Genomic DNA, 55,010 nt, shown 5'->3' with positions numbered 1-55,010 from the left:
AGATGCGGTCCTGGAGCTCGTCGGCCGAGAGCACGCCGTAGCCGATCGGAATCGGGCGTTTGGTCACGCTGTCCCACAGCACCAGGGCGGGGGTGGCTTTGCCTTCGAGACCAAGCTTGCCGCGCTGGTTCGTCTCGACCCGATAGTCGGGAAAATGCCTAGATGGACCGCCATCGGTGGAGATCGCGCGCACGGTGATCCGCCAGCGGTCGGCGACGCCCTTCACGATCGGGCTCATCACTTCGCACGGTCCGCAGGTCGAACTGAAGAAATAGAAAAGGCCGTAGCGCTGCGAGAGCGTTGCCATGACGTGATCGCGCTCCGCGCTGCGGGCATCCTGCCACTGCTTCTTGGCGACCGCTCCGACGGGGCGTTCAAGCGTGTAGTCGAGGTCCGGGTCCCTCCAGATCGCCCGCTGCCAGACATCGGAGAACAGCGAGGCGCGGTCGAGCTGCGCGCGCTGGAAGCGGATATAGGCCGCTACATTGGCCTCGGTAGGATATAGGATCGCTCGCGCCTTGAGTTCGCGCAGCTCGGAGGTGATCGCGTCGAGTTCCTGCGTTGCCGCGACCGGCTCGGCTTCAGGCTGTTGTGGCTCTTCAATGGGAGCGGGCTTCATGCAGTAGAACCAGTAGCCGAGCCTGCGCTCTTCGCAGTAGAGCGCGTCGGCAGCGGTGGTCGATCTTGTGTCCTGCCGCTCCTGAGCCTGGGCCGAAGTGTTGGGCAGGGCAGCTACGCCGAGCGCGAGCGCCGTGAGGTGATGCAGATGGGTCATTGGCCGCCCCTTGCGTAATAATCTTCGATCTTTTGCTGGATGAGGATGCTGGTCTCGAGTTCGTCCGGCAGCCGTGCGGCATCGGTGAACTCGGCATAGACCTCGCTGAAATCCATCCGGCTGAGGTCGAGCCGGGCAAACTCGTCGAGAGTGAACCCCTCACATTGTTCTTCTTTGGGCTTGTCCCATGGCTTGGGGAGCTGCTTGCGGCCCTGTTCTTGCAGGATCCGCGAGAGCTTGCTCTCGAAACAGCAATAGACCTTCTTCTTCGTCAGGCAGACGCCAAGGAACTTGTCCGAACAATAGGTCCCGACATAAGCGCACAGCCCCTGCGCGTCGCGTTCGTGGAGCAGCACTTCCTCGCGGTTGCAGCCGAGCGCGACCAGCAGGCTAATACCTGGAATGAGCGGGAAGCCCTTGCCCTTGCAACAATTGAGGACGCCGAAGACCTTGGACGAGCAGGTGTTGCGCGTGCCGCGGAACAGCGTCAGCGTGTTCGGATCGAACTGGCCGCGCGCCTCGTCCATGGCGTGCAATGCGACCGCCGCATCCTTGAACTCGTCGTTGGCGGTGCGCTCGATCGTCTCGCAGCTGCCATCGATGCAATAGACGTCGCCGTCGCAGACATATTGGGTGGAACTTTCAGTTCCGGGGAGGGGGCATTCGTAGATGTGCTCCCAGGTCTCGCAGGGCGTCTCGTCGGTGAGGCATTCCTCGCGGATGAACCGACAGGTGCCCTGGCTCTCGATTTCCGAACAGTCGGTCGCCGCCTCGCGCGATGTGCAGGTGTAGCTGTGCTGCCATTCCCAGCAGGGCCGGGTGACCGAGACGCCATCGACCACGCGGGTCTGCGGATCGGCATCGGTGCAGATATCTGCATCGAGTGTGCAGTTGGCATTGTCGGCAAAGCTGGTGCACTGGCTCTCGTCGGAAAAGGTATTGACCGTGCTGTCGGTGGTCACCGCATAGGGCGTGTAGCGCGCATCTGGAGTGTCGCATGTGATTTCGGCGATGGGATCGCCAGGTTCGGTGCAGTATCTGTAGAACTGGTCCTGCCGCCACTGAAGGCAGGGCCCAGGCCGATACCCGGTGATCCGGCACGAGCCGCCATCGAATGCCGAGCACCAGGGATATCCATAGACTGTGCTCGTCTCATTGCAGAGATAATGCCATTGCTGGCGCCGGGTCACGCTGGCAACGAGCGGCACCGCGCACTGGCCCGCTGTCTGGTCGATCCGCGTGCCGGTGTTGCAGGTCGCAGTATAGGTTCCCGCCGAGCCCGAGCCGGGCGGCAGCGGGACACAATTGCCCTGGCCACCCGAGATTGCCATGCCGCTGGTGTAGTCGAGCGGGGTCTCGTTGATGGCGAGGCTGCGCGCAATGACGTCCTCGATCTCACTCGGATCGAAGCGCGCGCGATTGGCCACGCTGTCGCGCATCGCCCGGTAGCCCTGGTGTCCGGTAGCAGCGGCGGCCGCATTGCTTTCGATCCGGTCGGGATCGTCGGCGAGCGTTTCCAAGTTTCGCACGGCGTTGCGGTCGTAGTTGGGCAGGTTTGCTGCATCGGGCTGCGATCTGGCAGCTTCTTGCGCTTCGCCGAACAGGCTTTCGCCAAAGGCCTTTCCATCGGCCCGCGCATCCTGCTGCTGCGCTGAGAGGGGCGCGGCGATGGCGAGAAGGGCGAACAAGCCTAGGCAGATCGATTTTACGATCGTCATGGTTGGTCTCCTTCGAGGCGGCGGAGATGAAGACGTGCAAGCTGCGCGCCCGGACCGCCTCCCGAAGCGAAGGTGTCGAGCACTTCGGCGACGCTGATGTTGCCTGCAATGCGGTCGTGCGGTGGCAGGATGTCATTGCAGTCGAACCCGTCGCACGGGGCAAAATCGCTTGCGATCATCACGAAGCTCGGGGCAACCTTGATATCGAAGGCGCGGAACAGGCGTGGGTCGATCCCGAGCGCGCCGGCATCATCGCTATCGCTCCAGATAGCGGCGATGCGCTTCTTGAAGCGCGCGCTGTCGCCCTGGGGGAATCCGCGCAGCACCGTCACGCCGCCCGCTCTCGAGACATCGCGGACCAGAGCCTTCAATGAGGGCTCGGGCATTGCCAATGATGCAAAAGCGATGAACCGGGGCGTGTCGCCCATCGCTGCCACTTCTGCGTCGGCCTTGGCGCGGATCATGCCATCGAGATCGAGTGGGCCTGTATCGGCAGTCGCCTTTGCAGTTGCTGCATAGGCGGCGCGGTTTTCTAATGCAGTCTGCTGTGCTGCGCGCGCGTCTTCTGCCAGCGCATCGGCCTTTGTCCTCACCGACGTGGCGAGCGCTTCGGCATCGGCGCTATGCTCGCTGGCGCGTGCGCGGATCTCGGCAAGATCCAGCTCCGGCGAACTTTCCTGCGCCGAAGCGGCGGCAAAGGCGGCGGCGGTCGCAAGGCTGATAGCGACAAGTAGGGGGAAAGCGTTTCTCATAGCGCGCAGCAATTCCTCTTGCGCCAGACGAGGTATCCCATGTCTTCGCCGATCGCGGGGATGACCTGTCCGGGGGACTGGAAGGTGGTGGAGGCACCGATGGGTGGGCAGGCAAAGCGGCCCTTGGTCGCCGGATTGGGGTTGGTGGCCTGGAAGCGGTATTGCTGCTTGCGCATCACCGGCATCAGATACTTGCCGCACAGGCCCTTCGATCCCATCGTACCCCACGAGACCAGTTCACGGTGGAGCTTGTAGGCAAAGCGCGAGAGCACGAGCCGTGAGGCCTGAACATGGCCGATCGAGGCCGAGACATTGCCGTTCATCGGGTACATCGAACCCTGGCAGCCCGCGCACCAGAACATTTCGTCGAGCGGCAGGTTCGCGGTCGATGCAGCGCAATCCGCAGCGCAGGCGGCGAGCGCCAGCGGGTTGGCGAAGAGCACCGCTTCAGGGTTGATGATCGCGGTGAGCTCGCTGTCCTGCCACAGCGGATCGATCTCGGAGATATAGAGGATGTCGATCGAACCGGGATCGAGGCACAGGAAATCGGCGACGATCTCCATCCAGTAGATCAGCGGATAGGCATACCAGTGGACATGCCAGCTCGAATAATACTGGCTGGCGCCGCCCACCGCCGAAGGACCCGAGATTGAGCGGAACCCGATATCGAAGCCGGGATCGAGTTTCATCCCGCCGAGATTGACGAAGCACCATGGCTTCATGCTGACATCGGCGAGCCGCACCGGCTCCCAGAACCCCATCGCGATGCCAGGGCGAAGCCCGCACAGGCAGACGGGCAGATCGGGATTGTCGGGATCGGGACGATTGCTGGGCCAGATTTCGAGACCGCCGACCGAGATCGGGAAGAGACACGACCAGCAGATGTCGGTGATCGGATTGACGAACTGCCCGGTGCACTTGCCCGGACCGGCATCGGCCGAGGCTGGTGATGCAAAGACCAGTGAAAGCATCGCCGTGAACATCACGAGGAAGGCGCGGAAGCTGCTCATGGCTGTGCCTTCCGGCGCGGCAGCGCAATCTCGCTGACTTCGAGGAAGCGCCCGTTCTGGCGCACCCGCGCGGGAACAGCCTTGATACCGAATTTTTGCGTCAGCTTGCCGCCCTGGTCGAAATAGAAGCGGCGTTGACGGGCCTTCATCAGCTCGAGCGGTGCGCCTTTCACGAGGATCAGCTTGGCATTGGCCTCCTGCCTGAGTGCCCAGGCGATCTGCGCAGGATCATCGCCGTCGAAAAACAGGAGGTCGCCGCGCAGTTTGACGCTGTCGAGCGGATTGACCCGCGTTCCGGCGGCATGGATGAGCTCGCCTTTGGCCCCGCGGATATCGGCGGCAAGCGTGATCGTCGGATCGAACGGCCAGCTGCGGCTTGCGCTTGCGCGGATCAGGCCGGCAACCGGATCAGGCCGGTTGACGCGGGCGATCGTGCGACGCTTGAGTTTCTCGTTGAGCCGTGCGGTCTCGCCCGATTTTTCCATCTGCTCGAGGCGGGTATGGATCTGTTCGAGCAGGTCGCGCTCGATCACGGGGAAGACCGCGCCGCGCTGGCCATAGTCTCGCGCCTGCAGGCTGGCCGGGAGCGCGGCGAGGAGAAGCGCGCCGAGCGGAAGGAGGGAGCGCATCACAGGATAGCCCTCCCGCTGCCGAGGATCTGCTCGCGGCAAACGAAACCGATGGCGCCGTAGCGGCTGTCGAGCCCGCGTGGATGGTCGGTTCCGGTGTAGTAGCAAGCTTCCGGTATTGCGCCTTCGGGACCGCGCGTGAGCGGCACGCCAAGGCGGGTAACCTCGAGCAGGCTTGCGACCTGCTTTCCGTTGATGAAAACCGCATCGCCCTCGTGGCGCACGACATCGCCCGGCATGCCAAGGACGCGCTTGCCGAACATCTGCGGTCCCTTTCCGAAATGCCTTTCGACGAGTTCGCTTTCCGGCGGCTCAAAGAAGATCAGGCTGCCGCGTTCGATCGGCGCGCGCTTGTCGAGCCAGAACGCCCAGTTTGGCAGGCTCGGGCTCGCATTGATGAGGAAAGCGTGGTCCTTGCTGAAGGCATCGAGCGGCGCCCAGGCGAGCGGCAGCAGGACCAGCCCCGAGAGCAGCAGCGAACGGCGGATCGAGCGGGGCAGGCTCATGGCTGGATCTCCCCTGCGAGCTTGTCCGCAATGCGCTGCTCGAGTTCGGAGGTTGCGTCTTCGGCAGCGCCCGCGAGCACGGCCTCGGCAACCAGCACCACGCGGCCGTCATGGCCCATGTCGGCAACGGCGCTTTCGGCGGCCTTGAGGTAGGCAAGGCTAGCCGCTTGGACGACCGCCGGATCGGCATCGGCGCGCGCGGCTTCCTCGACGAATGTCCCGATGGTCTCGGCGAGCCGGACCGTGACGATCCGCTGCTCCGGGGAGCTGGTGACCTGCTGCGTGATCCACGCACCCCACAGGAGCGCGGCAACGAGCACCGCTACGGCGAGGAGTTTCGGGCCCAGCTGGCTAAGCGGGAGGTGCAGTCTATCCATGGCGGGGAGATCCTTCGGCGAGGCGGCGATCGAGGCGGCGCAGGAAAGCCGGCAGCCGCAGCAGGGTGAGGCCGCCAGCTGCGATGAGGAATGCGATCTGGAGGTCTTGGGCAAAAAAGCGGCGCGCGACCGGTTCAGCGGTGCGGTAATGGTCGGCAAGATTGCCGAGCTGCGCGAACAGCGCCGTGAGATCCCAGCCTGCTACAGCCAGGAACACGAACAGCGGCAGGCCGAGGACTAGCAGCAGCGTGCTCGCCGCGAAGCTTGCCGTTTCGATCAGCACCAGGCAGGTGCCCTGGAACAGCGCCAGCCAGTCGATCACACGGTGCTTGTCGCGGGCTTGTCTGACTGACGGAAGCGGCACGCGGTCGACGAGCGTGGTGGTCTCGAGCACCATCACATGCCTCCTTCTACGCCTGCGACCAGCGCGACCGCGCGTTCGAGCGGCATGCCGTTTTCGACATGGCAGCGGATCGCGGCGTAGGTGTCAGGATCGGAAGAGAAGATCGTCGCCGAGAGCGGATCGAGCACGAGCCGTCCGACCGCTTCGACCTCGGGACCTTTGAGATAGATCTCGCTGTACTCGGTTCCCGAGCGCTTGAGGCTGCGGATCAGCGTCTCGGTGCGGTCGTCCATGTCGAGCCGCGCTTCCTTGCGGAAGTCGGCGATCGTCTCGGGTTTCTGCTGAAGCACCAGCATCCAGTCGCTGTTCTCGAGCGCCGCGCGCGCGCCATCGGACTTGTAGTAGTCGTTCAAGGACTGGGTGGCGGTCGCAAGCGCGCCGCCATACTTGCGCGCGGTGCGGGCATAGGTCTCGACGAACTCGCCCATCGAACCGCCCTTGAGCATCGCCCAGGCCTCGTCGATCAGCAGCAGCTTCTTGGTCGAGCGCGACGAGCGCGTCATCGCCTGACCGGTCATGAACATGATTGCCGAAAGGACGACGCTTCTGAGTTCCTCGCGACTTGCAAGGTCGCTCATCTCGAACACGGTGAAGTCGTCCTCGAGCGCGAAGCTCGCCTTGCCCGAGAAGAACCCGGCATAGCTGCCGCCCCGGCAGAAGGGCGCGATCGCGGTCGCCAGGTCCTTGCCCGCCTCGTTGTCGCTCTGATGGAGCGCATGCGCGACGTCGTCGATCGCGCCGCCACTGCCGAGCGCTTCCCACACCTGCGTCACCGCCCGGTCAATGAGGCCGCGCTCGGTGTCCGAAGGCGCAGCGCTCGGTCGCGCCATCTGGCCGACGATCGCCTTGATCATCGCAAAGCAGTCGAGCCGGTAGTCCTCGTCCTCGTGCGCCCTTGCATCATCGACCATCGAGAAGGGGTTCAGTGAGAAACCCGAGGCAAGCGTGAACTCGACGAAGCGGCCGCCCTGCAGCTTGACCGAATGCTCGAAGCTGCGCCCGTCGTCGATCACCACGACCTTGGCGCCGGCCCCACGCAGCGCGGCGCAGAGTTCCTGCAGCAGCACCGACTTGCCCGAGCCGGACTTCCCGCAAATCGCGATATTATGGTTGCCCGCCTTGTTTTCGAACGGCGACCAGAAGAAGGGCTGGCCGCGGCGTCCCAGCAGCAGCAAGTGCGGGATTGCGCCGCCGAGGTACTCGCCCTGCAGCGGGGCGATGTTTGCCGCGGTGGTCGAAAGCATGGTGCGAAAGCGCTTGAGGCGCGCCAGGTCGTGGACGAGCCCGTCGGCGAGGCTCAGCGGGAAGGCCGCGACGAGGCCCTGCAGCTGGAGGAACCGCTCGTCGGCAAGGTCCCAGCCGGCGGCCTTGTAGATCGCCTTGACCGTGCGTTCGTGCGCATCGCCGTCTCCCAGCGGCGAGATGGTGGTGAGGCCGTAGAAGAGCTTCACCAGCTTTTTGCCGGCCTGGAGCTCGGCCTGGACGTGCTTCCATTCGGCCGATTGCTCGCCAAGCCTGGGGAGGAAGCGCGCGCTCTTCGTTTCCGAAAGGCTGGTGGTGCGCATGAACTTGTAGCCCGCGCGCGCCGAGGCAGCCTCCTGATCGGGATAGTGCAGGCACAGCATGGTTGCAGCCGGACAGGGAAAGCGCAGCTTTTCGGTAAACATGTCGCCGATCAGCCGCGCGCATTCCCACGGCGCCCAGCGTTCGGGCGTCGAGCGTACGCCATAGTGGCGGACATCGAAGCGGTCAGGATAGCAGGTGCCCATTTGGGGAACGCCATCGCGGCTACGTCCGGTCTCGCGGAAGCGCTCGGTGCGCAAGATCAGCCGGTCGTCCTCGACTTCGAGTTCGATGTCGCGGCGGATCGCCTGAACGTCGAGCGTGTCCTCGCGGTTCCAGTGTGTAAGATCGGGCTCGCGCGCGGTGGTCGGCGAAGTCAGTTCGTCGATCAGCGCGAGGAGGCCCGCCGGTTCGAGCCGGTTCGAGGCAAGACCGAGCGAGTTCAGCATCCCAGCCATCCCGTCGCGGCATTCGGTGAGTTCGGCGTCGGTGACGTTGCCGGGGATTGGAACCCCAAGGGACAGCACGAGACGCACATGGCGCGCATGGAACGGCGCATGCGCCGAGCCCGAATGCCAGACGAGATCGTAGAGGCGATTGGTCCGCGCCTTGGCGATGGCTTCGTAGATCCCGCCCTGCTCGTAGCGCGGGCCGAACCAGGGTCCGACGATGGCTCCGATGCGCGGGGACGCGAAGTTCAGAACTTGGAGACAGGCTCCCTGCGGCAGGCTCTCGGAGAAGAATTGTCCGAGGATTTCGCCGGTTCGCTCGTCGGCACCGATCAGCGGGGTCACTTCGAGGACGAAGCCTTTCGAATGCGCGTTGCGATAGAGGCCGGGTCCCTCGTCGTAGACGCGGTAGGGCAGCCAGTCCGACAGCATGTCGAGCGAGAAATGGGCCTGCGGATGGTCAGCGCGCTTGGCGTCGCCGAATAGCCCGGAGAGCAGCGCATCGCGCGCAGAAGCAAGCGAGAGGTTCATCGCGTCTCTCCTTCAGGCGAAACAGGGTGGGGCACCCGGCCGGGGGAGGGGGGACGACCGGGTGCCCCGGGTACCGGCGCCGAAGCGCCGGGCAGCTCCGACACACCCTGGGAGGGGATAACCAGGACGTCCGGTAGCTGCTGGGGGAGGGAAGAAGGAACGGTGGCGGCGCCAGTTGCGTCGACGGTGTCGACTGTGCCGGTCTGGCTTTGGCTTGAACGGCCAAGCGCGCGCAGAACATCGCCGGTCGAAAGCGGGGCTCGCCAGTTCGACGCAGGATTCTCTGCAAGCGGAACAAGGACCACGCGCGCTTCGTGCTCGCGGCCATTCGCGTCGCGCCAGGCTGCAAGGACGACACGCAAAGTGCGACCATTCGCTGGTGACGAGGAAGGTGCGTTCGCGCTCTGCGGTTGCAAGGCTTTCGTCGCCTGCTCGTCGATCGCGGAGGTGGGCGCACAACTGCCGTCTGGCGCGCGGCAGGCGAAATCGCCTTTGACGTTGCCGCCGAGCGTCGTGCAGCCGCCGATCGCCAAAGCAAGGCCCGCCAGCGCGCCGAGTTTGATGAGGCGCGGGCTCATTTGCGGCCTCCCGGCTTCGCGTTCGCGAATTTCCGGAGCGTTGCGGCATCGCGGTAGCCGTGGAGGACTGCGCCGTCGCTTGCGCGCACAATCACCGGGGTTCCGGCAAAGCCATTGGCACGCGCGAATGCTTCGTTGGCATCGAGCGCCTCGCCGACGTCGCAATTGGCCGGGGCCGAAGGCGCGCGCCCGGCATAGGCAGCGTGAAGCGCCTTGGCCTTGTCCTTGGCACAGAGCACGCCTTCGGACATGCGGCGGCTCGAAGCGCCAAAGATCGAGATCGGGCGCTCTTCGACCAGCACGCCGGCCTTTTCGAGCTCGCCCGTCAGCCGCTGGCAGTATCCGCACTGGAAATCGGAAAAGACAACGAGACGCGGCCCCTTGCGGTTGCCCCAGACGACCCCGCCATCCTTGGGCAGGCCTGAGAGGTCGACCTTGGTCTTGGCGGGCGCGGTTCGAGCTTCGGGAGAATGCGCTTCCGCGCGGTCTGCCGCCCGCGCTGCGCCTGCAGCGAGCAGGTCGGGGTTGAGCTCGAGCAGCCGCGCTGCTGTCACATCGCGGCGTTCTTCGAGGTCGTAAAGACGTCCGACAAAGAGATAGCGGGCCGCTTCGTCGATATAGAACAGGCTCTCTCCCGAGACGACTTCGCACCACGGTGCGAATGTCGTGCAGTCGAGCGCGTCGATCGGCGTCTTGGGCAGGCGCAGCTTCAACGCCTGTGAGACATCGCGTGCAATAGCGGCTTGCGCCGGCATGGCAGTGACCACCGCAACGCCGCTGGTGAGGAGGGCCGCTGCGCTGGCTGCGGCAAGCGAGAGGTGAATGGCGCGGGCCTTCAGGCCCGGCCGAAAGGTGTTGAAATTCATTGGGAAGTGCTCCTGACATGGACGCCGTCGAGGAAGACGATCTCGACTGCGATGCCGGTCGGCATCTCGACGACGGGTTGATATTGTTCTGCGCGTTCGATGAGGTATTTGCTGACCGTGTCCGCGGCCTCGCCCGCGCCCTGGCCGAAGCCGCCTGCAAGGATGTCGGTGGGGGAGAGCGCTTCGCGCGTCCCGTCTTCGCCGACACGGCCTGCAAAGACGCCGTTGGCATTGGCCGAGAAGCCGCGTCCGAAGCCGCCGACGATCCCGGCGAGTAGCGCCTGGCTGACCAGGCTGCCTTCGCGGCTGACAACGCGGCCGCGCACGCCGGACTTTCCGGCAAAGGCGATAAACCCCTTGACCTCGCTGACCGCGAAGCGACCGCCGGGCTGCGCGCAGGTCATGCGCACGAGATTGACGTAGACCTTTTCGGCCGAGAGATCGCCGCGCGCCGCGCCATTGACGAGGCAGCCGGTGAGGTCGGTGGTGAGCAGGCGATTGCCCTTGAGTACCGAGCGCGCCGGACCGGTGATGCGCAGCACCACGGGCAGGGGATCGCTCTGGCTGGTCACGCCGGTCGATGCATCGACGCCGACGATGACGGTCGCTGGCGCATAGCTGTTGGGCGGAAGGTAATCGCGGCTTGCCTCGAGCAGCAGCGGCGGTGACCTGTCGCCGGCGCGCGCAGGTGAAGCCTTCGCTTTCTCGCCCTCGAAGCTCAGCAGGCTCGCTTTGGGTTCGGCCAACGCTGTGGGATCAAGCGGTAAAGGTGAAGTGCCGGGTTGACGCCGATCGGCAGGAGCAACCGGCGCGGCGGGCGGATTGGCCCGGACGGTTTCGAGCTCGCTGCGCAGCGCCGCATTCTCCGCCGAGATCGCATCGATCGCGGCCTGGCCATCGCTCAGCATCCGCGCATTCTCGCCGCGCAGCGTTTCGAGTTCCTGCTCGATTGTGCCCTTCGGAAGCTGGCTGTCCTGGAGGTCCTTGATCGCCTTGCCCTGCGCGTCGAGACGGTTGCCGTAGACGGCTACGAATTCTCGGCTAGCGAGGTTGCGATTGACGAGGCCGCCGGTGTCGATGGTGGTTGCACCGCCCTCTCCGTCGTTCTGGGCATCGTCGCCGCCGAAGATGAACATCGATCCGGCGATCAACGCGACCGCTCCAATCCCGCCGAGCAACAGCTTCTGGCGCCGCGCGATTACGGAGTTGAGCTTCGAGCGCTTGGCGCTGCCCTGGTCTTTGGCGTGTGGGCTTCCTGATATTGGGGGTGTACTGTCGGCCATCACTCGAGCCCTCCCTTGGCGAACACGAGGAAGGCTTGCGTCGTCTCGCCGGGAGCAAGCGCGTCGCGTCCGTACGCAAAGGCCAATGCGCCCGCAGGAGCAGCTCGCTCGCTGGCAAGATCGATGGGTTCGGAACCAAGGTTGCGAAGGCTGAAAGCCTGGCCGGTAAGCTCGGCGCCTTCGTATTCGGCGACTTGCTGGACCTCGAGATTGCCTGTCCGCCGCGGCCGCGACAGCGCGGCCCGTGCGCGAAACCCGGGCAGCACAGCATCATGTGCCATGGCCTCGATCAGGCGAAGGGTGGCGTCGTCGCGGCTCGGTGCGCCTTCCTCCCAGTCGGCGGCATCGGGCTTGGCGAGCGCCGGGTTGGTGACGAAGAGCTGGCTTGCTTCCTCACCCTCGACGCGGCAGGCGAACTTGTAGACATGGCCTGCGCTGCTGGTCGCGAAGAAGCTGACTCTGGCGCTCGCGTATTGCAGCGGCACCGAAACATAGATGTCGCCGCGCACCGGCTCGTGCGTCACTTCGAAATCATTATAGGGAAAGCCGCTCGCCATCTTCGAGACATTGGCGAAGCCGTCTTCGATGAGCGCGATGCGGGTGAGCGCGCCGCGCGCGAGCACGCAATCGATAGTCGCGCCATCGGCGGCTTCGACGAACTGGTCTGCCCGCGCTGGCGCAGCAAACGCGAAGGTCATGGCGGCAAGCGCGACGCTGGTCAGTGCGGCCGGGAAGGGACGGGCAAGGAGACTCATAGGTCTTCCTCCTCGTTGGTGTTGGGAAGCTGACGGAAACCTGCGAGGCCAAGGCTGAGACCGCGCCGGTTCCAGGTGAATTCGAAGCTACGCTCCTGGCTCGCGATGACCTGCGCTCCGACGAAGGTCTTGAGCGTGCCGGTGACAGTTGAGCTCAGCGCCTTTGTATCGACGCGCATCGAGGCGATGACGAAGGCTTGGCTAATGTCTGAGCCGCGTTGCTCGTCGACGATCTTTACCAGCTCTGCCTTGAGGTGTCCGCGCGCTGTCGGATCGGCCACCTTCAGGATCTGCTCCATCCAGTAGTCGAGGCTTTCGGGCGCGCGGTTGAGCAGGATCAGCGCGGTGTCGCGGGTGACGAGCTCGAGATAGTGCGCCTCGATCCCGCCGCTGCTGAGCGCGATCCGTTCGGACGTTACCGGCACGAGCACGAGTGTGTCGTCGCGCGTCGCTGCCGCGCCGATTGCGAGCACGGTAGTAAGACCCAGCACACCGGCAAGCGCCGCAAAGCGATTGCGCTGCTTCAGATGCCGCTGTGCTTCTTCGTATGCGAATTCGTGTTTCATGGATGTCCTCCCTCAGCCTGCGAGCAGGCGGCAGTGGGAGGGCGGCGTGGCTTTCAGCCCGAGGAAACTCCCCGGAAGGTACCAGTAGGCAGCGTGCACCAGTTTCGAGCCTGCACCTGTTGCTTTCGCCTTCCGCAAGGCGAACCAGGTCATGACCGATAGGCCAGTGCCGATGATGATGTGCTGCGCGAGAATGCCCCAAGCGAACGGGACAAGCAGTCCCGCAAACTCGTCGATGGTCCAGAAGCCGATGAGCTCCGGATCGTCGAGCCGCCGTGGAACAAGATACCTGTCGGCCATGCCGCCCTCCTGTCGAGACCTGCGATCAGATAGTCGCGGTCACGACCGAGGTGACGATCGGCACACCGGTGCCGACGCCGATCCCGACACCGACCGGGACCGCGACCTGCCCGAGCGCGAACCGGCCCGAAGCAAGCGCGATCAACCCGCCGGCGAGGCTGAGGACGGTGATGATCTTGCCGCCCGAGCCTTCGAGAAAGTCCGTGAACTTTTGCAGGGCCGGATCGAAGGTGGTGTCGGCACCGGCATAGGCTGCACCTGCGCAGGCCAGCGCGATTGCGGCGGGAAGGATGTAGTCGCGAGCGCGGATGCCGCTCTTGGGCTGCGAGGGAAGGGCGAGTGTCTTGGTCATCGAGGAACTCCGTTTAGAACATTGGCAGCGATGCGTTCGCTGTATGTTCTTTCCTCGATCGGAAGGCAGGGTGTAGGAAAACGGAAAACGCGACCAGCGTTCTTGCGACCTAGAGAAATGGTGGTTTGAGCTGCGTGAAACCGGTTCGCGCGCTGCATGGGTGGGGAATCAAGCGCTGTCGACCGGAATTCGCGCTTGGCCGACCGCGATCCGAGATCGGAAGACCGCATTGCGAGCGAATCGTCCATGGCGTTGATTCGCCGGCTTCCTATGTGTTCTTTATATGTTCTTTTCTATTTCCTACAGCTTTCCTCGCGCGCTAGCCTTGCTTCGAGTCGTTTGAAGTCGATGGAAAGCCCGCAATGCCCGCATGCAAACTTGAAGAACACCAGCGGATTTCACGCGAACTGGCCGCGCTGCTCACGCATGCTGTAAAGGAAAGTGGTCAAACCAGACTGGCGATCGCTGCGCGTGCCGCGATCAACAAGGATGCGCTCCGGCGCATATTATCGGGGGCGCGGCCCGCCACGTTTCACGAAGCATTGGCTATTTTGGCAGCGAGTGGAGACGCGCCAAACTCGGCAATCATCCTCGCACTCCTGGGCCGTTCTGATCGTGCGACGGCATGGAGCCGGACCGGTCTGCTGGAATTTCTCGAGGGGTTCATCGCGGAACTCCCGGACGCCTTGGAGGAGGTGCTCGGAGAGCGACTGCAGGAAGTGAGACCGCGCTGGGCAAAAGGGGCAGCGCACCGGACTGCGCGTCTGCTGTCGGATCACGTCGAGCAACTGGAACGCCAAGATGCACAAAGCTTCGCTCTCTGAACGGGACACCATATGCGACCCGGCACAACCTGCAATAACGCCGGATCGGAATGCTTCGGAGCGGCTTATCAGGCTTCCCGAAGTGATGGAGCGTGTCGGACTGAAGCGCACGGCGATCTATCAGCGCATGCGCGAAGGGCGCTTTCCAAAGTCGCGTTCGCTCGGTCCCCGTTGCACGGTATGGGTCGAGGCCGAGATCGATGACTGGATCGAGACTGTAGTCGGACAGGACTGAACTAGACGTGATAGCGATCGCCGAATGCGCAGTTTCCGACCAGATGTTGTGCCTTCTACCAGCTTGTCGATAAAACTGCTTTCAGAAATCCAGTGTGTTTGGAGCGTGGTTAGATTGTCTCGGCTCCGTATTTAGACTATCGCAGGTTCGTGAAGTTTGTTCGCGCCTTGACCCTGATTTGCTTCAGCTTTGGACTGTTTGTGCAGGTTGCTGCGCAAGCGGCCGTTCCGCAGAGCGAAATGGCTGGGTCGGCTGATTGTGCTGAAATGGCGCAAGGCATGCCCGAGCATAGCATGTCTGAACACGCGATGCCCGAACAGATGGTTTCCGCAACGGACTCCACCGAACAACATGGTTCATGCTGCGAGATGACCCTCGATTGTCTCGTAGCCATGAATTGCCTCCCGCCGCTCGCGCTTACCGGTTCGGGACTGGCGCATGCAGGACCGTTACCTATTGCGCCTACGTATCTGGTCGCTAGCGCCAGCAGGCTCGAGAGCCAGCCTCTACCCCCGGAATCTCCGCCTCCACAATCCGAACTCACCATTTAGCGTTTCCTGCGCGGCGAGTCGCGCTGCTTGCGAGCTTGACGGATTACTTGCCTGGCGCCGCGTCCATTGACCGCGTGCGCCGAGGTCCTTTCCGGCCAGATCGCTTTCAAAGAGTGAGAATTATGGATTGGCGAATTGGCTTGGTGTCGTTTTCGGCCCTGCTCAGCGCACAAGCTGCGCAAGCGCAGTCTGTCGGATACGAAGAGGCACTTGCAGCGGTCAGAGTGGAGCAGCCTGCGCTAGAAGCTGGCGCGCTACGTGTACAATCACGGCGCGAGGCTGCGGAAGCGGCAGACGAGCTTCCTGACCCGCGTGTACGCGCAGGTGTTATGAACCTTCCGGTCAGCGGTCCCGCGGCGTTCGAGCTAGACCGGCAACTTCCTACGCAAGTCGCCATCGGTATCGAGCAGGAGATACCCAACCTAGCCCGCCGGCGGGCAAGAGTTGGCGTTGCCAGTTCGGAAGTGAGGCTAGCCGAAGCGCGCCTGGGTGTGACCGACCGTGATCTCCTCGCCGATGCGGGAATGGCTTGGGTGAGGCTCTATTATGCGCAGGCGCGGATTGAACTTGCCCACGCCGCACTGGACGAATTGAGTGCATTCGTACCCGCAGCGAACAGCGCCGTCGCCTCCGGGTCGGCCCGCCCGGCAGAGAGTCTGGCGATCCGGCGCGAACTGCTTGGGATCGAGGATGCAGCGACGTCGATCGAGGCCGAGCGCGAGACGGCGCAAGCTCAGCTCTCCCGATACATACCGTTCCCTGACCCGGTTGCCTTAGGTGAGGCCCCCTCGGCGGCTCTTGATGAAGGCAAGCTTCGCTTCGAACTGGAAGGGAATCCCGAACTCCTGCTGGCCGATGCGGAACAAGACCGGGCCGAAGCCGGTGTCGCGCTCGCTCGCGCTGAAAAGAGGCCGGATTTTGGGGTGAGCGTCACCTATGGTCGTCGCGACCAGGCTTTTGGCGATGCCGTGTCTGTCATGGGGTCGATTACTCTTCCGATCTTCACCGACCGGCGGCAGAATCCACGCATCGCCGCCGCCGAAGCCGATGCCGCTGCCGCTTTGGCCGAGCGCGAGGATCGCAGACGCGCGCTAGTTGCGGATTTCGAAGCCGATCTTGCCACTTGGCGCAGCACTATGCGCCAGTGGCGTCGCGCGCGTGATGAACTTCTTCCGCTCGCGCGTGACCGCGTTGACCTCGAGACAGCCAGCTTTGCGGCCGGGCGTGCCGATCTCGTTGATGTGATTGCGGCGAAATCCGCACTTGCCCTGCTCGAGCTGGAAATTCTCGAACGCGAACAGGCGGCGGTGCAGGCGGCGGTCAAACTACAACTCACATACGGGGAGGGCAGGCCATGAACTCCGTGCTCGAACGATTTACGCAGCGCCAACGCATGTTTGCGGCTGGGTTAGGTATTGCCCTTGTCAGCCTGGCTGCTGGCTACGGTCTTAACACGCTCGGCGGGGAGAGTAGCGGAGCTGGGTCGGAGACGGATACCGACTGTGAGGATGTGCTCTACTGGTACGATCCGATGGTGCCCGGACAGCGCTTTGACGAGCCCGGCAAGTCGCCCTTCATGGACATGATGCTGGTACCCAAGTGCGCGGGAGAAGCCGCCGAAGCGGGCGTCCGGATTGATCCGGGCCTTGTCCAGAATTTCGGCATTCGCACGGCAGCAGCCGAGTTCGGAGTTCTCGAGCCAGAGATTACCGTTACGGGTGTCCTGGCATACAACAGCCGGGATGTAGCTATCGTCCAGCCGCGAGCGGGGGGCTACGTCCAACGCACCTATGGCCTTGCGCAGGACGATGTCGTGGGTCGCGGCGCTCCGATCGTCGATATCTTGGTTCCTGATTGGGGCGGCGCGCAGCGCGAGTACATTGCTGTGCTCGATACTGGCGATAAGGCGCTGGCAGATGCGATGCGGCAGCGCATGCGCCTGCTCGGCATGACCGATGCGATGATCACGTCGGTCGAACGCACACGCAAAGCGCAAAACACGATTACTGTTACCGCTCCGGTGGGCGGTGCCGTAACAATGCTGGGGGTGCGTGCAGGCATGACCGTGATGGAAGGCCAGACACTCGCGGAGATTACAGGCTTCTCGCCGATATGGCTGGAAGCTTCGGTTCCTGAAGTCCAGGCCGTAAATATCCGGCAGGGCCAGCCCATCAGTGCGACCTTGGCAGCGTATCCGGATCAGCGATTTGCGGGACGAATTGTTGCCATCCTTCCCAGCGCCGATGCAGCCAGCCGGACGATCACCGTCCGGGCTGAATTGCCGAACCCGCGCGGCAGGCTGAAGCCGGGCATGTTCGCGCAGGTGTCGCTTTCACCCGACACACGGCGAGCCTTGCTGGTACCGTCGGAGGCGGTCATTCGAACCGGACGCCGCAATCTTGTGATGCTCAAGCAGGATGAAGGCGCCTTTCTGCCTGCCGAGGTCGAAATCGGACGCGAGGCGAATGGTAGGACAGAGATACTCGCAGGCCTTGCGGAGGGCGAGCAGGTCGTCACTTCAGGTCAGTTCCTGATCGACTCCGAAGCAAGTCTTGGCGGGATCGACGTCAGGTCGATCGATGCGACCATGAGCATGGCGTCGGACGGCTCGCCAAAGATGAGGAGGTACACCGCTACGGGAAGAGTGACGAAAATCGCTGGTGCTTCGATCACTCTCAATCACGCGCCGGTTCCCGCCCTCGAATGGCCAAGCATGGTCATGCCCTTCGCTCTCGCCGACGCCGCCCTAGTTGAGGATCTGGAACCGGGCGATACTGTCGAGTTCACCTTCTCGCAGCACGACACCGGTCCGCGTATCGAATCCATTCGGAAGACCGACCGATGATCGCGCGCATAATCGATGCCTCGATCGCCAATCGGTTTTTCATCGTTCTGGCGGCCATCGCGGTTACGCTCGCCGGCTTCTGGGCGGTGCGCGCAACGCCTGTCGATGCGATCCCCGATCTCTCCGACGTGCAGGTCGTGGTGCGCTCGAACTATCCGGGCCAAGCTCCGCGCATCGTTGAGGATCAGGTCACATACCCGCTCGCAACGACGATGCTCTCGGTGCCGGGCGCGGAAACAGTGCGCGGCTATTCGATGTTCGGCGACAGCTTCGTCTATGTGATCTTCGAGGATGGGACGGACCTCTACTGGGCGCGTTCGCGCGTGCTCGAATATCTCAACCAGGTGCAAAACGAATTGCCCGACGGAGTGACCAGCTCGCTCGGGCCGGACGCGACGGGCGTTGGCTGGATTTACGAGTATGCGCTGGTTGACCGAACGGGGAACAGCGATCTCGCTGACCTTCGGAGCCTTCAGGACTGGTTCCTGCGCTATGAGCTCCAGACCATTCCGGGCATCGCCGAGGTCGCCAGCGTAGGCGGCATGGTCAAGCAGTACCAGGTCGTGCTGGAACCTTATCGCATGGCTTCGCTTGGCGTCACTTACAGCGATGTCGTGCGCGCCATACAAGCTTCCAATCAAGAGGCCGGCGGATCGGTGGTCGAAATGGGCGAGGCCGAGTTTATGGTCCGCGCCTCAGGCTATCTCACGTCTCTCGAAGACTTCAGGCAGATTCCGCTGAAATCGGTCGGTAACGGTATCCCCGTCACCTTGTCCGATGTCGCCACGATCCAGCTTGGCCCCGAAATGCGACGAGGAATCGCCGAGCTCAATGGCGAAGGCGAGGTCGCAGGCGGTATTGTCGTGCTCAGACAGGGTGAGGATGCGCGGGCAACCATCGCGGCTGTCGAAGAGAAGCTCGACGTGCTCCGGGCCAGTCTTCCCGAAGGGGTCGAGATTGTCACGACCTACGATCGTTCGAAGCTGATCGACGCCTCGATCGAAAACCTGACCGGAAAACTCATTGCCGAGTTTATCATCGTCGCGATCGTTTGCGCGCTATTCTTATGGCATGTGCGATCAGCATTGGTGGCGATCGTCACGCTGCCATTGGGGGTGCTGGCGGCTTTTATCGTGATGCGTTTCCAAGGGGTCGATGCGAACATCATGTCCTTGGGCGGAATTGCCATCGCCATCGGCGCAATGGTCGACGCTGCCATCGTGATGATTGAGAACGCGCACAAGCATATCGAGCATTGGGAGGAGGACCATCCCGACGAACAGATGTCCAACAATGAGCGCTGGAAACTGATTGCGGAGGCATCGAAAGAGGTGGGGCCAGCGCTGTTCTACAGCCTTCTCATCATCACACTTTCGTTTCTTCCGGTGTTTACTTTGCAGGCGCAGGAAGGCCGCCTCTTTTCGCCGCTGGCCTTTACCAAGACCTATGCGATGGCAGCGGCTGCCATTTTGTCGGTGACACTGGTTCCTGTACTCATGGGTTGGCTGATCCGCGGCAAGATACCCAAGGAGGACACCAACGTCCTCAATCGCGTGCTGACCAAAGCCTACCGGCCCGGTCTTGATTGGGTGCTCAGCCGACCCAAGACCACTCTGGTTGTGGCAGGCCTCGTGTTTCTGACAACGCTGGTCCCGTTCACCCGTCTGGGAGGGGAATTCCTGCCACCGCTCGACGAAGGCGACTTGCTGTACATGCCGAGCGCTCTGCCTGGCCTGTCTCCTGGTGAAGCGTCGGCATTGCTTCAACGGACCGACCGACTGATCAAATCCGTGCCCGAAGTCGACACCGTGTTCGGAAAAGCCGGACGTGCGGATACAGCGACCGACCCTGCGCCACTCACGATGTTCGAGACAACGATCCGCTTCAAACCGCGCGAAGAGTGGCGGCCGGGAATGACGCCGGAGAAGCTTGTGGAAGAACTCGACAGCGCCGTGCAAGTGCCGGGGCTCGCCAATGTCTGGGTGCCCCCGATCCGCAACCGCATCGACATGCTCGCGACCGGTATCAAGAGCCCGATCGGCGTGAAAGTGTCTGGCGAGGACCTTGCCGAAATCGAGCGCGTGGCGTTGCAGGTCGAGAATGTCGCAAAACAGGTTCCTGGAGTCAGTTCCGCTTTGGCAGAGCGTCTGTCGGGAGGCCGCTATGTCGACGTGGACATCGACCGGGTATCTGCGGCTCGTTTCGGATTGAATATCGCCGATGTTCAACAGATCGTGTCAGGCGCAATCGGCGGGGCAAATATCGGACGGACGGTCGAAGGACTGGCGCGATATCCCATCAATGTCCGCTATCCGCGCGAGATCCGCGACAGCGTGGAAGAATTGCGCGCGCTGCCCTTGCTAACCCCGTCTGGCCAGCAAATCACGCTCGGAACGGTCGCGCAAGTGAGCGTCAGCGATGGTCCGCCCATGCTCAAAAATGAACAAGGCCGTCTCATCAGCGTGGTCTATGTCGACACGCGCGGACGCGATTTGACTTCGGTTGTAAGCGATCTTCAGGCGGCGGTGTCAGAGGGCGTCGATCTGCCTGCCGGTGTGAGCATCTCTTACGCGGGCCAGTTTGAATATCTCACCCGCGCCAATGAGCGGTTGCAAGTCGTCATTCCCGCGACGCTCGGCATCATCTTCGTTTTGCTCTACCTGATCTTCCGCCGCTTCGACGAAGCGCTTCTCGTCATGGGCACGCTGCCCTTTGCTCTCACCGGCGGCTTCTGGCTGCTCTATCTGATGGGCTACAACCAGTCCGTTGCGACATCGGTGGGTTTTATTGCGCTTGCCGGTGTGTCTGCCGAGTTCGGCGTCATCATGCTGATCTACCTCAAGTCTGCGCTGGCCCGGCGCAGCGGTGCCCTCGATGCGGACGGCGTGGGCGAAGCCATCAGGGAGGGTGCTCTTCTGCGCGTGCGTCCCAAGGCGATGACCGTGGCCGTCATTCTTGCCGGTCTCTTCCCGATCCTCATTGGAACGGGCGCAGGTTCGGAGGTCATGAGCCGCATCGCCGCGCCGATGGTGGGCGGCATGATCACCGCGCCGCTGCTTTCGATGTTCGTTATCCCCGCCGCATATTTGTTGATGCGGCGACCCCGGCCCGAACGGCCAACCCAACCCCAAGGAGAAGAAGAATGCGTACCACAACCCTCATGAGCCTACTGGCCCTCCCGCTGGCGCTGGCGGCCTGCGATTCTGGCCAGGACACTGCCGAGATGAACGACATGCCGATGGCAGAAAATGAAATGATGATGGACGGCGAAGATATGCCGATGATGGAACCTGGCAGCGGAATGCAAACCGCCAGCGCAGAAGGCACGGTCACTGCAATCGATGCGGAAGCGGGCACGATAACCGTCGACCACGGTCCGGTCCCAGCGATCGAATGGCCTGCGATGACCATGGCTTTTGAAGCCGATGAGCAACTGCGCAGCGAAGTAAGCGTCGGTGAGGGAATTGCCTTTGAATTTCGTACTGGTTCTGAAGGCAATGTGATCACGTCGATCACGAAGCTGTGAGTCGGTTGGGCGGCGCCAGGCAAACCTGGTGCCGCCCAATGAAATGCGGACGACCGAAACCTGTTATCGTGCCGGCATCGCAAGGTATTCGGCACAAGGCTGTAAGAGGTCTGCTGTGGAGTGAGAAAGGAAGAGCGATGAGCACGGACGCAAGCTTACTCGAAGGCACCGCCATCGATCCCGTCTGCGGCATGAGCGTAGCGATCGACGGAGCAGAGCATATCGCGAAGCATGCGGGGACCGAGCACTATTTTTGTTCGCCGCGATGTCACGACAAGTTCGTCACCGATCCCGAGCTCTATCTCTCGGGCGCGCATATCGACGCGGTCGAGGATGTGCCCGAAGGCACGATCTACACCTGCCCGATGCACCCTGAAATCCGCCAGCCCGGGCCGGGTTCATGCCCGATTTGCGGCATGGCGCTCGAACCGGAAACGGTTTCGCTGGGCGATGGCCCCGACCCCGAACTGGTCGACATGCGGCGTAGGTTCTGGTGGAGCGCACTGCTTACGCTGCCTCTGTTCGTCTACGCGATGAGCGACATGGCACCGGGGCTCAGTTTCGACGGGCTGATCGAACCTGCCTGGGCGCAATGGGCGCAGTTTGCCCTTGCCACACCGGTTGTTCTTTGGGGAGCCTGGCCGTTCTTCGTTCGGGCCATCCAGTCGCTCAAGACGCGCAATCTCAACATGTTCACGCTGATCGGGTTTGGCGTTGCCATCGCCTATCTGTTCAGCGTGGTGGCGACGGTCGCGCCCGATCTGTTCCCTGCAGCGTTCCGCGACCATTCGGGACGGGTCGGGGTCTATTTCGAGGCGGCAGCGGTCATAACCACGCTTGTCCTGCTCGGACAGGTCCTCGAGCTCAAGGCCAGGGGCTCGACCTCGAGCGCCTTGCGCGCATTGCTCGAGCTGGCACCGCCCAGCGCGGTCAAGATCTTCGGCTCCGGCGATGAGCGCGAGGTGCCGCTCGACCAGCTGGCCACAGGCGATCGTCTGCGCGTCCGCCCCGGCGATAAGGTTCCGGTCGATGGAGAAATCGAGGAGGGATCGAGCGCCATCGACGAATCCATGATCAGCGGCGAACCGCTTCCGGTCGCCAAACAGGCTGGCGACACAGTCATCGGCGGCACAGTCAACCAGACTGGTGGGTTCATTATGCGCGCAACCGGCGTGGGCAAGGACACGATGCTGTCCAAGATCGTCCAGATGGTGGCCGAGGCGCAGCGCAGCCGCGCACCGATCCAGCGACTGGCGGATCAGGTGGCGGGCTGGTTTGTGCCTGCGGTGGTGGTGATAGCCATCGCCACCTTCGTGGTCTGGGGAATCTGGGGTCCCGCACCTGCGCTTGCCTACGCATTGGTCAATGCCATTGCGGTCCTGATCATCGCTTGTCCCTGCGCGCTTGGTCTCGCTACGCCGATGTCGATCATGACCGGCACGGGCAAGGGTGCCCAGCATGGCATCCTGATCCGCAATGCCGAGGCGCTGGAGACACTCGAGAAGATCGATACGCTAGTGGTCGACAAGACCGGCACGTTGACGATGGGCAAGCCCGATCTGGTGGCGGTGACGCCAGCAGAAGGAATCGACGAAGCCGATTTCCTGGCTGCGGTTGCAGGCGTCGAAATGGGGAGCGAACATCCGCTGGCCCACGCCATCGTCGAAGGTGCGCGGACGCGCGGGGTCTCGCCCGCCAATGCCACGGATCTCGCTTCGACGACCGGGGAAGGTGTTGAAGCCAATGTCCAGGGCCGCCGGGTTGCGATCGGCAATGAGAAGATGATGCGGCGCGTCGGGATCGATGACGAGGCCTGGCTCGGCACGGCCGAAAGTGGCCGCAGGCAGGGTCAAACAGTGATGTTCGTGGCATTCGATGGCCGTCCGGCAGGGCTCATCGCGGTGGCCGATCCGATCAAGCCTACCAGTGCAGCGGTCATTGCGGCACTGCACAAGCGCGATATCCGGGTCGTTATGCTCACGGGCGACAGCCGCGGCACTGCCGAAGCGGTCGCCCGTGAAATGGGAATCGACGAAGTGCATGCGAATGTCTCGCCCGAAGACAAGCACCGCAAGATCGAAGAGCTGAAAGCGCAAGGTCGCCGGGTCGGCATGGCCGGGGACGGAATCAACGATGCTCCTGCGCTGGCTGCCGCCGATGTTGGTATTGCGATGGGCACCGGCACCGATGTCGCAATCGAAAGCGCAGGCGTGACGCTGGTTCGCGGCGACCTGACAGGAGTGGTGCAGGCCATCGTGCTGTCGCGTGGGACGATGCGCAACATCCGGCAGAACCTGTTTTTCGCCTTCGCTTACAACACACTCGGCATTCCGGTCGCGGCAGGCGTGCTGTATCCCTTCTTCGGAGTGCTGCTCAGCCCGATGATTGCGGCCGCAGCCATGAGCCTCTCTTCCGTATCGGTGATAGGCAATGCGCTGCGGCTGCGGGGTCTGCGCCTCGAAGTCTGACAGGCCAAACTTCAGCCATGCGCGTTTTTCCAAGCGCCCATGGAACCGAGATAGATGTCGAGGCGCTTGAAGCCCTGGCTTGCGAGCCAGCCTGCCGCAACGCTCGCCCGCATGCCGCTCGCGCACATCAGCGTGTAGTGGCGGTCGCGGTCGAGCTCTTTCCATCGCTTGTTGAGCTCGCCAACATAGATATGCTCTGACCCGTCGATGCTTGCATCTTGTCGTTCGTCCGCGTCGCGCACGTCGAGCAAAGTCCATTCGCAGCTGTCTTGATCGAGCCTGCGCGCGACTTCCTCGGTGCCAATCATGGGAATGCTGCGCATCGCTTTGCCCTGAGCAGCGGCTGGAACCACGCCGACATAGCCGCCGACAACATTATCGAGACCGATGCGCACCAGATGGGCCATGGCGTGGGCTAGCTGGTCTTCCTCGGAAGCGACGAGGGCAATCCTGTCGCCTTCACCGAGGAACCATCCGGCAAAGGCCGGTATCATTCCCACCGGAAGGCACATGGCACCCGGCATATGACCGGCGGCATAGGCGAGCGGCTCGCGCACATCGACCAGGTGATCGGCGCCGCTCTCGCGAAGGTCGTCCAGCCCCAGACGCCTTGGCCGCATAATCCGCGGCGCGGCATCGGCCCCTTCGAGGTTAAGCCGTTCCATCAGCCGGAAATAGGGAGGTTGGTAGTGGTGTTCTGCTACCTTCGCCTTGATGAACTCATCGCGGTCGGAGATGCGCAGGCGCGGGTTGTTGCGCCGCTCGTGGCCGATTGTCGAGAATTCCCGGTCCGCCATTCCCGACCCGCAGACCGAGCCCGCACCATGCGCCGGGTAGATGATCGCCTGGTCGCCGAGGCGGCAAAGTTTCTGCAGGGAGTCGAAAAGAAGGCCCGCGACTTCTTCCTTGCGCTCGGGATAGAAATCGGTGCGTCCGACATCGCCGACGAACAAGGCATCGCCGGTAAAGACGCCGACCGGTCCCTCGGAATATTCGCTGTCATGGATGACGAAAGCGAGATGATCGTCGGTGTGTCCAGGTGTTTCAAGCACTTCGATCTTCAATTGACCCAGCTCGAAACAATCGCCTTCGCGCGTAGTGTTGGCGAAGGCCACGTTTCCGGCCGGATTGGGACCGTGGTGAACCGTCGCACCAGTCAAGTCCGCAAGGATCGGCGAGCCGCTGAGCAGATCCTCATTGCGATGGGTTTCGAAGATATGCGTTATCTCCAGCCCTTCAGCCCGGGCCCTTTCGACATAGACCTCGAAGTCCCGGCGCGGATCGATGACCGCTGCCTGTCCGCCCGAACCGATGATGTAGGAAAGGTGCGAGAGGCCAGGGGTTTTGATCTTCTCCAGAAACATACAATTTTCCTTGTCTGTTGCTCAAAACTTGTAACGTTCGGGCTTGTTACAGAACGATAAATGATACGACGCTCAATCGATACCGAGTTCGGCCTTGATGGCACCAGGACTTTCGAAACGTTCGGCTTCGGGCCTGCCGATGGCAGGCTTTGCGTTGATCCAGGTGTCTTCGCACACGAATTCAAGCAGGCTCGCCGCGAGATCAGCATGACGGCACCGGAAACAGCCTTCCGCCAGCCGCTCGTCCGTAATCACGGCGTCGCCAGTGTAAGGCTCATCCAGCAGCCAGCCCGGCCGTGCGGCCGTCCATTTAATACCTTGGGCGTCGCTGAGCATCACTTCCATGGAGCGCATCTGCTCGAGTATATTGAACAATGCAGGCTTGGCAGTGAGTTCAAACCAGGCCGGGACGCTCGACTGATGTTCGACGAAGGCAGCGGAGATTACGGCAATGCGGTCGATCTTCGCTTGTGCCATCGCCTCGAGCAGGTTGCGCGTGCCATCGGTATAGAGCGGCGGTGGATCGATCGCATTGCCCGGACCGAAAGCGACACCGAGGGTCGAGATAACCGCGCGGCAGCCATCGAGATCGCCCGCGAAATTATCCGACAGCACATCGCATTCGATATATTCGAAGTCGCCCACCCGCTCGCCTGGCCCAGGCACGGTGTGTTCAAAGGCGCGGATCGGTATGTCTCGGGCAATGGCACGCCTCAAGAGCTCGGTGCCGGTCTTCCCGCCTGCGCCGAAGACAGCGATGGGCCTCGTATCGGTCATCTGCTTGTTCCTGTAAAAATGGTGAGGGCGACGAAGGGCGGAGGCGCGGGCGCATGGGTTAGCCGACGGCCCGCCCATGCGCCCTGCCAGTATCAGGCTCCGTCGGCCGGACAGGTGGTATAACCCCAAAAGCCGAACTCATCCTTGGCTCTTGGTGCTGCCACGATCATCTCCTGCATTTGCAGGCCCGCATCGCCTTCATCATCCAGCATGCGGGTTTTGATCCGAAGCTCGCCGTTCGCATAGCTGCCAGGGCCATCGGCGGTCACGGGGATCAATTTGCCATTGATCTTGATCGCTCCGCCCCCGTCACCGTCATAGACAAACGAGGGAAAGGCCACTTCGGTCAGGCGGAACTGGCAGGCCTGTCCTGCGCCCAGAGCAGCAAGGTCCGCGTCATTCATGGTCCCGGGAAGCATGAGGCCCGGGTCAACATTTGCCAGTGCACTGGCCGCGTCCTCGATCGGCGCGGCAGTGGCAGGCGGGTCGAGCTGGGCTTCGCGGTCGTTGCCCGGAGCGGTGTTCGAATTGCAGGCGGCAAGCGGCAGCGCGATGAGCGCCGTGAAAGCTATCTTGTTCATGGCTGCATCTCCTCGGGCAGGCGTTCTTCGGTTCGAGGACCGTTCTGCTCGATATCGTCTATGAGGTATTTCATCTCGGCGATTTCGCGGCGCTGTGCGACAATGATGGCCTGCGCGAGTTCGCGCACGCGAGGATCTTTCAGGCTCGCGCGTTCGCTGGTCATGATCGCGATTGAGTGGTGCGGGATCATTGCTGCCATATATTCGGTATCGTCAACGGTGGTCTGGCTGCGCACCAGCCATAGTGCGAGCGCGAACACAAAGGCCCCGACGCCCAGGATGATCAAGTTCTTGGTCCGGTCCTTGTACATGCCCCACATGAAGAGCAGCATGACAACCATCATCATCGCGCCCATGACGAACATCATCCAGAAGCGCGTTTCGCTCCAGAAAAGATCATCGACGGTAAAGGTGTTGGCATACATCAGGAAGAACATGATCACGGTCGAGGTCGACACCATGGCCATGAATCGCCAGTAGCTGCCGCCCCCTCCCTTGTCCGAGTGGGAGGTCTTTTCGGTCATGCTTTTTCTCCTTTTTGCATCATGGTCCAGAATAGCTGCGCCGAGCAGCTGATGAGAGCGAAGCCGGTAAGGGCCTCGACGCCGGCGAGAACTCTCAGGTGCTCGGTCGGATAAATGTCGCCCAGGCCCAGTGTGGTCACGTTGATGAGCGAGAAATAGAAGTAGTCCATCCAGTCCATGGAAGGCGCCTTGTCGAACCCTCCCAGGCCCCATTGCGCGCCCAGCCAGAAACCTGCGGCAAAAAGGATCGCGACCAGGAAATGCGACGCGAGCACGAGTAGCGAGACTGCAAGCTTTCCCAGCGTATCGCGGCGGCGATCGAGAAGCCGGTGGCCGACACCCAGAATGGCAAGGTGGGAAGCGACGGCTGCAAGGAACAGAAAGACGGCGAGAAGGAGCGCGGTGATCATGCGAGAAGCTTCGCGCCCATCCACAGACCCATTCCGATCATGAACAGATTTTCGGTCAGCGAGACGAAGCCGAGCGGCACATTGCTGCCCCCACCGACGCAAGCGCATTTGAGCTCACGCTTGTCGATGTAGACAGCCTTGAAGACGCTGACAGTGCCGACGGTGCCAATGAACAATGCCAGCGGGGCCGAGAGCCAGGTCAGCGCGCCTGCGGTCATCAGAATGCCGGCAGCGGCTTCGCCGAACGGGTAGACGAAGCCATAGGGCACCCAGCGCCGTGCGAGCAGATCGTAGTTGAGGAACATTGTCGAGAAACTGCGCACGTCCTGAAGCTTCTGGACGGCGAGCAGGGTCATCGACAGGCTGACGAACCATTCCGCGGCCCGGACGGTGAACAGATCGTCAAAAAACGCCCAGCTCAGCCCTAGCGCGAGCAGCAGCGCGACCGCGAAAATCGCAATGACCGGCTGATAGCTGGTCTCGCCTTCCTCTGGCTGCGAACGGCTCTTGCCGAAGAACTCGCGGACATCGTCATAGCCGCCAATGCGCTTGTCTTCGATAAAGGTCTGCGGGGTGGTCTCGACGTTGTGCTTGTCCTTGAATGCGTCGGTTTCCTCCCTGCTGGTCAGGTGATGATCCTCGACCTCGAAGCCTTGCCGTGTGAGGAGATCGACCGTCTTGATGCCATAGGGACAGACATGGTCCTCCATGACCATACGGTAGACCGCCGCTGTTCGGGTCGTCATGAATCGCTCCATCTGTTTTGCCTGACGTTTCTCGTGCTCAACGCCGGTTTTCGGTGAACGGTTTCGAAAAAGCCCGGCGTAAAAGCGGCAAAGCTGGTTGAAGAAGGTGCCATCACCTTTTCTCTCCTGACCCATCATCTTCAGGAGATGCGGGCGCTTCGGAATTGCGCGAGAGGTAGATCCATTCTCCCACGAAGACTGCGACGATGCCGATCGCCGCGTAGGCGACAACGGCAGGATCGCTGCGCAATTTGGCCGCGGTAAAGGCTGCGAGGACCACGCCATCTGCCGCGAGCGCTGTCAGAAGTATTGTTGCGCGCGCGCCGACTTCCTTGCGCAGGTGGCGCAGGACGCCCCAGTGAACCAGCATATCCATGACGAGGTAGAAGAAGGCGCCCAGCGAGGCGATCCTTGACAGATCGAACAGGACCGCAAGCGTCCCGGCAATGACCACCGTATAGACCAGCATGTGGCTGCGAATCCCGCCGCTCATGCCGAAATGGCTGTGCGGGATCATCTTCATGTCGGTCAGCATCGCAAGCATGCGCGACACGGCAAATACGCTCGCTATCACGCCCGAAGTGGTGGCGGCGATCGCGATCGCCACGGTGAAATAGAAGCCCAGTTCTCCCAGCGCCGGACGCGCCGCAGCCGCGAGCGAATAATCGCGCGCCTCGACGATCTCGGATATGCTCAGGCTCGAACCCACCGCCACTGCGACAAGCAGATAGATCACGATGCAGACGGCTATCGAGATCATGATGGTTCGGCCGACATTCTTGTGCGGGTCAACGATTTCGCCGCCGCTATTGGTAATCGTGGTGAAGCCTTTGAAGGCGAGGATCGAGAAAGCAACCGAGGCGAGCAGGGCTTCTGCATTGGTCAGCGAAACGGACTGCGAAAATGCGCCTGATGAAAATCCGCTGGCCCAGATCGCCGCGACTGCGAACAGCGCGATACCGCCGATCTTGATGGCGGACATGATGAGCGAGAAGCCGCTTACCGACTTGTTGCCCGCTGCATTGACGAGATAGGCGAAGATGATGAGTGCAAGCGCTGCCAGCGAAACGAGCCACCCGCTGCTTTCGAGGCCAAACGGGCGCAGCGCGTAAGTCGCAAAGGTGCGGGCCACGAGGCTTTCATTGATGACCATCGACAGAGCCATCAGGAGCGATGCCGACGCGGCAATGACGCCGGGTCCGTAGGCCTTCTGCAAGATCATCGCGATGCCGCCCGAAGACGGCCATTTGTTCGACATCTTGATATAGCTGTAGGCCGCCAGCGAAGTTACCAGCGCGCCGGCGATGAAAGACAGGGGGAAGAGCGGACCGGCGAGCTCGGCGATCTGCCCGGTCAGCGCGAATATGCCGGCACCGATCATGACGCCGGTACCCATCGCAACGCCGCCCAGCAGGGTTATCGAGCCAGCCGTTTCGCTTTGATTCTCGTGCTCATGGTCTTGCAAGACTTTCCCCTGTCGATGGTCTCCCGTGAAAGAAAGATTATGTCGACCAGTACGTTCGCCCTTGCCGCGTCCCTCAAAAAACTTTCAGGACAAAGCCGGAGAGTTGCGTTTTGCTCGGGGCGCTCGAGCAAATTGCGGCCTAAAGCGGACTGCCTGCGCGACCGAAAAACGCTCCGCGAGTTTCAAGGCAAGCGGCCATCGCCGCCGATCTGCTACGTCCTGAATCGGTTCCGGAAAAATCGCAGCATTGGCACCCCAATGATCGCGATGTACCAACCGTACAAAAAGCTGCCGAGAGCGCCTGCCAGAAAGCCCGAGATGGTCAGCCATTCGAACCCGGGAAGCAGCGGCGCCCACGCTTCGTGCATGTGCGCCTGTTCGGGCGCGAGCAGGCCGAAACCGATGCAGATCAGGTAGCTGAAAAGCAGGAAGAGGCTGAGTGTCCAGCCCCATATCAGTATTGAGGTTTTGACCGAATAGTCTGACATGATGGTCCTCCGTTAGAGTTGGCGCTGAGATGGCTTGTCCATGGTCACGGGTAGGATGCGAAAACGCGCTGCCCGCCTGAGCCGAAGGCGATGACATCATACGGCTGCACCCGGTCCCCGGCTTCCATTCCGGGCGAGCCAAGCGGCATTCCGGGCACAGCCAGGCCTGCCACGCCTTCGGGGCTTTCGCGTAATAGTTTCGCGATGGCATCGGCGGGCACGTGGCCTTCGATGATATAGCCATCGACTTCCATCGTGTGGCACGACCACAGATCCTGCGACACACCCCTGGCTGTCTTGAGCGCAGCCATGTCGTCGGTGTCGACCGAGGCGACCTCTGCTTCGAGTCCGTGTTCTACGTGACCGGCCCAATTGAGACAGCAGCCGCACCCTGCGTCGCGGAACATGGTGTAGGTCGCGGCCTGGGCCGCATTCGAGCAGGCTGCAATGGCGAGGAGGAGCGAGGCCGCCAGCGAACGGCGTAGCGGTCTCGAATCTTTCATGAGGTTCATTGAGCATTGCCTTTCTTGATGCCGCGCCAGAGAGAAATGGTTCCGGTCGCGGTATGGATACGATCGAGCAATTCGGCGTCCGCGAAAATCTCGGCGAGCAATTTCTCGACGGCTCCGTCGGCGCTCGGCTGGGTGTCCTTGACGCCGTCGAGAAGCTGAACGCTCGAACGGAACAGCGCGCGCATGAGTGGAGCATCCTGCCGCATATAGTCGGCAATCAGCGCCATGCCCCCGGGGGCGAGCAGGTTCTCGATCTGGTCGAGGATCGCGCGCTTTTGCGATACGGGGACCTGGTGAAGGACGAGGCTGCTGACGATCTTGTTTGGCCGCCAGCCGTCGGAAAGCTCGAGACTATCGAGAAAGCCGTTGTGCCACCGGACCATATCGGCTCCGGCACCGAACTTGCGCTGCGCGATAGCCAGCGCTGCGGGGTCGGGCTCAACGCCGATGAAGCCGGCTTCGGGGCAGTTGGCCATCAGCGCCCTGAGCAAGGTCCCGGTGCCGCACCCGACATCGATGACCTTGTCGCCGGGCAGCAATGCGGCCTTTTCGACGATTGCGCGGCGCCACCGTCTCTCGCGCGTAAAGACTGCGATCGCGCGATCATAGAACGGCGTGAGCCAGCTTTTGCCCAGCGGCGGAGTGAACGCGCGCTCTTTTGGCGGAACTGCCGCGCTTTTCATGCCATGGCTCCTATTCGACGCTGGTACTTGCCGCTGTTGCTTGACTTACTCCTCTTACGCGTCGCCGACCCGCACCCCTCAAAAAAGAAACTTGAGGGTTTGCGCGAAGCATCGCGTATAGGAACCGTGCAACCGACAGGAGCAAGGGATGCGTGACAATCAGACACTCGATGCGATGCTCGGCACCATGGCCTCGCAGAAGGCTGGCGACGTGCCGCCCGACTTCATGAACGGCGTCTGGCAGCGCGCAGGGCAGCTGGCGGAAATTGCCGATCAGCGGCGCAGAATGGCCTTGTTCGCCGGTCTGTTTGTCGTCGGCCTAACGGCAGGCGCAGGGACCAGCGGATGGCCGTCCGAAAACGGCGCTCCTACAGAAATTGTTGGCGAGAGCCTCGTTGGCGGAGAATCCCTGTCACCCGCTGCATTGCTTCATGTGGGGTCATAGACGTTGAAGAAGTTTCACCTTGTCCTTGCGGTCCTGCTGGCGGCGCTCGCCGGATGCCTAGGAGCGCTTGCCGCCGATCGCTGGGCCAACAACGATGCCGAGGGCGGCCTGCACCAGTTCGTGCACGATGAGCTGTCGCTCACGGCTGACCAGGAGCAGCGGCTCGATGCGCTCGAAGCGCGTTTCGCGGTAGAACAGGCAAGGCTCGAAGCCTCTGCGCGCGCAGCCAACGCCCAGCTCGCCCAGGCAATGGAAACCGAGCACGAATACGGGCCCGAAGTCAGTGCCGCGATCGACGAGGTGCATGCGCGCATGGGCGATTTGCAAAAAGCGACCGTGCGCCACGTCTTCGACATGCGGGAAATTCTCGATTCCGATCAGCAGCTCCAGTTCGACCGGAAAGTGTCCGCGGCCCTCACGCGCGATCCGCGTGACTGACCAGCCTTGGCAGCGGTGGATGACACTTCGGATGAAGCTCTGATCGGGCGGGCGATAGCCGGTGACAAGCGGGCGTTCACAGCTCTCGTCGAGAGCGAGATCGCCCGGTTGATTGCGCTTGCCACGCGCATGCTGGGTTCACCATCGCGGGCCGAAGATGTCGTTCAGGACGGTCTCGCGTCGGTCTGGCTGACACGTCATCGCCTCGATCCGAGCAAGCCCATCGGTCCCTATTTGACGACAATCGTTCTCAACCGGTGCCGCGACAAGCTCCGCCGCAGGAAAGTTATTGGCTTCCTTGGTTTGCCGGATGGGCGGGAAGCCGACGCCGTTGCCGACGATGCCCCTAATCCCGAAAATGTTGCCGGAGCCCGCGAACAGCTGCGGCTGGTCCAGGCCGAAATCGGGCGCTTGCCGGTGCGCCTACAAGAGGCGCTCGTGCTGGTCACTGTCGAGGGGTACAGCCAGGCCGAGGCTGCCGAGCTGCTCGGCACCACCGAGAAAGCCGTCGAGACGCGCATCTATCGTGCGCGCAACCGGCTGAAGGAGCGGTTCGAAAAGTTTGAGGGGTAGGGCAGCTGACCGCGTATGTGACGGTATACGCATTTTCAGGAGCCCCCTATGCCTGCCCTCAATCGCCGAAGATTCCTTGGAACAAGTGCTAGCGGGCTGGGCCTGCTTGGTCTCTCCGGTGCCATGCCGGCCTGGGCGCGCGGCGCGGACATCCTTGCAGGAAACGCCCGCAAAGGGCTGGATGAAGTATCCGGGCCGAATATCGACCTCACTGTCGCGCGGTCTGCCTTTGCAACCGGCAACAGACGCGGCGGCGCCATCGCCGTCAACGGCACGATCCCCGGCCCGTTGTTGCGTTTGAAGGAAGGCACGACCGTCCGATTGAACGTCCATAACCAGCTCGAGGAAGACACCTCGATCCACTGGCACGGGCTGCTCGTGCCATTCGAACTCGACGGGGTGCCAGGTGTAAGCTTCCCCGGCGTCAAGCCCGGAGAGACCTTCACCGCTGAATTCCCGGTGCGCCAGTCGGGCACCTACTGGTGGCACTCGCATAGCGGCCTGCAGGAACAGGCCGGGCATTACGGCGCCATTGTGGTGGATCCGGCTGGACCCGATCCGGTCCAGGCGGACCGCGAATATATCGTGGTGCTCAGCGAATTCAGCGAAATGTCGCCCCACACGATTTTCGACAAGCTCAAGAAGGGCGAAGGCTACTTCAACTACAACATGAATACCTGGACCGACGACTATCCGCTTTCGGGCGAGGATCGCCGGATGTGGGCGAGAATGCGTATGATGCCGACCGACCTTAGCGATGTGTCGGCCCCAGCCTACACTTACCTGCTGAACGGTCATGGCCCGCTCGACAATCTGGAATATCTCTTCCGTCCGGGCGAGCGCGTGCGGCTGCGCTTCATCAATGCCGGGGCCATGACCTTCTTCAATATCCGCATTCCAGGCCTGCCGATGACCGTCGTTCAAGCCGACGGGCAGAACGTCGAGCCGGTCGAAGTGGACGAGTTCCAGATCGGCGTCGCGGAGACCTACGACGTCGTCGTGACGCCGGGTGAGCAGCAGGCGTACACATTGGTGGCCGAGTCGGTGGATAGGTCCGGAATGGGGATCGCAACGCTTGCGAGCGCGTCTGGCGCGCGCGCGGCCATTCCGCCGCTGCGCGATCCCCCGCTTCTGACCATGGCTGATATGGGCATGAGCGGTATGGACCACGGGGCTGGCAGCAACGATGCCGGTATGACCGGCATGGATCATGGCGCCGGCGGTATGGCCGGAATGGACCACGGATCGAGCGGAGCGGCTGGCGCGGATGGGATGTCCGGTATGGATGGCGGTTCGGCGGAGATGGCTGGCATGGCGGGAGGTATGCAGATGCGCGATACATCGCTCCTGCCTCCCGACGTGAAGGTCGGGCCCGGTCTCGACATGGTCTCGATGAACCCGGTCGACCGTATGGGCGACCCCGGCATCGGCCTTGCCGATGTCCCCCACCGCACCCTCGACTATCGCAAGCTCCGCTCGCTGACACCTCATCAGGAGGGGCGGACTCCCTCGCGGCGGATGGAAATCCATCTCACCGGGAACATGGAACGCTATATGTGGTCGTTCGACGGCAAGAAGTTCTCCGCCGTCTCCGACGAGCCGATCCGCTTTGCCTATAACGAACGCGTGCGTGTCAAATTGATAAACAACACGATGATGGCGCACCCGATCCACTTGCATGGGCACTTCTTCGAACTGGTTAACGGCGCACCTGCCGATCGTCAGCCGCTCAAGCACACGGTTAACGTGCAGCCGGGCGGCAGCGCGCAGTTCGACCTGACGGCGGACGAGCCGGGCGACTGGGCCTTCCACTGCCACCTTCTCTACCACATGCATGCCGGGATGTTTCAGATCGTCACTGTCGCCAATCCCGATGGGAGCGAAGCATGAAGATTCGTATTACCAGCCTGCTCGCATCGATCGCAGTCGGCTCAGTTCTCGCCTCCCCCGCTGCGGCGCAGCATGCCGGTCATTCGCCCGCGGAGCCGCAGCAGAGCGCCGAGGCGCAGGCTGACGCCAAGACAAAGTGCGAAGAAGAAGCCCAGCGCCATCGCGCGATGGGGCACCCGGTAGCCGAAGGAGCTTGCGAACCAGTGGCCCAGCCTGAAGTTGCCATGGATCATTCGACGATGGACCATTCGACTATGTCTCATGGTTCGACGACCGCTCAGGATGGTCATTCGGGCATGGCAATGCCGATGGACGCTGCCCGTCCGGAGACTACACCCGGGAGTCATGAAGGAATGGATCATGGCTCGATGCCGCATGGCACGCCTGCCGAAGGCGCGATGGATCATTCGCAGATGAACCAAGGCGACATGGGTCAGGCGGAAGCCAGCAACTCGTCGATGGACCATGGGCAGATGGATCACAGCCAGATGAACCATGGGCAGACGGGATCGCAGGATATGCAGGGCATGGACCATTCGGCGATGCAGATGGGCTCGAACGACGATATCCCGCTGCTGCCGCCTCCTCCCGAAGCCGGGAGCGGTCCCGCGCGCGCGGCGGTCGCGATCTGGGGCGAGGAAGCCATGAACGAAGCGCGGCGCGAACTTGTCCGCGAGACCGACGGCGGGATGCGCTTCTGGTTTCAGGGCGACCGGCTCGAATACCGCGCCCGCGAGGGAGTGGATGGATATCTTTGGGACATCCAGGGCTATTATGGTGGTGATATCGACAAGTTCTGGTTCAAATCCGAGGGCGAAGGCAGCTTCGGTGAGCCTGTCGAGGGAGCCGAAGTCCAGGCACTCTGGAGCCGGGCGATCGCTCCCTTTTTCGACCTACAGACAGGTGTGCGCCAGGATTTAACAGGACCCGAGCGCACCCATGCTGCCATTGGCATACAGGGCATTGCTCCCTACCAGTTCGAGGTCGACGTTGCAGCGTTCGTATCGAACAAGGGTGATGTAACCGCGCGCTTCGAGGGCGAGCTTGATCAGCGCATCACGCAGCGGCTGATCCTCCAGCCGCGAGCCGAAATCGCTCTTTCGGCTCAGGATATTCCCGAACTCGGCATTGGCGCTGGCCTCGACCGGATCGAGGCAGGTCTGCGTCTTCGCTACGAGTTCGCACGCGAATTCGCGCCCTATGTCGGCGTCTCCCAGGAGTGGCGGATCGGTCAGAGTGCCGATTTTGCACGCGCCGCAGGGGAAGACCCTAGCGTGACGAATTACGTCGTGGGCATGCGATTCTGGTTTTAAGAGAAGGAAATATACAATGAGGATAAGACTATCTCTAAGCGCGGTCGCCCTGGCCTTGGCTGCAGGCGGCACTCCCGCCCTGGCACAATCCATGGATCATTCCGCGCACTCGGACCCTACGGCTTCGACGCAGATGGACCATACGGAGCAGGGCATGAACCACGCCGAGCATATGGATGCGATGAATGATGACGTTGCGGAAGCCGAGGCGGTTCTGACATCATATCGGGATGCCCTGACGTCGCGCGATGCAGAGGCCATGGCCGCGCTGTTTGCCGAGGAATCCTTCGTTTACGAAAACGGCAAGGCGGAAGGCAGCTTCACGTATTACATGGAGCATCACCTGGGACCGGAACTCGATGCAATAACCAGCTTCACCTTCGGCGAACCGACGCTCGCAGTCACCCGGATGGGACATATGGCGTATGGCCGCGAATCGTACACCTATCGGATCGAACTGGCCGACGGCCGCGTGATCGACCGCGAAGGCGTTGCGACCTCGGTGCTTGCCCATGATGCGGATGGCTGGAAGATCGTTCAGTACCATTCGTCGTCACGAGCGCCGCGTAACAACTGATTTGATTGGGGGAACACCGATTGGCGACACGCTCTTTCAAGCTGCGTCTGCATGTGCTGGGCAGCAAGCTTCACAAATGGCTGGCAGTCTTTGTCGGCGTCCAGGTGCTTCTATGGATGGCCACCGGGGCGCTGATGTCGTTCCTCGACATCGAAGAGGTCCGGTCCGAACATGTCGTTTCGCGCGCACCGGAGGTTCTGCCCGCTAATGCTGCCATGCCCGAGTGGCTCGATAGCAGGGAGGGGGTGGTTTCCCTTGCGACGCGCGCGGTCGGCGGCAGGACAGTAACCGAGATCCGTCGGGACGATGGAAGCGTCACGCTCCGCGACCCGAACAGCGGCGCTCTCCTTTCGCCTCTTTCGAGCGCGAGCGCACAGGCCATCGCTCGCCATGCTTGGACGGGGCCACCAACCACCATAGCGACCACGCGCCTCATCGAAGGTGCTGTCGGGACCGAATTCCGGGGTCCGTTCCCCGCGTGGCAGATTACCTATGGCGATGAGGACAATACCCGCGTCTACATCGATGCATCGAGCGGCTCGGTGCTCGCTGCCCGCAGCGACACCTGGCGTCTGTTCGATTTTATCTGGGGGCTGCATATCATGGACTGGACGCAGCGCGACCGCATCAACAGCTGGTGGCTGCTACTGTTCGGGATCGGCGGGACAATCATCGCGGTTTCGGGCTTTGTCCTGCTTGCCAACCGGTTTCCCAGGATCAGGCGGCGGGCGAAACATGTGCCGAATGCCCCCTGAAGCCGCTCCCAGTTTAATCAGGTTCGGCTCGGGCAAAGCGGACCAGAAGGATCGTTAGCGCGGGCACGATCGTCCACATCGCGATCGGGATCAGCGCCAGTCCCGTCACTGGCTCTTGCGGCATCAACTCGCTGTAGCGCCAGCTCAGGAAACTGTTTGCCGGAAGCGATGTGGCGATCATTTCGACGGCGATCGCGACGACAAGCCCGAAGCCGAAATAGATCGCATAGGGCATTTTGGCGGCTTGCCAGAGCCACGCGTGCCCGCCACGTAATCCTGCAAGGCTATAAGCTGTCAGCAGGATCACGCCATCGCCCAGGCTTGCAATGCCGCAGCGAATGGTCCGCTCGAAGGGTTCGAGATCACCCGGTTCGAAGAATGGCATCTGGAAAATCTCCCAGACGAACGCGATCAGGCTCCCGCAAATAAGGATCAGCCAATGGGTTCTGGTCATGTTGCAGGTACGCCCGAAAAATCTGCGCCAGCAAATAGCAAGCGGCCGGATTTCCACTTCCTGCATAGCGCCTTCGCTGCCCCAAAGCCCGGATCAGTCATGATTTTCGCGGCCCTCCGACTCGGCCATGCGAGCAGCGCGTTTGAGAAATTTCCGCATGTCACCTGCTGCCAGTTCGGTAAGCGGGTGCCGGCTCGCATCGGGGCGCGGTTCGATCATGTCCGCACGTTTCCTAATCTGTTCGATCTGTTCATCGCTCGCCCCGGACAAAAGGCCAAGAACTATGTTCTCGAGAGTAATGAGGCGAATGCGCATTTGCACCAGATCGGCATGATCGGGCTCCGGGATATCCCAGCTGCCGTTCTCATTGACCGTGCTCACGACTGCTTCTCCGACGGCTCTGCTGGCACCATGATACTCCCCATTCGTCGTTATCGGCTTCTCTCAAAAAGGTGGCCGAAAAACAGCACCGCTGCAACCGGCCGTGCTTCGGCCCACCAGCCCCACCGCTGCTGCGGATTGTTTAAGGGGAAGAGATGGCGGCTGCGTAAAGAGGATGACTGCACACAGCATCCACCGCAAGACCGACGAAAGGAAATCGACCATGAAACTGACAGTTCTAGCTTTCGCGCTCGCCACCGGCCTGGCAACCACCCCGGCAATGGCCCGGCAACAGCATGACCACGGGGATCAAGCGGCGGCGCAGCAGCAGTCACACGCTGGCCATATGATGCAGGATTCGGCGGCCATGACGGCCCACCGCGAGAAGATGGCTGAAATGCGCGCGCTGATGCAGCAGGCCCACGCGGCGAGCGATCCTGCCGAACGCCAAAGGCTTATGGCCGAACATCGTGCAAAAATGCAGGAACACATGGCGGGCATGATGCAGGGGGACAACGCCGATATGATGGCGGCCTGTCACCAGCACATGATGATGATGCATGACATGATGGAGCAGATGGCGGCTCACGAGAACATGGCGCAAGACGATTAGGAGGCGGTGGCCGGGCTCTCGCTTTGTGCCTGAGCCTGGCCACACTCTTACCAGGGCGCGGTGCAAGGCAGGAGGTCCGACCATCTCGTGAGTAAAATTTGAACCCTCACGCGTCGACGATCGCCGCGCTCTATCACCGCAAGAGATGAAGGTTCGCAGAGCATTACAGACACAATAGGTTGCACGACCATCGCCAAGACCGGAGCCCGTAGAGAATGAAACGAATACAATTCATGGCTATTGTGGCCGCCAGTCTGCTCTGGATAAGTCCGGCCCAGGCCCATGGCGACGAGGAACATGGCGAAGCGGCCAGTGCTGTCGTCTCCGATGCGGCGTCAAAAGATATCCAGGCTGCGCAGGGGCACGGCGACACGGCTGCTGATCATGACGGGGCGAAGGGACAAGATGCAGACGAAGGCGACAAGGGCGTGGTCGGTGTGCTCAAGTCGCTGCATCCCGCCACCGTACACTTTCCGATCGCCTTGTTCTTTATGGCCGCTCTCACCGAGCTATTCGTCATCGCACGGAAGGGCACAGGCCTAGAGTCGGCAGTGCGCGTACTTGTTTATGGCGGTGCCGCCGGGGCGGTCGTGGCGGCCATATTCGGTTGGATCCATACCGGTCTCTGGTTCGGCGGAGATACTGCGATGCAGGTTCATCGCTGGAACGGAATGCTGATCGCGGTTCTCGGTCTGGCGATGGCCTATCTGGCGAGCCGTGCTTCCGCGAGCCGGACCGCGTTTCGCGCCGCAATCTTTGCCATGGCCGCTCTAGTGCTGGTGCAGGGATTTCTGGGCGGCGAGCTTGCGCACGGTGCCAATCATCTTGGTATCTCCTGGCTTTGAAGGATAGAATGATGCGCAGATCAAATCGGAACGCGTTTGTTGCCCCCCTTGCTGCGGCGGCATTGGGGCTAGGGCTCGCTGCCTGTGATCAGACGCAGGACACTTCATCAGAAGCTGAAGCCTTGCCACTGTATACGGCCCCGCCGACCGAGAGCACAGGTGCTGGCGAAGGCGAAAGAGACAACGCTGCCTTTCCCGCTGGAGAGGCCAACACGAACCGGTCGGGTGAAGCTGCGACTGCCGGTAGGCAACCAGACCGACCGGCGAGCACTCCGGTAGTAGCGTCGTCCCCTGCGGCCACTCCCCCGCCGGTGAATGCCCAGCCTAGCAACACACCCGATCCTCATGCGGGCCACTATATGCCATCCATGCCCGACCATGACATGCCCTCGATGTCCGATCAGGCGCATGGATCGTGACCTGGCGTTTCGCCTTCTGATCGGCCCAAAAACGGCCGACGCTCGTTTTACCAGTCACTACGAATAACAAGTCGTCGTTTGCCAAAGGCGCTTTATCTCATCTGTCCGATTTTGGGGGTATTGATGGGGGTATTTGCAAGACGACTCAAAAAGTTTATTAGGTAAATCAGCACGTTATATGCTCTCTATATTTCCCTCCTCCGCTACCAGGAAATAGCGTCCGCATGGGTTCGCTTGCGTCCGTATGCGTACGGATTTTCGATCCAAATCACTGATTAAATTGACAGAAGAGCTACCACGCCGGTCCGCTTGGAGCCGTAAGCGTCCGTATGTGTTCGCTTGAAGCCGGGGCCGTTGTGGGGGTATTTGAGGCCCGATTGAAGTCGGGTGATACCCCCAGCCGCGAACTCGGGGCGAACATCGGATTTTCGCGCGAGCGCAACGGCTTGTGGGGGACCTTCTCTTACGAGATCCTTCGCAACGGTCCCAAATTCACGGCTACGTTCGAGTCCCTGCGTGGGATCCGAACACAAGCAAGTCTGCGGGGGCAGAGAATGGCATCTGCTTCTCGTACGAATGACCGCTTCGCGCCCCATTTCGGCCGTTCTAATCCTTCCCTTTAACGCCCGAAACCGGACGTCCGTTGGGCCCTCACGCTATGGCACGGCGCCCCAGGCTCCCGATGATCTGACACTCGCCGATCTTGTCCGCCTGGCAGGACCGTAACATCTGTCCCAGCTCGTCACGTAGCGCGGAGAGATCGGCGATCTTGCGCTCGACCTCGGCCAGTTGTTGCTGGACCAGCAGGTCGACATCCAGGCACGGCTTTTCGTCGTGATCGGACAGGGCGAGCAGTTCGCGAACCTGTGCCATGCTGAACCCGAGTTCGCGCGCCCGGCGCACGAAGGTGAGTGTCGCCAAATGGTCGGTGGAGTAGTCGCGATAGTTGCTGTCCGTCCGGTCGGCCGCTGGCAGGATGCCTTCGCGCTCGTAGTAGCGGATCGTCTCCGCCTTTGTGCCGGTGGCTTTCGCCAGTTCTCCGATACGCATCGCTTGACCTTGTAGTTGCTACAAGGTGCATATGTTCTTGCGACTCGAACGTTGCAAGGAGAGTGGCATGGCGAAGTCCTGCTGCCAGACACCGGAGCCTGACACCGCCGCGCACAACGATCCGCGCTGGCGCCGCGTCCTGTGGATCGCACTCATCGCTAATGCAGTCATGTTCGTGGTGGAGATGATGGCTGGTGTAGCTGCTGATTCCCGTTCGCTCCAGGCCGATGCGCTTGATTTCTTCGGGGATGCCGCGAACTACGCGATCAGTCTTGGCGTTGCAGGTCTGGCACTCTCATGGCGCGCCAAGGCCGCTCTAGTGAAGGCCGCGACCATGCTCGCTTTCGGCGTGTGGGTAATCGGCTACGCGATCTACGGCCTTGTCGCTGGTTCGAACCCGGAGCCCCAGACAATGGGAGTGATCGGCACGCTGGCTTTGGCAACGAACGTGATCGTCGCGCTCATGCTCTTCCGGTTCCGCGAAGGCGATTCGAACATGCGATCGGTATGGATCTGCTCTCGCAACGACGCGATCGGAAACGTTGCGGTTCTTGGCGCCGCCCTCGGCGTGTTTGGAACGGGCGACGCGTGGCCCGACCTGCTCGTCGCCTCGATCATGGCCGGACTAGCCCTGTGGGGAAGTGCGGAGGTGTTCGGCCAGGCACGCCGGGAGCTGTCCCATGGATAGCAATACCATTCCCAGCAGGGATGCATTTCTCGCAGAAGAATACCGACGCGCAGCAGAGGCTTCGGACGAGCAGAATTTCGAGGAAGCCTGGCACCATCTCGAACGGGCCCACGTAGTTGCTCAGGACGGCTTGGGACCGCACTGCGTCTCGCATTGGCGTATGCTGGAGCTTGCGTGGCGAACGCGTAATTGGCGCGAAGTTCACGGTCAGATATTCCGACTTTCCCTTGCCCCCATCGGCAACATCACTGGGAGACTTCCAATAGGAAACAGTGGTCGTTCGAATGTGAGCGCATTCGCTCGGATGGAAATAGAGCCGGAGATCAGTCGTGTGCTTGGTCAATCACCAGCTCAAGATGTTCGTGGCCCGAAGTAGATCGATGGTTTTGTTATGAAATCACATCCCGTCTCGCGAGATATTTCTTTCGCAGCCAAGCCGCCAATGCTACCGGACACGCTATGACTCGGCTCTTCGCCCGCTCCCTCTTGCTTCAGCTGATCACGCTGTGCACTGCATTCGGTGTCCTGTGGGCTCCGGTGGCGGAAGCGGCCGAATGCGCGGGAGAGCCTCCGCTAGCATCTCAGCTCGAGCAACACGACGAGCCCGGCGATGATGACCGTGGGCCGGAGAAGCACGGAGCCTGTGCGCATGGCCATTGCCATCATGCTTCGCAGGCCATCGGACGGTCCTCTGACGCCTTTTCTCTGGGATCGATCATGAGTGCCCTGCGCGCTGGCGACGAGCCCTCTTTTGCGTCCAATCTGACCGAACTGGCAACGCCCCCTCCTCGCGCCTGACGTTCGCCGCGCGTCGGACATGTTTTCCGACGCCGAACTGAACGTCAGCAGAGGAATACCCATCCATGTTCGCCATATCGTGGCGAGCAGCCCCCGTCTGGGGGCTGATACTCGCCCTGTCCACGGGACCTGCCAATGCGCAGGACCCGCGCGTCGTCACGCTCGACGACGCCCTTGAACTCAGCGGGGTCGCCGATGAGGCCGATACCGCCATCACCAACCCCCGCCTCGTCGGGCCCCGCGCTGAAACAGACGCGGCGGTCGCGCTTGTCGATCAGGCTCGTCTGAGCCCCAACCCCGAAATCTCGTTCGACGTCGAGAACGTCGCCGGCAGCGGCGCATTCTCAGGTCTCCAGTCTACCGAATATACGCTTTCCGTCGGTCAGCGTCTCGAACTCGGCGGCAAGCGAGCAACGCGGATCGGTGCGGCCGAAGCCCAGGCCGACCTGGCATCTCTCCGGGCCGACCTTACCACGGTCGAACTGGGACAGCTGGTGCGCGAGCGATATCTCGCAGCTGTTGCAGCAGCAGCGCGGGTCGAACTTGCTGAAGATGTCGTGGCGCGTAACGAAGAACTGGCTCGCATTGCTGGTGTCCTTGTAGAGGTCGGCCGCGAGCCGCCTCTGCGCGCATTGAGGGCGGATGCGGCCCTTGCCGAAGCGCGGGCGAGCCTGGTTGAGGCAGAGGCGGAGAGTCTGTCGGCTCGAAGAGCGCTCGCGGCTCTATGGGCCGGCGGTGAAGCGCCGCTCGTTCCGGCGGAATTTCCGGATATCCTTCCGCCCGCTTCGCTTATGTCCGAGCCGCAGGAAAGCCTCACCTACAGGGTCGCGCGAGCCGAGAGCACTGCTGCTGCGGCGGAGATCGAGCGACAGCGGAGCCTGCGGATTCCCGATCCGACGGTCTCCGCGGGCGTGCGGCGCTTCGGAGAAAGCGGCGACAACGCGTTTCTCGTCGGCTTTTCGATCCCGCTTCCTTTCCGGGACCGGAACCAGGGCAACATCGCTGCTGCCGAGGCTCGGTTGCGGGCAGCGAACGCCCGCGAAGCGGTAGCTCTCGCGGATTACGAGCAGGCGGTCGCCACGGCCCGGGCAAGGTATCTTGGTGCCGAAGCGCGCGTCGAAACCCTGTCGCAGACATCGCTCCCGCAGGCGGAGGAGGCGCTGCGCCTCGTTCGCATCGGATATAGCAACGGACGGTTTCCCCTGATCGAAGTTCTCGCCGCCGCAGAGGCACGCGACACGATCCGCGAGGCGCTCATAGCCGCTCGCGAACAGAGGGGCCTGGCCGCAGCCGAACTGATCGGGCTGGCCGCACAGTGAAGGATACATCAATGACACCCAGAAAGCTGGCTATCCTTGTCGGTATCGTGATCGCGGTCGCCGCCCTGGTGCTGATCTTTTGGCCGGGTGCCGAGACCGACGACCTCGCGCACGGGGACGAGCACGGCCATGAAGAAGGCGAGGCGCCCGAGGGGGCGATTGCGCTGAGCGACGAGCAAATCCGCGAAGCCGGGATAGAACTTGCGACGGTGCGTCCCGGGGCTGCGGTTGAACTCGTCTTCCCGGCGACAGTGGCGGCGAGCCCCACTTCCACCGCCCGCATCGACGCCCGCGCTTCGGGTGTCGTTCGGTCAGTGGCCAAGACGCTGGGTGACTATGTGGCGCGCGGCGAGACCGTTGCCCGCATTGAGAGCGCGGATGCCGCCGCGCTCGCCTCGCAACTCAGCGCGGCACGGGCCCGGGTGACCGAGCTGTCCTCCGCCTACGAACGCGAACGACGTCTGTTCGAGGAGAATGTCACGGCCCGCCAGGATCTGGAAGCCGCGCAGGCCAATCTCAGCGTGGCACGTTCGGAACTTCAGCGGGCGCAGGCTGCGGTAGTGGCTGCTGGCGTCAGCGGCGACGGGCGTTCGCTGGCGGTCACCTCTCCCTTGGCCGGCAGGATCACCGCGGCACCGATTGTGCTCGGGGCCTTCGTCGATGCCGGCGAGGAACTCTACCGCGTGGTCGATCCCAATGGCCTCCAGATCGAGGTGGCTCTGCCTTCAGCCGAAGCCTCTCGTATCCAACCTGGTGACGAGGCCGTGCTGGTGGTCGGCGACGGTCGGGAAATCGGCGCCCGGGTTCGTTCGGTGACGCCTTCGCTCGACCCGGAGAGCCGCAGTGCGACTGCGGTCCTGTCGTTATCACGCGGCGTTCCGGGGCTTCAGCCGGGTGCCTTCCTTCAGGCACGGATCAGGCCTTCGGGCGAAATCGACCGCGACCGCATCGCGGTGCCGGAAGACGCTATCCAGGTGGTGGAAGGACGCGACGTGGTCTTCGTCCGGACGAAGACCGGCTTCCAGGCTCGCGAGGTCGAAGTCGGAACCCGATCCGCTGGTCGAGTGACGGTCCTTTCCGGTCTTCAGGAGGGATGGCGAATCGCTGTCGCCAACGCCTTCCTGCTCAAGGCCGAACTCGGGAAGGAGGGCGCGACCCATGGTCACTGAGACCCAGACCGAGCCCGCGGTTGGCACCAATGCCGATACGGGCAGCCATCGCCACGGTTTGATCGGGACGATCCTCGATATTGCCGTGCGGTTCCGCTGGGCGGTCATCGTCCTCACCGTTTTCGCAGCGATCTACGGCGCCATGAACCTTTTGCGCCTTCCGATCGATGCGGTGCCGGACATCACCAACACGCAGGTGCAGATCAACACGAGCGCATCTGCGCTCTCTCCCTCGCAGGTTGAGACGCAGGTAACCTTCCCCATCGAGACCGGGCTTGCCGGGATCAAGGGGCTGGAGATGACCCGCTCGATCTCGCGCAACGGCTTCAGCCAGGTCACCGCGATCTTCGAAGAAGGCACCGACATCTACTTCGCACGGCAACAAGTGAACGAACGGCTAGCCCCGATCGGTGCGTCGCTGCCGGAGGGAGCGGAGCCCACCATGGGACCGATCTCGACCGGCCTGGGCGAAGTGCTCATGTATACGATCGAATACGAGTATCCGGGAGGTCGCGATGCGCCCAAGGGTGGTCGAACAGGCTGGCAGTCGGACGGGAGCTTCATCACCGAACGCGGTGATCGCCTCGACACCGAGGTCGCCAAGGCAGCCTATCTTCGCACGGTGCAGGACTGGGTCGTGGCTCCGCTCATGCGCTCCATTGACGGCGTTGCCGGGGTGGATTCGATCGGCGGCTATGAGAAGCAGTTCCTCGTCCAGCCCGATCCTGCCCGTCTTACGGGCTATGGCCTATCGTTCGACTCCCTGATCGAGGCGTTGGAAGCGGCAAACCTCGCCGAAGGCGCCAACTTTGTCGATCGTGCCGGAGAGGCTCTGCTCGTCCGCGTCGATGCGCGGCTTGGGGGCACTCAGGACATCGAACAGGCAGTGGTCGCGACCCGCGAGGGCGTTCCGATCCGGATCGGGGATGTAGCCTCGGTTCGCATCGGCGGCGACCTCAGAACCGGGGCCGCCTCGCTCAATGGCGAGGAGGCTGTCGTGGGCACAGTCCTCATGCGCAGCGGCGAGAACAGCCGCACCGTGGCTGCCGCCTCAGCCGAGCGGCTGGAAGAAGTCCGCGCCTCGCTCCCTGCCGGAGTGGTCGCCGAAATCGTCTACAACCGCTCGTCGCTCGTCGATGCGACCATCGCGACAGTGGAGAAGAACCTTGTCGAGGGCGCGCTTCTGGTGATCGCAGTCCTGTTCCTGATGCTCGGCAATATCCGGGCAGCGATCATCGCCGCGCTGGTCATTCCGATATCCATGCTGATGGCCGCCGTGGGAATGAACAGGCTTGGAGTCTCCGGCAACCTGATGAGCCTCGGGGCACTGGACTTCGGGCTTATCGTCGATGGCGCCGTTATCATCGTCGAGAACAGCGTCGCGCGGCTCGCCGCCAGGCAGCACCGTGAAGGTAGATTGCTCAGCCTCGACGAACGGCTGACGGAGACACGGCTGGCTGCACAGGAGATGATCAAGCCGACCGTCTACGGTCAGGCGATCATCCTCTTGGTCTATGCGCCACTTCTCACCTTCACGGGGGTCGAGGGCAAGACGTTCTCGCCAATGGCCATCACGGTCATGCTGGCACTCGCCTCCGCCTTCGTGCTGTCCCTGACCTTCGTGCCGGCGATGATCGCGGTGCTCCTCAATCGCAAGCTGACCGAGAAGGAGGTCAAGCCTGTTCGGATGGCGAAGGAACGCTATGGCCCGGCAGTGCGCCGCGCCATCGCACGTCCCTGGCCGGTGATCGGTGCGGGCGCCGGACTCTTCGCCGTAGCGGCTTTCGTGTTCACCCTTCTCGGCAGTGAGTTCACACCGCAGCTGGATGAGCGCGACATCGCGGTTCAGTCGCTGCGGATACCGTCGACTTCGCTCGAGCGCTCGCTCGCCATGCAGAGACAGGTGGAGGACAGGCTCGAGACCTTCCCGCAGGTGGAGCTGGTCTTCTCGCGCACCGGCACGGCCGAGGTCGCGAGTGATCCGATGCCGCCGAACGCGTCCGACGCCTACGTGATCTTGAAGCCGCGCGAAGAATGGCCCGATCCCGACCTGTCGAAGGATGAACTCGTCGCGCAGATGGAGGAGTCGCTCAGCGGTCTGGTGGGCAACCTCTACGAGTTCAGCCAACCCATCGAACTGCGCTTCAACGAGCTGATCGCGGGTGTTCGCGGCGACGTGGCGGTCAAGCTCTACGGAGACGACCTGACCGCGCTGACCCGGTCAGCCGGAGAAGTGGCCGAGGTGCTGCGCGGCGTCGAGGGTGCTGCAGACGTCAAGGTCCAGCAGGTCACTGGCTTTCCTACGCTGGACATCGCCTTCGATCGTTTGACGATCGCCCGATACGGTCTGACCGTGGAGGAGGTCGCGCAATCCGTTGCCATCGCGCTGGGTGGTCGGCCAGCGGGGCTGGTATTCGAGGGTGACCGCCGGTTCGATGTCGTCGTGCGGCTCGAGGATGCGACCCGGGACGATTTCGATCAGCTCGGAGCTCTTCCCATAGTCCTCGAAAGCGGGGTCACGGTTCCGCTTCGCACACTGGCGGATTTCCAGGTGGTCGATGGTCTCGCGGAGGTTCGCCGGGAGCAGGGTCGCCGACTAGTGATCGTGTCGGCGAACGTGCGCGAGCGCGATCTCGGCTCGTTCGTCGAGGAGGCTCGCGCAGGCGTCTCCGAGAACGTCGGATTGCCGGCCGCCTCCTTCATCGAATGGGGCGGACAATACCAGAACCTCCAGGCCGCGCAGGCAAGGCTCGCCCTCGTCGTTCCGGTCTGCTTCGCGCTGGTGCTGCTGCTCCTGTTCATGGCGCTCGGCGGATGGGTGCCAGCGCTGGCGGTGTTCAGCGCGATCCCGATGGCGCTGGCAGGCGGGGTCTTCGCGCTTGCCCTACGGGGGATGCCGTTCTCGGTGTCGGCCGCAGTGGGGTTCATCGCCCTATCGGGGGTCGCGGTATTGAATGGCCTCGTGATGATGACCGCGATACGCCAGCGCCTCGACAAGGGAATGCCTCTCGATGAGGCGATCTCCGATGGCGCACTGGCGAGGCTGCGACCGGTGCTGATGACAGCCTTGGTGGCCTCGCTCGGCTTCGTGCCGATGGCCCTTGCGACCGGCACGGGCGCGGAAGTCCAGCGTCCGCTCGCCACTGTCGTGATCGGCGGATTGATTACCGCGACCGCGCTCACGCTCTTCGTCCTGCCCGCGATCGCGCGGCTCGTGCTCAATCGATCGGACGATGAGCGTAGCTGGCGCGAGAAGTGGTGGGATCGCCTGCGTCGAAACGTGACCAGCGACGAGCAGCGCGAACTGACGGACATCGCATGATGGTCCGGGAAAGGAGAATACGATGTTGAAGATAGACGAAGAGAACGGACTGCTGCGGATACGCGCGAGTGGCCAACTCGAAAGCTCGGACTACGATGACTTCGTGCCTCGGTTCGAACAGCTTGTCGGGCGAAAGCCCGGCAAGCTGCCGATTGTAATCGAACTCGCGTCCGATTTTGCAGGCTGGGATCTGCCCGGACTATGGCGCGATCTCAAGTTCGACGCGCGTCATCAGGACAGCTTCGGCAGGATCGCCATCGTCGGCGATGCGAAATGGGAAGAGTGGGGCACCAGACTCTCCGATCCGCTCTTCCGCGCCGAAATGAAATTCTTTGAATCCTCCCAGCATCAGGTTGCCGAGAGCTGGGTCCGCTCCGGGGAGGACACGGCATGAGTGGTGACCATGATATCGATCTCGGTTCGGCCGGGAAGCGCCGGACGCTGTGGGTCGTGCTCTGGCTGAACGTTGCGATCGCAATCGGGTTTTTCGTCGTCGGCTACTTCGCGGACTCGAACGCGCTCTTGGCGAACGGGCTCGACAACTCGTCCGACGCGATAGTCTATGCGCTCAGCCTGCTCGCGCTGGCCCGCTCGCGCATCTGGCAGCGTGGTGCGGCGCGGTTCTCCGGGGTCATGCTCTTGGTGTTCGCGGCAGGTGTCATTGCCGATGCCGTGCGTCGGTTCGTGGAAGGCTCGGAGCCAGGTGGATTTATGATGCTCGCGATGGCGGCAGTCGCAGCCGTGGTGAACCTTATCTGCCTGCGGATGCTCCAGCGGACGGAGGACAAGGACGTCAGCATGCGCGCAGCGACGACCTTCAGCTTCAATGATTTCATCGCCAATGGCGGGATCATCATCGCGGGGATCGTCGTGATGCTCACCGGCGCTAATTGGCCCGACCTGGTGGTAGGCGTCGCTGTGGCTTGCATTGCCCTTTATGGCGGCATCCAGATCCTGCGCGATGCCCACATGGACATCCATGACGAGGAAGGGAGCGAGCATCGGAAGGGGGATCATTTCCGAACATGAGCAATCAACACACACATGGTGGGCATGGCGGCCACAGTCACGGCGAGGAGAATCTGAGCGATCGCCAGCTGATCTTCGCGGTCGTGATCAACGTCCTGCTCACGCTCGCTCAGATCGTTGGCGGGATAGTCTCGGGTTCGCTGGCTCTCATTGCCGACGCCCTTCACAACTTCAGTGACGCCGCCTCGCTCGGCCTCGCGTGGTTCGCCCGTAGGATCGGCAGGCGTCCCGCCGACAGACGGATGACGTTCGGCTATGCGCAGGGCGAGGTCGTCGCTGCGCTCATCAATCTGACGACGCTGCTTATCATCGGCTTCTATCTGCTCGTGGAAGCCATCAACCGCTTCGCCGATCCGCAACCGATCGAAGGATGGACGGTGATCGGCGTTGCGGGCGTGGCATTGGTGATCGATCTGGTGACCGCTTTCATCACCCACCGCGGCGCCAAGGACAGCATCAACATGAAGGCGGCGTTCCTGCACAATGTGTCCGATGCCATGGCCTCTGTCGGGGTGATCGTCGCCGGGGTCCTGATCCTGCTATACGATCTCTACGTGGCCGATCTGGTCATCACCGTCATCATCGCCGCCTATGTGATCTGGCAGGGGATTTCGTTGATGCCGCGCACCGTCCGCCTGCTTATGGGTGCAGTGCCCGATGACGTCGAACTACAAGAAATCATGGACGAACTCGAGGCGATCGATGGCGTTGCAAGCATCCACCATCTGCACGTCTGGAACCTGGGGGAGCACCGCCGCGCCCTCGAGGTCCACATCGTGCCATCCCGCCCGTCACTCAAGAGGTTCGAAGAGCTGAAGCGAACCGTGCGGCAGCGCGTCTCCTCCCGGTTCGATATCGAACACACGACGCTGGAAGCTTGCCTCGCGATAGACTGCGATGAGGGACTGATAGCCCAAGCCGGGCATTCTGGGAGGTTCTGAGGACGGCGACGGGGAGCTCGAGTCTTTTGGGGCGGGACGTTCCGCGTAAAAACGAAAAGCTGCCGGCGAGAGCTAGAGACCAGGCGTTTGGCATCGCGCAATGCTAGGCATTCCGTGTCAGCAATCTGCATTCATGAACCCCAATGCGGACAGACAGCTGTCGGCCCCATAGACGACACTAAGCCTTCAATATGGGTTCGAATTTCCGGGAAGATTTCAGCGGCGAACTTCGATCCGGAGAAGACACCGTAGTGCCCAACTCGTTCCTGGATGTGGTTGTGCGTATCGCCGAAAATACCGTGTGCCGCTTCTGTCTGGCCAGGCGGGCAAAGGTGGCCATTTGCGCCCTCCGCGGTCAGAACTCGCATCCCTTTGACGGAAGCGAAGTCCACCTTCTCCCCGCGGTATTCCATCAGTCCGCGCGGGATATGGTGCTCCATGAAAACCTTGCGCAAGCTCTCGATGACATTTGGCTAGCTCGCGCTTTGGGCTGGACAATTCCTTCTTTGTCGAACTTGTCACATCTGAGGTTCATTGGCACCGTTCAGTGAGCCGGGTTACACCATGTTTTGCAGCCGTTTCTTTACTCCCATCCTTGCAGGAGCCACCCTGCGCGATCGTCTTATCGCATGCGTTGGAGGTATTGCAGGGATTGCCCTAACCAGCCTGATTTCTTGGAGCTTTTTGCCTGACAGCCTCGCCCTGCTTTTCTTGGTGGCGCCTATGGGCGCATCGGCAGTATTGGTGTTTGCGGTGCCAGCTAGTCCACTCGCGCAACCTTGGCCGGTTATCGGAGGAAATACGCTTTCAGCCTTGATCGGCGTGGCTTGTGCTCAAGTCATAGCGATCCCGCATGTCGCAGCGGGACTGGCGGTCGGTTTCGCGATTCTCGGTATGTCGCTGACTCGTAGCTTGCATCCGCCGGGAGGGGCAGCCGCATTGACAGCTGTTATTGGAGGACAACAGGTTGCGGCAGCAGGATTTGAGTTTGCATTTCTGCCAGTCGCTCTAAATGCAGTCTGCCTTGTCATAGTCGGTATCGTTTTTCACCGGGGGTCAGGGCACAGTTATCCCCATAAGCCACAACCGGTTGCTGGACATTTCCTGCTCGAGCGCGACCTGGCGCCTCCGCACTCCCAAGACATAGCGGCGGCGTTGGCCGATTTGGGGGAGACGTTCGACATAGGAGCAGAAGATCTAGAACTGATCGTTCGCCGCGTAGATTATCACGCAGCAAGACGTCGCAAAGCCGGGGATCAAAAAACTGATTACGCAACATCCGCTGCAAAGACGTAAGTGCTCGCCGCGTTCTGACAATTCCAACATTCTGCGAACTCATCTATCGGGATCTCACGCTTGGCCTTGGGTGTTCACTTGCCACTGATGTTAGGCAGGGTGGCTGTTCGAGACCGTGTGGGCTGCGGCTTGGATCTTGGTGACAAAGCCCCCGAATGTCGACGAAGGCATCGAGGAATGCTGATCTACAAGATACTGGAAACACGACAGCGAAGTTTATTTTCGAGTTTCGATGAGTTCCACTGCTCGCCCCTTGAATTGGTCATATCAAAGTCGCATTACACACTCATGGCTCAAGTCGATCATGGTCTCGGGGTGATGGTTCCGGCCGCCAGCAGCACCGCACGCCTGCATGCCTAGAGCGCGTATGGCGCTCTAGGGGTATGCGCCGTGATGCTGCTCGTTGCATCGACAATTTTCCAGCCCGATGCATGAACATGCGTAGGGCATTCTCGCTTTAGTTGCGAGACCGGAGCCATTTGTGTTCTTTTCCCGTTTTACCGTGCTCGGCATCAGCCTGGCGGGCTCGATCTTTGCTCTCATGAGGCTTGACGATGCGTGGGCATTGCCAGTCTTTCTGCTTCTTGCCCTATTTTGCGTTTTGGGTGTCATCGACCTTACGCAAACAAAACATGCTGTGCGCCGCAACTATCCCATCATCGGTCGCCTGCGGTGGGCCTTCGAAAAAATCAGGCCGGAAATTCGACAGTATCTGATCGAAGGCGACGACGATCAAACGCCCTTTTCAAGAGCGCAACGCTCCCTAGTCTACGCCCGCGCGAAGGACGAGGTTAGCGACCGTCCATTTGGAACCTTGGCTGACGTCTACAAGAACGGCTACGAATTCATTTCGCATTCCACCAAGCCAAAGGCCTTGGCTGATCCCGACAGCTTTAGAGTTCCGATCGGGGGAAGCGACGCGCGCGATCCCTACATGGCGTCGATCTTTAACATCTCTGCAATGAGTTTCGGTTCGCTGAGCGCCAACGCCATTCGGGCACTCAACAAAGGCGCCAAATTAGGGAATTTTGCCCACGACACCGGCGAAGGCGGGATCAGTCCCTACCACCGCGAGAATGGGGGCGATCTCATCTGGGAAATTGGCAGCGGCTATTTCGGTTGTCGGACCGAGCAAGGTAACTTTGACCCAATCCGTTTTGCAGACAACGCTGCCGACCCTCAGGTCAAGATGATCGAATTGAAGTTGAGCCAGGGTGCCAAGCCCGGCCACGGTGGCATTCTTCCTGGTGAGAAGGTTAGCCCAGAAATCGCCGCCACGCGCGGTATTCCCGTTGGGGTCGATTGCATATCTCCCGCCGAACATTCGGCATTCTCATCGCCCATCGAGATGATGCATTTTCTTGCGCAGCTTCGGACACTCGCAAAAGGCAAGCCGGTAGGTTTCAAGCTTTGCGTCGGGCATCCTTGGGAATTCATGGGGATGGTCAAGGCAATGCGCGAAACCGGGATATTCCCAGACTTCATCGTCGTCGATGGCGCGGAAGGCGGAACCGGGGCGGCTCCGGTCGAGTTCGCCGACAACCTCGGCATGCCGATGCGGGAAAGCCTCCTGTTCGTTCACAACACGCTCGTAGGTGCGGGCGTTCGAGACCGGATCAAGATCGGCGCGGCCGGAAAGATCGTAAGTGCATTCGACATCGCCGCAGTCCTCGGTCTAGGCGCAGACTGGACCAATGCCGGGCGCGGCTTCATGTTCGCACTTGGGTGCATCCAGTCTCTTTCGTGCCATACCAACCGCTGCCCTGTGGGCGTTGCCACGCAGGATCCGTTGCGCCAGCGGGCATTGGTCGTGCCTGACAAGGCGGAGCGGGTTCGCCGCTTCCATGGCAATACGTTGCGGGCGCTTGCGGAAATGACCGCTGCCGCAGGTCTTTCGCACCCATCCGAATTGGGACCGCACCATCTCGTGCGACGGGTTTCGTTGACCGAAATACGGCTTTTCTCGCAGCTGCACATTTTCCTCGAAAATGGTGAGTTGCTGTCAGGATCGCACGACCGGGATTTTTACAGCGCCGCCTGGAAGCTCGCACGGTCCGATCGGTTCGAGCTTGCAGCGTGAAAGAGGTGCTCCACATCCTGACGGCTGTCTTGGCAGCCCTTCTGCTTGCGTTGGGAGGCGCAGCTAGCCGGGACGGGACAGTGCCGGATCTAACCGCATGGACCATATCCCAGGCTACCAGTTCTTACGACACTGCTCAGAAGCCTGGTGCCGAAATCTCGGAAGATTCCGAGCCGGGCGCTTCGGCTGACGGACCCGGCGGACCATTCGCATTGCCAGCCACGGCTCGTCGTGCCCACGTTGCGGAACGGGACGCTGAGGTTGGGCGATCAGAACACCGGATCTGCAATGCAGCTGCGAATTGGCCTCTGCCACCAGCGACTGGTCCTCCATTCTCCTGACACGCTGAATTTCTTGGCGGACTTCAGTCCGCAACCAACTGTCAGGAAATTCCATGAACATCGAATTGGAACGCGGTTTGACCGGCGACGACCGGCGTGCATGCGCCAAGGCTCTATTAGCCCGATACCCCGGGCTACCGAGCGATCAGCGCGATGATCTGCTGAGATGGTTCCGCAGTGAAGCGAGGGCGCTCGATGTCGGATCGATCTCGATGGATGACAAGCTGTCGCAGCAATATGCTTTGTTGAGGCGCAACGAACTCGATCGGTTCGCGATGCCCGCTATCGGCTTCGTGCTGCTGTTTGGTCGGCGATGTGCGCCATAATTGCCGGTATAGGTTATCTGGGTAGTTGATATGTGGAAGGGTCCGGAGCGAGGATTCCTTCGTTTCGGGCGCATACCCCGTCGCCAGATCCTGCCAGCCAGCGAGCCATTTCAGTCGCCTGCGAAACGTTCCTGTCTATGTCCCGTTTGATAGGAAGAAGGACGTCACCCAAACGCAGGAGCGGATCATGGCAAAATATGCAGTCGGAGATCATATCAGCTGGAATTCTGAGGCAGGACGAGTCAGCGGGACCATCTCCAAGGTTCACCAGTCGGACTTTGACTACAAGGGTTACACCCGTCGTGCCTCGAAAGATGAGCCGCAATATGAGATCGAAAGCGACAAGACCGATCATGTCGCAGCGCACAAAGAAAGTGCGTTGACCAAGCTGAAAAGCTGATGCCGACTTTTCTTACGATCGGCCATTCCAACCGGGACGCGGAAACCGTCATTGCCATGCTGAAAGGAGCAGGGGTGGACATGCTGGCCGATGTCCGGGCTTTCCCCCGCTCCCGCTCCAATCCCGCATTCAACAT

60 protein-coding genes (2 of these 60 cut by a window edge) are annotated in these 55,010 nt (G+C 61.9%); 30 read left to right on the top strand and 30 right to left on the bottom strand.

Going from position 1 to position 55,010, the window contains the following annotated elements:
• The 16 genes in view from CVE41_RS01970 to CVE41_RS01895 are tightly spaced (at most 25 nt apart) and all read right to left on the bottom strand, a layout consistent with a single transcriptional unit that may run on beyond the window.
• Positions 1–775: the 5' portion of a conjugal transfer protein TraF gene (locus CVE41_RS01970; RefSeq protein ID WP_100259150.1), read on the bottom strand. It extends 38 nt beyond the left edge of the window; the window shows 775 of its 813 coding nt (coding positions 1–775); its start codon is at positions 773–775; its stop codon lies beyond the left edge, outside the window.
• Positions 772–2,493 carry a conjugal transfer protein TraN gene (locus tag CVE41_RS01965; RefSeq protein WP_100259149.1) on the bottom strand — a complete coding sequence of 574 codons (1,722 nt, stop codon included), beginning with the start codon at positions 2,491–2,493 and terminating at the stop codon, positions 772–774. The genes CVE41_RS01970 and CVE41_RS01965 overlap by 4 nt, the downstream gene beginning before the upstream one ends.
• Positions 2,490–3,245: a type-F conjugative transfer system pilin assembly protein TrbC gene (gene trbC / locus CVE41_RS01960; RefSeq protein ID WP_100259148.1), complete on the bottom strand. Its 756-nt coding sequence runs from the start codon at positions 3,243–3,245 to the stop codon at positions 2,490–2,492. The genes CVE41_RS01965 and trbC overlap by 4 nt, the downstream gene beginning before the upstream one ends.
• Positions 3,242–4,255: a conjugal transfer pilus assembly protein TraU gene (traU, locus tag CVE41_RS01955; protein ID WP_100259147.1), complete on the bottom strand. Its 1,014-nt coding sequence runs from the start codon at positions 4,253–4,255 to the stop codon at positions 3,242–3,244. The genes trbC and traU overlap by 4 nt, the downstream gene beginning before the upstream one ends.
• Positions 4,252–4,884, bottom strand: coding sequence for a type-F conjugative transfer system protein TraW (traW, locus tag CVE41_RS01950; RefSeq protein WP_100259146.1), 633 nt, complete (start codon positions 4,882–4,884; stop codon positions 4,252–4,254). Before traW ends, traU begins: the two co-directional genes overlap by 4 nt.
• Complete coding sequence (locus CVE41_RS01945) at positions 4,884–5,390, bottom strand: S26 family signal peptidase (protein ID WP_100259145.1); 507 nt, start codon at positions 5,388–5,390, stop codon at positions 4,884–4,886. The genes traW and CVE41_RS01945 overlap by 1 nt, the downstream gene beginning before the upstream one ends.
• The gene (locus CVE41_RS01940) at positions 5,387–5,767 is read right to left on the bottom strand and encodes a TrbI F-type domain-containing protein (RefSeq protein WP_007163821.1); all 381 of its coding nucleotides are present in this window, start codon (positions 5,765–5,767) and stop codon (positions 5,387–5,389) included. Before CVE41_RS01940 ends, CVE41_RS01945 begins: the two co-directional genes overlap by 4 nt.
• On the bottom strand, positions 5,760–6,164 hold the full coding sequence (locus CVE41_RS01935) for a hypothetical protein (RefSeq protein WP_100259144.1): 405 nt from the start codon (positions 6,162–6,164) through the stop codon (positions 5,760–5,762). Before CVE41_RS01935 ends, CVE41_RS01940 begins: the two co-directional genes overlap by 8 nt.
• Entirely contained in the window at positions 6,164–8,713 is a 2,550-nt protein-coding gene (traC, locus tag CVE41_RS01930; protein ID WP_100259143.1) for a type IV secretion system protein TraC, read from the bottom strand. Before traC ends, CVE41_RS01935 begins: the two co-directional genes overlap by 1 nt.
• A complete protein-coding gene (locus CVE41_RS01925) occupies positions 8,710–9,291 on the bottom strand; it encodes a hypothetical protein (protein WP_100259142.1) in 582 nt (193 codons plus the stop codon). Before CVE41_RS01925 ends, traC begins: the two co-directional genes overlap by 4 nt.
• Positions 9,288–10,157, bottom strand: a complete 870-nt coding sequence (locus CVE41_RS01920) for a DsbC family protein (protein WP_100259141.1) — start codon at positions 10,155–10,157, stop codon at positions 9,288–9,290. The genes CVE41_RS01925 and CVE41_RS01920 overlap by 4 nt, the downstream gene beginning before the upstream one ends.
• Entirely contained in the window at positions 10,154–11,440 is a 1,287-nt protein-coding gene (locus tag CVE41_RS01915; protein WP_100259140.1) for a TraB/VirB10 family protein, read from the bottom strand. Before CVE41_RS01915 ends, CVE41_RS01920 begins: the two co-directional genes overlap by 4 nt.
• Positions 11,440–12,195, bottom strand: a complete 756-nt coding sequence (locus CVE41_RS01910) for a type-F conjugative transfer system secretin TraK (protein WP_100259139.1) — start codon at positions 12,193–12,195, stop codon at positions 11,440–11,442. The genes CVE41_RS01915 and CVE41_RS01910 overlap by 1 nt, the downstream gene beginning before the upstream one ends.
• Positions 12,192–12,761: a type IV conjugative transfer system protein TraE gene (locus CVE41_RS01905; RefSeq protein ID WP_100259138.1), complete on the bottom strand. Its 570-nt coding sequence runs from the start codon at positions 12,759–12,761 to the stop codon at positions 12,192–12,194. The genes CVE41_RS01910 and CVE41_RS01905 overlap by 4 nt, the downstream gene beginning before the upstream one ends.
• A 12-nt stretch (positions 12,762–12,773) precedes the next feature.
• Positions 12,774–13,061: a type IV conjugative transfer system protein TraL gene (gene traL, locus CVE41_RS01900; protein WP_100259137.1), complete on the bottom strand. Its 288-nt coding sequence runs from the start codon at positions 13,059–13,061 to the stop codon at positions 12,774–12,776.
• A 25-nt stretch (positions 13,062–13,086) separates the two neighbouring features.
• Entirely contained in the window at positions 13,087–13,413 is a 327-nt protein-coding gene (locus CVE41_RS01895) for a hypothetical protein (protein ID WP_100259136.1), read from the bottom strand.
• A 362-nt stretch (positions 13,414–13,775) separates the two neighbouring features.
• Here CVE41_RS01895 and CVE41_RS01890 point away from each other — a divergent pair, with 362 nt between their 5' ends.
• The 7 genes from CVE41_RS01890 to CVE41_RS01855 all read left to right on the top strand — a co-directional run bounded on the left by CVE41_RS01890 (position 13,776) and on the right by CVE41_RS01855 (position 23,862).
• The gene (locus tag CVE41_RS01890) at positions 13,776–14,237 is read left to right on the top strand and encodes a hypothetical protein (protein WP_100259135.1); all 462 of its coding nucleotides are present in this window, start codon (positions 13,776–13,778) and stop codon (positions 14,235–14,237) included.
• Entirely contained in the window at positions 14,215–14,472 is a 258-nt protein-coding gene (locus tag CVE41_RS01885; protein WP_332835723.1) for an AlpA family transcriptional regulator, read from the top strand. The genes CVE41_RS01890 and CVE41_RS01885 overlap by 23 nt, the downstream gene beginning before the upstream one ends.
• 673 nt (positions 14,473–15,145) lie before the next feature.
• Complete coding sequence (locus tag CVE41_RS01875) at positions 15,146–16,381, top strand: TolC family protein (protein ID WP_100259133.1); 1,236 nt, start codon at positions 15,146–15,148, stop codon at positions 16,379–16,381.
• Positions 16,378–17,868: an efflux RND transporter periplasmic adaptor subunit gene (locus tag CVE41_RS01870; RefSeq protein ID WP_100259132.1), complete on the top strand. Its 1,491-nt coding sequence runs from the start codon at positions 16,378–16,380 to the stop codon at positions 17,866–17,868. Before CVE41_RS01875 ends, CVE41_RS01870 begins: the two co-directional genes overlap by 4 nt.
• Positions 17,865–21,032 carry an efflux RND transporter permease subunit gene (locus CVE41_RS01865; RefSeq protein ID WP_100259131.1) on the top strand — a complete coding sequence of 1,056 codons (3,168 nt, stop codon included), beginning with the start codon at positions 17,865–17,867 and terminating at the stop codon, positions 21,030–21,032. Before CVE41_RS01870 ends, CVE41_RS01865 begins: the two co-directional genes overlap by 4 nt.
• Positions 21,029–21,394 (top strand): copper-binding protein, encoded by a 366-nt coding sequence (locus tag CVE41_RS01860; RefSeq protein ID WP_198507758.1) that lies wholly within the window; start codon positions 21,029–21,031, stop codon positions 21,392–21,394. Before CVE41_RS01865 ends, CVE41_RS01860 begins: the two co-directional genes overlap by 4 nt.
• Positions 21,395–21,531: 137 nt before the next feature.
• Positions 21,532–23,862, top strand: coding sequence for a heavy metal translocating P-type ATPase (locus tag CVE41_RS01855; RefSeq protein WP_100259130.1), 2,331 nt, complete (start codon positions 21,532–21,534; stop codon positions 23,860–23,862).
• 11 nt (positions 23,863–23,873) lie between these two features.
• Here the strand turns inward: CVE41_RS01855 and CVE41_RS01850 are convergent, their stop codons facing one another.
• From CVE41_RS01850 to CVE41_RS01805, 10 genes are all read right to left on the bottom strand, one after another.
• The gene (locus tag CVE41_RS01850) at positions 23,874–25,226 is read right to left on the bottom strand and encodes an MBL fold metallo-hydrolase (RefSeq protein WP_086438288.1); all 1,353 of its coding nucleotides are present in this window, start codon (positions 25,224–25,226) and stop codon (positions 23,874–23,876) included.
• Between the two features lie 72 nt (positions 25,227–25,298).
• The gene (locus tag CVE41_RS01845) at positions 25,299–26,003 is read right to left on the bottom strand and encodes an NAD(P)-dependent oxidoreductase (protein WP_086438289.1); all 705 of its coding nucleotides are present in this window, start codon (positions 26,001–26,003) and stop codon (positions 25,299–25,301) included.
• Between the two features lie 92 nt (positions 26,004–26,095).
• Positions 26,096–26,584 (bottom strand): DUF6692 family protein, encoded by a 489-nt coding sequence (locus CVE41_RS01840; RefSeq protein ID WP_007163850.1) that lies wholly within the window; start codon positions 26,582–26,584, stop codon positions 26,096–26,098.
• Complete coding sequence (locus CVE41_RS01835; RefSeq protein ID WP_007163851.1) at positions 26,581–27,108, bottom strand: DUF305 domain-containing protein; 528 nt, start codon at positions 27,106–27,108, stop codon at positions 26,581–26,583. The genes CVE41_RS01840 and CVE41_RS01835 overlap by 4 nt, the downstream gene beginning before the upstream one ends.
• Positions 27,105–27,518, bottom strand: a complete 414-nt coding sequence (locus tag CVE41_RS01830; protein WP_007163852.1) for a potassium channel family protein — start codon at positions 27,516–27,518, stop codon at positions 27,105–27,107. Before CVE41_RS01830 ends, CVE41_RS01835 begins: the two co-directional genes overlap by 4 nt.
• Positions 27,515–28,264: a glutaredoxin family protein gene (locus CVE41_RS01825; protein WP_090480206.1), complete on the bottom strand. Its 750-nt coding sequence runs from the start codon at positions 28,262–28,264 to the stop codon at positions 27,515–27,517. Before CVE41_RS01825 ends, CVE41_RS01830 begins: the two co-directional genes overlap by 4 nt.
• 112 nt (positions 28,265–28,376) lie before the next feature.
• A complete protein-coding gene (locus CVE41_RS01820) occupies positions 28,377–29,660 on the bottom strand; it encodes an APC family permease (protein WP_232725834.1) in 1,284 nt (427 codons plus the stop codon).
• Positions 29,661–29,941: 281 nt separating this feature from the next.
• The gene (locus CVE41_RS01815) at positions 29,942–30,217 is read right to left on the bottom strand and encodes a hypothetical protein (RefSeq protein WP_007163855.1); all 276 of its coding nucleotides are present in this window, start codon (positions 30,215–30,217) and stop codon (positions 29,942–29,944) included.
• Between the two features lie 44 nt (positions 30,218–30,261).
• Complete coding sequence (locus tag CVE41_RS01810) at positions 30,262–30,729, bottom strand: DUF411 domain-containing protein (protein ID WP_007163856.1); 468 nt, start codon at positions 30,727–30,729, stop codon at positions 30,262–30,264.
• Positions 30,726–31,412 carry a class I SAM-dependent methyltransferase gene (locus CVE41_RS01805; RefSeq protein WP_100259129.1) on the bottom strand — a complete coding sequence of 229 codons (687 nt, stop codon included), beginning with the start codon at positions 31,410–31,412 and terminating at the stop codon, positions 30,726–30,728. Before CVE41_RS01805 ends, CVE41_RS01810 begins: the two co-directional genes overlap by 4 nt.
• Positions 31,413–31,560: 148 nt before the next feature.
• Between CVE41_RS01805 and CVE41_RS01800 the strand changes: the two genes are divergently transcribed.
• From CVE41_RS01800 to CVE41_RS01770, 7 genes are read left to right on the top strand one after another with little or no spacing between them, the layout of a single operon-like run.
• Complete coding sequence (locus CVE41_RS01800; RefSeq protein ID WP_100259128.1) at positions 31,561–31,857, top strand: hypothetical protein; 297 nt, start codon at positions 31,561–31,563, stop codon at positions 31,855–31,857.
• 3 nt (positions 31,858–31,860) lie between these two features.
• Complete coding sequence (locus CVE41_RS01795) at positions 31,861–32,295, top strand: periplasmic heavy metal sensor (protein ID WP_086438292.1); 435 nt, start codon at positions 31,861–31,863, stop codon at positions 32,293–32,295.
• Between the two features lie 15 nt (positions 32,296–32,310).
• On the top strand, positions 32,311–32,868 hold the full coding sequence (locus CVE41_RS01790; RefSeq protein WP_371876727.1) for an RNA polymerase sigma factor: 558 nt from the start codon (positions 32,311–32,313) through the stop codon (positions 32,866–32,868).
• A gap of 48 nt (positions 32,869–32,916) precedes the next feature.
• The gene (locus tag CVE41_RS01785; protein WP_100259127.1) at positions 32,917–34,758 is read left to right on the top strand and encodes a copper resistance system multicopper oxidase; all 1,842 of its coding nucleotides are present in this window, start codon (positions 32,917–32,919) and stop codon (positions 34,756–34,758) included.
• Positions 34,755–36,071 carry a copper resistance protein B gene (locus CVE41_RS01780; protein WP_100259126.1) on the top strand — a complete coding sequence of 439 codons (1,317 nt, stop codon included), beginning with the start codon at positions 34,755–34,757 and terminating at the stop codon, positions 36,069–36,071. The genes CVE41_RS01785 and CVE41_RS01780 overlap by 4 nt, the downstream gene beginning before the upstream one ends.
• Before the next feature lie 16 nt (positions 36,072–36,087).
• Positions 36,088–36,648 carry a YybH family protein gene (locus CVE41_RS01775; RefSeq protein ID WP_232725747.1) on the top strand — a complete coding sequence of 187 codons (561 nt, stop codon included), beginning with the start codon at positions 36,088–36,090 and terminating at the stop codon, positions 36,646–36,648.
• 20 nt (positions 36,649–36,668) lie between these two features.
• Positions 36,669–37,403, top strand: coding sequence for a PepSY domain-containing protein (locus tag CVE41_RS01770; protein ID WP_205763508.1), 735 nt, complete (start codon positions 36,669–36,671; stop codon positions 37,401–37,403).
• A 13-nt stretch (positions 37,404–37,416) separates the two neighbouring features.
• On the opposite strand, the gene CVE41_RS01765 is transcribed toward CVE41_RS01770, so the two are convergent.
• Entirely contained in the window at positions 37,417–37,857 is a 441-nt protein-coding gene (locus CVE41_RS01765) for a hypothetical protein (protein WP_100261321.1), read from the bottom strand.
• 93 nt (positions 37,858–37,950) lie between these two features.
• Entirely contained in the window at positions 37,951–38,238 is a 288-nt protein-coding gene (locus CVE41_RS01760) for a hypothetical protein (protein WP_007163866.1), read from the bottom strand.
• 223 nt (positions 38,239–38,461) lie between these two features.
• Here CVE41_RS01760 and CVE41_RS01755 point away from each other — a divergent pair, with 223 nt between their 5' ends.
• Both CVE41_RS01755 and CVE41_RS01750 read left to right on the top strand, forming a co-directional pair.
• A complete protein-coding gene (locus tag CVE41_RS01755) occupies positions 38,462–38,851 on the top strand; it encodes a hypothetical protein (protein WP_232725746.1) in 390 nt (129 codons plus the stop codon).
• A gap of 233 nt (positions 38,852–39,084) precedes the next feature.
• Positions 39,085–39,696, top strand: coding sequence for a DUF2231 domain-containing protein (locus CVE41_RS01750; protein ID WP_007163868.1), 612 nt, complete (start codon positions 39,085–39,087; stop codon positions 39,694–39,696).
• Positions 39,697–40,766: 1,070 nt separating this feature from the next.
• Here CVE41_RS01750 and CVE41_RS01745 read toward each other — a convergent pair.
• Positions 40,767–41,165 carry a MerR family transcriptional regulator gene (locus tag CVE41_RS01745; protein ID WP_100259125.1) on the bottom strand — a complete coding sequence of 133 codons (399 nt, stop codon included), beginning with the start codon at positions 41,163–41,165 and terminating at the stop codon, positions 40,767–40,769.
• 67 nt (positions 41,166–41,232) lie between these two features.
• Here CVE41_RS01745 and CVE41_RS01740 point away from each other — a divergent pair, with 67 nt between their 5' ends.
• The 9 genes from CVE41_RS01740 to CVE41_RS01700 all read left to right on the top strand — a co-directional run bounded on the left by CVE41_RS01740 (position 41,233) and on the right by CVE41_RS01700 (position 50,431).
• Complete coding sequence (locus tag CVE41_RS01740) at positions 41,233–41,853, top strand: cation transporter (RefSeq protein ID WP_100259124.1); 621 nt, start codon at positions 41,233–41,235, stop codon at positions 41,851–41,853.
• A complete protein-coding gene (locus CVE41_RS01735) occupies positions 41,846–42,229 on the top strand; it encodes a DUF3703 domain-containing protein (RefSeq protein WP_100259123.1) in 384 nt (127 codons plus the stop codon). Before CVE41_RS01740 ends, CVE41_RS01735 begins: the two co-directional genes overlap by 8 nt.
• An 83-nt stretch (positions 42,230–42,312) precedes the next feature.
• On the top strand, positions 42,313–42,651 hold the full coding sequence (locus CVE41_RS14520) for a hypothetical protein (protein ID WP_157799355.1): 339 nt from the start codon (positions 42,313–42,315) through the stop codon (positions 42,649–42,651).
• 65 nt (positions 42,652–42,716) lie between these two features.
• On the top strand, positions 42,717–43,970 hold the full coding sequence (locus CVE41_RS01725) for a TolC family protein (protein ID WP_100259121.1): 1,254 nt from the start codon (positions 42,717–42,719) through the stop codon (positions 43,968–43,970).
• 11 nt (positions 43,971–43,981) lie between these two features.
• Complete coding sequence (locus CVE41_RS01720; RefSeq protein ID WP_100259120.1) at positions 43,982–45,139, top strand: efflux RND transporter periplasmic adaptor subunit; 1,158 nt, start codon at positions 43,982–43,984, stop codon at positions 45,137–45,139.
• Between the two features lie 58 nt (positions 45,140–45,197).
• Positions 45,198–48,461, top strand: a complete 3,264-nt coding sequence (locus CVE41_RS01715; protein ID WP_157799529.1) for an efflux RND transporter permease subunit — start codon at positions 45,198–45,200, stop codon at positions 48,459–48,461.
• Between the two features lie 22 nt (positions 48,462–48,483).
• Complete coding sequence (locus CVE41_RS01710; RefSeq protein WP_232725745.1) at positions 48,484–48,855, top strand: SpoIIAA family protein; 372 nt, start codon at positions 48,484–48,486, stop codon at positions 48,853–48,855.
• A complete protein-coding gene (locus CVE41_RS01705; RefSeq protein WP_100259118.1) occupies positions 48,852–49,490 on the top strand; it encodes a cation diffusion facilitator family transporter in 639 nt (212 codons plus the stop codon). The genes CVE41_RS01710 and CVE41_RS01705 overlap by 4 nt, the downstream gene beginning before the upstream one ends.
• A complete protein-coding gene (locus CVE41_RS01700; RefSeq protein WP_100259117.1) occupies positions 49,487–50,431 on the top strand; it encodes a cation diffusion facilitator family transporter in 945 nt (314 codons plus the stop codon). Before CVE41_RS01705 ends, CVE41_RS01700 begins: the two co-directional genes overlap by 4 nt.
• 131 nt (positions 50,432–50,562) lie before the next feature.
• On the opposite strand, the gene CVE41_RS01695 is transcribed toward CVE41_RS01700, so the two are convergent.
• Positions 50,563–50,886, bottom strand: a complete 324-nt coding sequence (locus CVE41_RS01695) for an alpha/beta hydrolase family protein (protein ID WP_269800160.1) — start codon at positions 50,884–50,886, stop codon at positions 50,563–50,565.
• Between the two features lie 79 nt (positions 50,887–50,965).
• On the opposite strand from CVE41_RS01695, the gene CVE41_RS01690 reads away from it, so the two are divergent.
• From CVE41_RS01690 to CVE41_RS01665, 5 genes are all read left to right on the top strand, one after another.
• The gene (locus CVE41_RS01690) at positions 50,966–51,727 is read left to right on the top strand and encodes an HPP family protein (RefSeq protein ID WP_332835722.1); all 762 of its coding nucleotides are present in this window, start codon (positions 50,966–50,968) and stop codon (positions 51,725–51,727) included.
• Between the two features lie 541 nt (positions 51,728–52,268).
• Positions 52,269–53,807 carry an FMN-binding glutamate synthase family protein gene (locus tag CVE41_RS01680; protein ID WP_100261318.1) on the top strand — a complete coding sequence of 513 codons (1,539 nt, stop codon included), beginning with the start codon at positions 52,269–52,271 and terminating at the stop codon, positions 53,805–53,807.
• Between the two features lie 394 nt (positions 53,808–54,201).
• Positions 54,202–54,474, top strand: a complete 273-nt coding sequence (locus CVE41_RS01675; protein WP_100259114.1) for a hypothetical protein — start codon at positions 54,202–54,204, stop codon at positions 54,472–54,474.
• 187 nt (positions 54,475–54,661) lie between these two features.
• Entirely contained in the window at positions 54,662–54,874 is a 213-nt protein-coding gene (locus tag CVE41_RS01670; RefSeq protein ID WP_100259113.1) for a hypervirulence associated TUDOR domain-containing protein, read from the top strand.
• A protein-coding gene (locus CVE41_RS01665; protein WP_198507692.1) for a DUF488 domain-containing protein crosses the window boundary here: on the top strand, positions 54,874–55,010 show its beginning. The gene runs 529 nt beyond the window's last position; only the first 137 of its 666 coding nucleotides appear in the window; the start codon lies at positions 54,874–54,876; the stop codon falls past the right edge of the window. The genes CVE41_RS01670 and CVE41_RS01665 overlap by 1 nt, the downstream gene beginning before the upstream one ends.

The organism is Qipengyuania seohaensis (assembly GCF_002795865.1).
In the GTDB taxonomy this organism is placed as follows: Bacteria; Pseudomonadota; Alphaproteobacteria; order Sphingomonadales; family Sphingomonadaceae; genus Qipengyuania; species Qipengyuania seohaensis.
The sequence above is the reverse complement of the archived record's forward strand: the minus strand, read 5'-3'. Positions and strand labels throughout refer to the sequence as shown.

Excerpts from the sequence above, each read along its gene's own strand:
- CVE41_RS01965 (WP_100259149.1), bottom strand. The coding sequence starts at position 2,493 with ATGACGATCGTAAAATCGATCTGCCTAGGCTTGTTCGCCCTTCTCGCC.
- trbC (WP_100259148.1), bottom strand. The coding sequence starts at position 3,245 with ATGAGAAACGCTTTCCCCCTACTTGTCGCTATCAGCCTTGCGACCGCC.
- traU (WP_100259147.1), bottom strand. The coding sequence starts at position 4,255 with ATGAGCAGCTTCCGCGCCTTCCTCGTGATGTTCACGGCGATGCTTTCA.
- traW (WP_100259146.1), bottom strand. The coding sequence starts at position 4,884 with ATGCGCTCCCTCCTTCCGCTCGGCGCGCTTCTCCTCGCCGCGCTCCCG.
- CVE41_RS01945 (WP_100259145.1), bottom strand. The coding sequence starts at position 5,390 with ATGAGCCTGCCCCGCTCGATCCGCCGTTCGCTGCTGCTCTCGGGGCTG.
- CVE41_RS01940 (WP_007163821.1), bottom strand. The coding sequence starts at position 5,767 with ATGGATAGACTGCACCTCCCGCTTAGCCAGCTGGGCCCGAAACTCCTC.
- CVE41_RS01935 (WP_100259144.1), bottom strand. The coding sequence starts at position 6,164 with ATGGTGCTCGAGACCACCACGCTCGTCGACCGCGTGCCGCTTCCGTCA.
- traC (WP_100259143.1), bottom strand. The coding sequence starts at position 8,713 with ATGAACCTCTCGCTTGCTTCTGCGCGCGATGCGCTGCTCTCCGGGCTA.
- CVE41_RS01925 (WP_100259142.1), bottom strand. The coding sequence starts at position 9,291 with ATGAGCCCGCGCCTCATCAAACTCGGCGCGCTGGCGGGCCTTGCTTTG.
- CVE41_RS01920 (WP_100259141.1), bottom strand. The coding sequence starts at position 10,157 with ATGAATTTCAACACCTTTCGGCCGGGCCTGAAGGCCCGCGCCATTCAC.
- CVE41_RS01915 (WP_100259140.1), bottom strand. The coding sequence starts at position 11,440 with ATGGCCGACAGTACACCCCCAATATCAGGAAGCCCACACGCCAAAGAC.
- CVE41_RS01910 (WP_100259139.1), bottom strand. The coding sequence starts at position 12,195 with ATGAGTCTCCTTGCCCGTCCCTTCCCGGCCGCACTGACCAGCGTCGCG.
- CVE41_RS01905 (WP_100259138.1), bottom strand. The coding sequence starts at position 12,761 with ATGAAACACGAATTCGCATACGAAGAAGCACAGCGGCATCTGAAGCAG.
- traL (WP_100259137.1), bottom strand. The coding sequence starts at position 13,061 with ATGGCCGACAGGTATCTTGTTCCACGGCGGCTCGACGATCCGGAGCTC.
- CVE41_RS01895 (WP_100259136.1), bottom strand. The coding sequence starts at position 13,413 with ATGACCAAGACACTCGCCCTTCCCTCGCAGCCCAAGAGCGGCATCCGC.
- CVE41_RS01890 (WP_100259135.1), top strand. The coding sequence starts at position 13,776 with ATGCCCGCATGCAAACTTGAAGAACACCAGCGGATTTCACGCGAACTG.
- CVE41_RS01885 (WP_332835723.1), top strand. The coding sequence starts at position 14,215 with ATGCACAAAGCTTCGCTCTCTGAACGGGACACCATATGCGACCCGGCA.
- CVE41_RS01875 (WP_100259133.1), top strand. The coding sequence starts at position 15,146 with ATGGATTGGCGAATTGGCTTGGTGTCGTTTTCGGCCCTGCTCAGCGCA.
- CVE41_RS01870 (WP_100259132.1), top strand. The coding sequence starts at position 16,378 with ATGAACTCCGTGCTCGAACGATTTACGCAGCGCCAACGCATGTTTGCG.
- CVE41_RS01865 (WP_100259131.1), top strand. The coding sequence starts at position 17,865 with ATGATCGCGCGCATAATCGATGCCTCGATCGCCAATCGGTTTTTCATC.
- CVE41_RS01860 (WP_198507758.1), top strand. The coding sequence starts at position 21,029 with ATGAGCCTACTGGCCCTCCCGCTGGCGCTGGCGGCCTGCGATTCTGGC.
- CVE41_RS01855 (WP_100259130.1), top strand. The coding sequence starts at position 21,532 with ATGAGCACGGACGCAAGCTTACTCGAAGGCACCGCCATCGATCCCGTC.
- CVE41_RS01850 (WP_086438288.1), bottom strand. The coding sequence starts at position 25,226 with ATGTTTCTGGAGAAGATCAAAACCCCTGGCCTCTCGCACCTTTCCTAC.
- CVE41_RS01845 (WP_086438289.1), bottom strand. The coding sequence starts at position 26,003 with ATGACCGATACGAGGCCCATCGCTGTCTTCGGCGCAGGCGGGAAGACC.
- CVE41_RS01840 (WP_007163850.1), bottom strand. The coding sequence starts at position 26,584 with ATGAACAAGATAGCTTTCACGGCGCTCATCGCGCTGCCGCTTGCCGCC.
- CVE41_RS01835 (WP_007163851.1), bottom strand. The coding sequence starts at position 27,108 with ATGACCGAAAAGACCTCCCACTCGGACAAGGGAGGGGGCGGCAGCTAC.
- CVE41_RS01830 (WP_007163852.1), bottom strand. The coding sequence starts at position 27,518 with ATGATCACCGCGCTCCTTCTCGCCGTCTTTCTGTTCCTTGCAGCCGTC.
- CVE41_RS01825 (WP_090480206.1), bottom strand. The coding sequence starts at position 28,264 with ATGACGACCCGAACAGCGGCGGTCTACCGTATGGTCATGGAGGACCAT.
- CVE41_RS01820 (WP_232725834.1), bottom strand. The coding sequence starts at position 29,660 with ATGGGTACCGGCGTCATGATCGGTGCCGGCATATTCGCGCTGACCGGG.
- CVE41_RS01815 (WP_007163855.1), bottom strand. The coding sequence starts at position 30,217 with ATGTCAGACTATTCGGTCAAAACCTCAATACTGATATGGGGCTGGACA.
- CVE41_RS01810 (WP_007163856.1), bottom strand. The coding sequence starts at position 30,729 with ATGAACCTCATGAAAGATTCGAGACCGCTACGCCGTTCGCTGGCGGCC.
- CVE41_RS01805 (WP_100259129.1), bottom strand. The coding sequence starts at position 31,412 with ATGAAAAGCGCGGCAGTTCCGCCAAAAGAGCGCGCGTTCACTCCGCCG.
- CVE41_RS01800 (WP_100259128.1), top strand. The coding sequence starts at position 31,561 with ATGCGTGACAATCAGACACTCGATGCGATGCTCGGCACCATGGCCTCG.
- CVE41_RS01785 (WP_100259127.1), top strand. The coding sequence starts at position 32,917 with ATGCCTGCCCTCAATCGCCGAAGATTCCTTGGAACAAGTGCTAGCGGG.
- CVE41_RS01780 (WP_100259126.1), top strand. The coding sequence starts at position 34,755 with ATGAAGATTCGTATTACCAGCCTGCTCGCATCGATCGCAGTCGGCTCA.
- CVE41_RS01775 (WP_232725747.1), top strand. The coding sequence starts at position 36,088 with ATGAGGATAAGACTATCTCTAAGCGCGGTCGCCCTGGCCTTGGCTGCA.
- CVE41_RS01765 (WP_100261321.1), bottom strand. The coding sequence starts at position 37,857 with ATGACCAGAACCCATTGGCTGATCCTTATTTGCGGGAGCCTGATCGCG.
- CVE41_RS01755 (WP_232725746.1), top strand. The coding sequence starts at position 38,462 with ATGAAACTGACAGTTCTAGCTTTCGCGCTCGCCACCGGCCTGGCAACC.
- CVE41_RS01750 (WP_007163868.1), top strand. The coding sequence starts at position 39,085 with ATGGCTATTGTGGCCGCCAGTCTGCTCTGGATAAGTCCGGCCCAGGCC.
- CVE41_RS01745 (WP_100259125.1), bottom strand. The coding sequence starts at position 41,165 with ATGCGTATCGGAGAACTGGCGAAAGCCACCGGCACAAAGGCGGAGACG.
- CVE41_RS01740 (WP_100259124.1), top strand. The coding sequence starts at position 41,233 with ATGGCGAAGTCCTGCTGCCAGACACCGGAGCCTGACACCGCCGCGCAC.
- CVE41_RS01735 (WP_100259123.1), top strand. The coding sequence starts at position 41,846 with ATGGATAGCAATACCATTCCCAGCAGGGATGCATTTCTCGCAGAAGAA.
- CVE41_RS14520 (WP_157799355.1), top strand. The coding sequence starts at position 42,313 with ATGACTCGGCTCTTCGCCCGCTCCCTCTTGCTTCAGCTGATCACGCTG.
- CVE41_RS01725 (WP_100259121.1), top strand. The coding sequence starts at position 42,717 with ATGTTCGCCATATCGTGGCGAGCAGCCCCCGTCTGGGGGCTGATACTC.
- CVE41_RS01720 (WP_100259120.1), top strand. The coding sequence starts at position 43,982 with ATGACACCCAGAAAGCTGGCTATCCTTGTCGGTATCGTGATCGCGGTC.
- CVE41_RS01710 (WP_232725745.1), top strand. The coding sequence starts at position 48,484 with ATGTTGAAGATAGACGAAGAGAACGGACTGCTGCGGATACGCGCGAGT.
- CVE41_RS01705 (WP_100259118.1), top strand. The coding sequence starts at position 48,852 with ATGAGTGGTGACCATGATATCGATCTCGGTTCGGCCGGGAAGCGCCGG.
- CVE41_RS01700 (WP_100259117.1), top strand. The coding sequence starts at position 49,487 with ATGAGCAATCAACACACACATGGTGGGCATGGCGGCCACAGTCACGGC.
- CVE41_RS01680 (WP_100261318.1), top strand. The coding sequence starts at position 52,269 with ATGAGGCTTGACGATGCGTGGGCATTGCCAGTCTTTCTGCTTCTTGCC.
- CVE41_RS01675 (WP_100259114.1), top strand. The coding sequence starts at position 54,202 with ATGAACATCGAATTGGAACGCGGTTTGACCGGCGACGACCGGCGTGCA.
- CVE41_RS01670 (WP_100259113.1), top strand. The coding sequence starts at position 54,662 with ATGGCAAAATATGCAGTCGGAGATCATATCAGCTGGAATTCTGAGGCA.